Annotated in this window: 56 protein-coding genes (2 of these 56 only partly in view); 24 read left to right on the forward strand and 32 right to left on the reverse strand. The window is 58.9% G+C overall.

The features are described 5' to 3' along the window. The 4 genes from J7412_RS00720 to J7412_RS00735 form a co-directional block, all read left to right on the forward strand. A protein-coding gene (locus J7412_RS00720) for an ABC transporter permease (RefSeq protein WP_209057937.1) crosses the window boundary here: on the forward strand, positions 1-42 show its final stretch. The gene continues 780 nt to the left of window position 1, outside the view; only the last 42 of its 822 coding nucleotides appear in the window; its start codon lies off the left edge, out of view; the stop codon is at positions 40-42. Between the two features lie 23 nt (positions 43-65). After that, entirely contained in the window at positions 66-944 is an 879-nt protein-coding gene (locus J7412_RS00725; RefSeq protein WP_209076102.1) for a trypsin-like serine protease, read from the forward strand. 76 nt (positions 945-1,020) lie between these two features. After that, a complete protein-coding gene (locus J7412_RS00730) occupies positions 1,021-1,746 on the forward strand; it encodes an SDR family oxidoreductase (protein ID WP_209057939.1) in 726 nt (241 codons plus the stop codon). A 114-nt stretch (positions 1,747-1,860) separates the two neighbouring features. Beyond that, the gene (locus tag J7412_RS00735) at positions 1,861-2,268 is read left to right on the forward strand and encodes a hypothetical protein (protein ID WP_209076105.1); all 408 of its coding nucleotides are present in this window, start codon (positions 1,861-1,863) and stop codon (positions 2,266-2,268) included. Positions 2,269-2,365: 97 nt separating this feature from the next. On the opposite strand, the gene J7412_RS00740 is transcribed toward J7412_RS00735, so the two are convergent. Next, the gene (locus J7412_RS00740) at positions 2,366-2,935 is read right to left on the reverse strand and encodes a peroxidase-related enzyme (protein WP_209076107.1); all 570 of its coding nucleotides are present in this window, start codon (positions 2,933-2,935) and stop codon (positions 2,366-2,368) included. 84 nt (positions 2,936-3,019) lie between these two features. Further along, the gene (locus J7412_RS00745) at positions 3,020-3,616 is read right to left on the reverse strand and encodes an alpha-ketoglutarate-dependent dioxygenase AlkB (protein ID WP_209076109.1); all 597 of its coding nucleotides are present in this window, start codon (positions 3,614-3,616) and stop codon (positions 3,020-3,022) included. Positions 3,617-3,836: 220 nt separating this feature from the next. On the opposite strand from J7412_RS00745, the gene dnaK reads away from it, so the two are divergent. Together dnaK and dnaJ are read left to right on the forward strand one after the other, a co-directional pair. Beyond that, positions 3,837-5,759: a molecular chaperone DnaK gene (dnaK, locus tag J7412_RS00750; RefSeq protein ID WP_209076112.1), complete on the forward strand. Its 1,923-nt coding sequence runs from the start codon at positions 3,837-3,839 to the stop codon at positions 5,757-5,759. 80 nt (positions 5,760-5,839) lie between these two features. Next, positions 5,840-6,991: a molecular chaperone DnaJ gene (gene dnaJ, locus J7412_RS00755; RefSeq protein WP_209057950.1), complete on the forward strand. Its 1,152-nt coding sequence runs from the start codon at positions 5,840-5,842 to the stop codon at positions 6,989-6,991. A 343-nt stretch (positions 6,992-7,334) separates the two neighbouring features. Here the strand turns inward: dnaJ and J7412_RS00760 are convergent, their stop codons facing one another. From J7412_RS00760 to J7412_RS00770, 3 genes are all read right to left on the reverse strand, one after another. Beyond that, positions 7,335-7,853, reverse strand: coding sequence for a hypothetical protein (locus J7412_RS00760; protein WP_209076114.1), 519 nt, complete (start codon positions 7,851-7,853; stop codon positions 7,335-7,337). Positions 7,854-7,942: 89 nt separating this feature from the next. After that, on the reverse strand, positions 7,943-8,812 hold the full coding sequence (locus tag J7412_RS00765) for an alpha/beta hydrolase (protein WP_348540448.1): 870 nt from the start codon (positions 8,810-8,812) through the stop codon (positions 7,943-7,945). A gap of 23 nt (positions 8,813-8,835) precedes the next feature. After that, entirely contained in the window at positions 8,836-9,675 is an 840-nt protein-coding gene (locus J7412_RS00770; protein ID WP_209076116.1) for an amino acid ABC transporter substrate-binding protein, read from the reverse strand. Between the two features lie 207 nt (positions 9,676-9,882). On the opposite strand from J7412_RS00770, the gene radC reads away from it, so the two are divergent. Further along, the gene (radC, locus tag J7412_RS00775) at positions 9,883-10,644 is read left to right on the forward strand and encodes a DNA repair protein RadC (RefSeq protein WP_209076119.1); all 762 of its coding nucleotides are present in this window, start codon (positions 9,883-9,885) and stop codon (positions 10,642-10,644) included. A 1-nt stretch (position 10,645) separates the two neighbouring features. Here radC and J7412_RS00780 read toward each other — a convergent pair whose 3' ends face one another. The 3 genes from J7412_RS00780 to secA all read right to left on the reverse strand — a co-directional run bounded on the left by J7412_RS00780 (position 10,646) and on the right by secA (position 16,063). After that, positions 10,646-12,205, reverse strand: coding sequence for a phosphate ABC transporter substrate-binding/OmpA family protein (locus J7412_RS00780; protein ID WP_209076121.1), 1,560 nt, complete (start codon positions 12,203-12,205; stop codon positions 10,646-10,648). A gap of 21 nt (positions 12,206-12,226) precedes the next feature. Continuing rightward, complete coding sequence (locus tag J7412_RS00785; protein ID WP_209076123.1) at positions 12,227-13,231, reverse strand: hypothetical protein; 1,005 nt, start codon at positions 13,229-13,231, stop codon at positions 12,227-12,229. A gap of 105 nt (positions 13,232-13,336) precedes the next feature. Next, positions 13,337-16,063 carry a preprotein translocase subunit SecA gene (secA, locus tag J7412_RS00790; protein ID WP_209076126.1) on the reverse strand — a complete coding sequence of 909 codons (2,727 nt, stop codon included), beginning with the start codon at positions 16,061-16,063 and terminating at the stop codon, positions 13,337-13,339. 169 nt (positions 16,064-16,232) lie between these two features. Here secA and J7412_RS00795 point away from each other — a divergent pair, with 169 nt between their 5' ends. The 3 genes from J7412_RS00795 to mutT are packed head-to-tail and all read left to right on the forward strand — an operon-like array spanning position 16,233 to position 18,730. Further along, a complete protein-coding gene (locus J7412_RS00795; RefSeq protein WP_209076128.1) occupies positions 16,233-17,102 on the forward strand; it encodes a peptidylprolyl isomerase in 870 nt (289 codons plus the stop codon). Between the two features lie 3 nt (positions 17,103-17,105). Next, complete coding sequence (argJ, locus tag J7412_RS00800) at positions 17,106-18,335, forward strand: bifunctional glutamate N-acetyltransferase/amino-acid acetyltransferase ArgJ (protein WP_209076130.1); 1,230 nt, start codon at positions 17,106-17,108, stop codon at positions 18,333-18,335. Next, positions 18,332-18,730: an 8-oxo-dGTP diphosphatase MutT gene (gene mutT, locus J7412_RS00805; protein ID WP_209076132.1), complete on the forward strand. Its 399-nt coding sequence runs from the start codon at positions 18,332-18,334 to the stop codon at positions 18,728-18,730. Before argJ ends, mutT begins: the two co-directional genes overlap by 4 nt. Positions 18,731-19,126: 396 nt before the next feature. Here the strand turns inward: mutT and infB are convergent, their stop codons facing one another. The 6 genes from infB to pip all read right to left on the reverse strand — a co-directional run bounded on the left by infB (position 19,127) and on the right by pip (position 27,181). Beyond that, positions 19,127-21,622, reverse strand: a complete 2,496-nt coding sequence (infB, locus tag J7412_RS00810) for a translation initiation factor IF-2 (RefSeq protein ID WP_209076134.1) — start codon at positions 21,620-21,622, stop codon at positions 19,127-19,129. Further along, on the reverse strand, positions 21,619-22,251 hold the full coding sequence (locus J7412_RS00815; protein WP_209076136.1) for an RNA-binding protein: 633 nt from the start codon (positions 22,249-22,251) through the stop codon (positions 21,619-21,621). The genes infB and J7412_RS00815 overlap by 4 nt, the downstream gene beginning before the upstream one ends. 23 nt (positions 22,252-22,274) lie before the next feature. Beyond that, positions 22,275-23,894 (reverse strand): transcription termination factor NusA, encoded by a 1,620-nt coding sequence (nusA, locus tag J7412_RS00820; RefSeq protein ID WP_209076138.1) that lies wholly within the window; start codon positions 23,892-23,894, stop codon positions 22,275-22,277. A gap of 4 nt (positions 23,895-23,898) precedes the next feature. Further along, positions 23,899-24,477 carry a ribosome maturation factor RimP gene (gene rimP / locus J7412_RS00825; protein ID WP_209076140.1) on the reverse strand — a complete coding sequence of 193 codons (579 nt, stop codon included), beginning with the start codon at positions 24,475-24,477 and terminating at the stop codon, positions 23,899-23,901. Positions 24,478-24,632: 155 nt separating this feature from the next. After that, positions 24,633-26,141, reverse strand: coding sequence for an ABC transporter substrate-binding protein (locus tag J7412_RS00830; RefSeq protein ID WP_247743711.1), 1,509 nt, complete (start codon positions 26,139-26,141; stop codon positions 24,633-24,635). Positions 26,142-26,206: 65 nt separating this feature from the next. Further along, positions 26,207-27,181, reverse strand: coding sequence for a prolyl aminopeptidase (pip, locus tag J7412_RS00835; protein ID WP_209076144.1), 975 nt, complete (start codon positions 27,179-27,181; stop codon positions 26,207-26,209). 49 nt (positions 27,182-27,230) lie between these two features. On the opposite strand from pip, the gene ubiG reads away from it, so the two are divergent. Further along, the gene (gene ubiG, locus J7412_RS00840) at positions 27,231-27,974 is read left to right on the forward strand and encodes a bifunctional 2-polyprenyl-6-hydroxyphenol methylase/3-demethylubiquinol 3-O-methyltransferase UbiG (RefSeq protein WP_209076146.1); all 744 of its coding nucleotides are present in this window, start codon (positions 27,231-27,233) and stop codon (positions 27,972-27,974) included. 4 nt (positions 27,975-27,978) lie between these two features. Here the strand turns inward: ubiG and J7412_RS00845 are convergent, their stop codons facing one another. From J7412_RS00845 to J7412_RS00860, 4 genes are read right to left on the reverse strand one after another with little or no spacing between them, the layout of a single operon-like run. Then, positions 27,979-28,419: a MarR family transcriptional regulator gene (locus J7412_RS00845; RefSeq protein WP_209057997.1), complete on the reverse strand. Its 441-nt coding sequence runs from the start codon at positions 28,417-28,419 to the stop codon at positions 27,979-27,981. Beyond that, positions 28,420-29,250 carry a carbon-nitrogen hydrolase family protein gene (locus J7412_RS00850; RefSeq protein ID WP_209076148.1) on the reverse strand — a complete coding sequence of 277 codons (831 nt, stop codon included), beginning with the start codon at positions 29,248-29,250 and terminating at the stop codon, positions 28,420-28,422. Positions 29,251-29,256: 6 nt separating this feature from the next. Next, on the reverse strand, positions 29,257-29,514 hold the full coding sequence (grxC, locus tag J7412_RS00855) for a glutaredoxin 3 (protein WP_209058002.1): 258 nt from the start codon (positions 29,512-29,514) through the stop codon (positions 29,257-29,259). 38 nt (positions 29,515-29,552) lie between these two features. Then, complete coding sequence (locus J7412_RS00860) at positions 29,553-30,317, reverse strand: double zinc ribbon domain-containing protein (protein ID WP_348540449.1); 765 nt, start codon at positions 30,315-30,317, stop codon at positions 29,553-29,555. On the opposite strand from J7412_RS00860, the gene J7412_RS00865 reads away from it, so the two are divergent. Both J7412_RS00865 and hemH read left to right on the forward strand, forming a co-directional pair. Further along, positions 30,300-31,118 carry a methyltransferase domain-containing protein gene (locus tag J7412_RS00865; RefSeq protein ID WP_209076153.1) on the forward strand — a complete coding sequence of 273 codons (819 nt, stop codon included), beginning with the start codon at positions 30,300-30,302 and terminating at the stop codon, positions 31,116-31,118. The two genes, J7412_RS00860 and J7412_RS00865, sit on opposite strands and share 18 nt — an antisense overlap. A 37-nt stretch (positions 31,119-31,155) precedes the next feature. Continuing rightward, positions 31,156-32,208, forward strand: a complete 1,053-nt coding sequence (gene hemH, locus J7412_RS00870) for a ferrochelatase (RefSeq protein ID WP_209076155.1) — start codon at positions 31,156-31,158, stop codon at positions 32,206-32,208. 139 nt (positions 32,209-32,347) lie between these two features. Here hemH and J7412_RS00875 read toward each other — a convergent pair whose 3' ends face one another. Both J7412_RS00875 and J7412_RS00880 read right to left on the reverse strand, forming a co-directional pair. Continuing rightward, a complete protein-coding gene (locus J7412_RS00875; RefSeq protein ID WP_209058010.1) occupies positions 32,348-32,533 on the reverse strand; it encodes a hypothetical protein in 186 nt (61 codons plus the stop codon). A gap of 147 nt (positions 32,534-32,680) precedes the next feature. Beyond that, positions 32,681-33,277, reverse strand: coding sequence for a L,D-transpeptidase (locus J7412_RS00880; protein ID WP_209058012.1), 597 nt, complete (start codon positions 33,275-33,277; stop codon positions 32,681-32,683). 168 nt (positions 33,278-33,445) lie between these two features. On the opposite strand from J7412_RS00880, the gene J7412_RS00885 reads away from it, so the two are divergent. Beyond that, positions 33,446-34,015 carry a CAP domain-containing protein gene (locus J7412_RS00885; protein ID WP_209076157.1) on the forward strand — a complete coding sequence of 190 codons (570 nt, stop codon included), beginning with the start codon at positions 33,446-33,448 and terminating at the stop codon, positions 34,013-34,015. Here J7412_RS00885 and J7412_RS00890 read toward each other — a convergent pair. The 6 genes from J7412_RS00890 to J7412_RS00915 all read right to left on the reverse strand — a co-directional run bounded on the left by J7412_RS00890 (position 34,001) and on the right by J7412_RS00915 (position 40,731). Further along, complete coding sequence (locus tag J7412_RS00890) at positions 34,001-34,495, reverse strand: L,D-transpeptidase family protein (RefSeq protein WP_209058016.1); 495 nt, start codon at positions 34,493-34,495, stop codon at positions 34,001-34,003. The genes J7412_RS00885 and J7412_RS00890 overlap by 15 nt on opposite strands. Before the next feature lie 91 nt (positions 34,496-34,586). After that, complete coding sequence (locus J7412_RS00895) at positions 34,587-35,801, reverse strand: class I SAM-dependent RNA methyltransferase (RefSeq protein ID WP_209076160.1); 1,215 nt, start codon at positions 35,799-35,801, stop codon at positions 34,587-34,589. A gap of 38 nt (positions 35,802-35,839) precedes the next feature. Continuing rightward, positions 35,840-37,681: an ABC transporter ATP-binding protein gene (locus tag J7412_RS00900; protein WP_209076162.1), complete on the reverse strand. Its 1,842-nt coding sequence runs from the start codon at positions 37,679-37,681 to the stop codon at positions 35,840-35,842. 287 nt (positions 37,682-37,968) lie between these two features. Beyond that, complete coding sequence (locus J7412_RS00905) at positions 37,969-39,126, reverse strand: CCA tRNA nucleotidyltransferase (RefSeq protein ID WP_209076164.1); 1,158 nt, start codon at positions 39,124-39,126, stop codon at positions 37,969-37,971. Then, the gene (locus J7412_RS00910; RefSeq protein ID WP_209076166.1) at positions 39,123-39,731 is read right to left on the reverse strand and encodes a CoA pyrophosphatase; all 609 of its coding nucleotides are present in this window, start codon (positions 39,729-39,731) and stop codon (positions 39,123-39,125) included. The genes J7412_RS00905 and J7412_RS00910 overlap by 4 nt, the downstream gene beginning before the upstream one ends. Then, positions 39,715-40,731: an Hsp33 family molecular chaperone HslO gene (locus tag J7412_RS00915; RefSeq protein WP_209076168.1), complete on the reverse strand. Its 1,017-nt coding sequence runs from the start codon at positions 40,729-40,731 to the stop codon at positions 39,715-39,717. Before J7412_RS00915 ends, J7412_RS00910 begins: the two co-directional genes overlap by 17 nt. 78 nt (positions 40,732-40,809) lie before the next feature. Between J7412_RS00915 and J7412_RS00920 the strand changes: the two genes are divergently transcribed. Continuing rightward, positions 40,810-41,247: an NUDIX hydrolase gene (locus J7412_RS00920; RefSeq protein WP_209058028.1), complete on the forward strand. Its 438-nt coding sequence runs from the start codon at positions 40,810-40,812 to the stop codon at positions 41,245-41,247. A 63-nt stretch (positions 41,248-41,310) separates the two neighbouring features. On the opposite strand, the gene J7412_RS00925 is transcribed toward J7412_RS00920, so the two are convergent. Beyond that, entirely contained in the window at positions 41,311-42,579 is a 1,269-nt protein-coding gene (locus J7412_RS00925) for a SpoIIE family protein phosphatase (protein ID WP_247743713.1), read from the reverse strand. A gap of 167 nt (positions 42,580-42,746) precedes the next feature. On the opposite strand from J7412_RS00925, the gene J7412_RS00930 reads away from it, so the two are divergent. Further along, positions 42,747-43,070, forward strand: coding sequence for an Hpt domain-containing protein (locus J7412_RS00930; protein WP_209076170.1), 324 nt, complete (start codon positions 42,747-42,749; stop codon positions 43,068-43,070). Positions 43,071-43,233: 163 nt separating this feature from the next. On the opposite strand, the gene ilvA is transcribed toward J7412_RS00930, so the two are convergent. The 5 genes from ilvA to J7412_RS00955 form a co-directional block, all read right to left on the reverse strand. Further along, a complete protein-coding gene (ilvA, locus tag J7412_RS00935; RefSeq protein WP_209076172.1) occupies positions 43,234-44,472 on the reverse strand; it encodes a threonine ammonia-lyase IlvA in 1,239 nt (412 codons plus the stop codon). A gap of 38 nt (positions 44,473-44,510) precedes the next feature. After that, positions 44,511-45,260 (reverse strand): hypothetical protein, encoded by a 750-nt coding sequence (locus tag J7412_RS00940; RefSeq protein ID WP_209076175.1) that lies wholly within the window; start codon positions 45,258-45,260, stop codon positions 44,511-44,513. Positions 45,261-45,419: 159 nt separating this feature from the next. Next, entirely contained in the window at positions 45,420-46,046 is a 627-nt protein-coding gene (locus J7412_RS00945; protein WP_209076177.1) for a hypothetical protein, read from the reverse strand. Positions 46,047-46,164: 118 nt separating this feature from the next. Next, positions 46,165-47,994: a beta-N-acetylhexosaminidase gene (locus J7412_RS00950; protein WP_247743714.1), complete on the reverse strand. Its 1,830-nt coding sequence runs from the start codon at positions 47,992-47,994 to the stop codon at positions 46,165-46,167. Continuing rightward, the gene (locus tag J7412_RS00955; RefSeq protein ID WP_209058040.1) at positions 47,963-48,718 is read right to left on the reverse strand and encodes a GntR family transcriptional regulator; all 756 of its coding nucleotides are present in this window, start codon (positions 48,716-48,718) and stop codon (positions 47,963-47,965) included. Before J7412_RS00955 ends, J7412_RS00950 begins: the two co-directional genes overlap by 32 nt. Before the next feature lie 217 nt (positions 48,719-48,935). On the opposite strand from J7412_RS00955, the gene J7412_RS00960 reads away from it, so the two are divergent. From J7412_RS00960 to J7412_RS00995, 8 genes are all read left to right on the forward strand, one after another. Then, positions 48,936-49,868 carry a sugar ABC transporter permease gene (locus tag J7412_RS00960; RefSeq protein ID WP_209058048.1) on the forward strand — a complete coding sequence of 311 codons (933 nt, stop codon included), beginning with the start codon at positions 48,936-48,938 and terminating at the stop codon, positions 49,866-49,868. Between the two features lies 1 nt (position 49,869). Further along, positions 49,870-50,712: a carbohydrate ABC transporter permease gene (locus tag J7412_RS00965; RefSeq protein WP_209076180.1), complete on the forward strand. Its 843-nt coding sequence runs from the start codon at positions 49,870-49,872 to the stop codon at positions 50,710-50,712. A gap of 20 nt (positions 50,713-50,732) precedes the next feature. Then, on the forward strand, positions 50,733-51,938 hold the full coding sequence (locus J7412_RS00970) for a sugar ABC transporter substrate-binding protein (protein ID WP_209076182.1): 1,206 nt from the start codon (positions 50,733-50,735) through the stop codon (positions 51,936-51,938). Between the two features lie 93 nt (positions 51,939-52,031). Next, entirely contained in the window at positions 52,032-53,129 is a 1,098-nt protein-coding gene (gene ugpC, locus J7412_RS00975) for a sn-glycerol-3-phosphate ABC transporter ATP-binding protein UgpC (protein ID WP_209076185.1), read from the forward strand. Between the two features lie 9 nt (positions 53,130-53,138). Further along, positions 53,139-54,275 carry a Gfo/Idh/MocA family oxidoreductase gene (locus J7412_RS00980; protein ID WP_209076187.1) on the forward strand — a complete coding sequence of 379 codons (1,137 nt, stop codon included), beginning with the start codon at positions 53,139-53,141 and terminating at the stop codon, positions 54,273-54,275. Then, entirely contained in the window at positions 54,272-55,270 is a 999-nt protein-coding gene (locus J7412_RS00985; protein ID WP_247743715.1) for an SIS domain-containing protein, read from the forward strand. The genes J7412_RS00980 and J7412_RS00985 overlap by 4 nt, the downstream gene beginning before the upstream one ends. Beyond that, positions 55,267-56,328, forward strand: a complete 1,062-nt coding sequence (locus tag J7412_RS00990) for an SIS domain-containing protein (protein WP_209076190.1) — start codon at positions 55,267-55,269, stop codon at positions 56,326-56,328. The genes J7412_RS00985 and J7412_RS00990 overlap by 4 nt, the downstream gene beginning before the upstream one ends. Then, positions 56,325-56,562 carry the 5' end (the start) of an ROK family protein gene (locus J7412_RS00995; RefSeq protein ID WP_209076192.1) on the forward strand. 668 nt of this gene lie beyond the right edge of the window, so 238 of the gene's 906 nt are visible here — the first part of the coding sequence; the start codon lies at positions 56,325-56,327; the stop codon falls past the right edge of the window. The genes J7412_RS00990 and J7412_RS00995 overlap by 4 nt, the downstream gene beginning before the upstream one ends.

The following is a 56,562-nucleotide window of genomic DNA, read 5'->3' on the forward strand; positions in this document are numbered from 1 at the left end:
ACCCGCAAACATGCCTCCGTCAGCTGGAGCGCACGGCGCTGAGGTGAGGCAGAGGGGGCCTGCGGATGATGAAACCATTCTCCCGCAGCTGCGCCTTTCTGATTGCTCTGCTCTGCGCCCTCTCTTTTGCGCAGGCCCAAACCACCACCGCGCCGGATGCGGGCCAACCTGATGCCGGGCCGCTGGGGGATGACCTCTATGTTCTGCAGCTTGATGCCCTCTGCGGCGCGGGCAAGCAGCTGTCTCAGGGCTGTCAGGCCATTCGCGACCGTCAGATATTGGACGCCTCCGTCGCCCCGTGGCGCGCCATCGGTCGGGTCAATTTTGCCAGCACCTCTCAGCGCCAGCATTGCACCGGCGCGCTGGTGTCTGAACAGATCGTGCTGACCGCCTCCCATTGTCTTTACAACTTTGCCCGCAAAACCTGGATCCCTCCGCAAAGCATCCGCTTTGTCGCGGGCTATCAGCGCAGCACAGCCGTGGCGGTGTCTCAGGTCGCCCGCTACGTGCTGCATGAGGTGCAAGATCCGCACAGTCGCAACTTCAAGGGGGACTTTCCCCGCGACTGGGCCCTGCTGATTCTGAAAGACCCGATAGGACGTGAAACAGGTTTTCTGGAGACGGTCGATGTAGGCTCTGTTTCAGCCCAAAACGCAGATTTTGCCCTCGCCGGATATCCCGCCCTGCGGCCTCACGTACTGTCTCTGGCGCAGGACTGTGGCGCGCCGGGGTTCAGCACCGACCGGCGGCTGATGTTTCAACGCTGCGCCACCATGCACGGGGATTCCGGCGCCCCTGCGCTTGCCCTGATTGAAGGCGTCCCAAAGGTGGTTGGCATCGTGACCGGCGCGGTCTCAAAGCAATCGGAATTCCTGAGCGTCGCGATCCCTCTCAAGAGCTTTGCCGCCGCACTGGAACTAGAGCGCAACTGGGAAGGCCAATAAGCGCTCTCACCGGTTGTAATTCCCCCGCGACAGGATCAAGTTACCCCCAAGCAACCACCATCGCGGATGACCTTCCATGCAGAAAACGCTCCTTCTCACTGGCGCCAGCCGCGGCATCGGGCACGCCACTGTCAAGCGCTTCTCAGAGGAAGGCTGGCGTGTGCTGACCTGTTCCCGCCAGCCCTTTGATCCGCGCTGCCCCTGGCCTGATGGTGAGAAAAACCACATCCAGCTCAACCTCTCTGACCCTGCAGACACCATCAACGCGGTTGAGCTGATCCGCGAGCGGCTTGATGGGCCGCTGCACGGGCTGGCCAACAACGCAGGCATTTCCCCCAAAGGCCCCAACGGCGAGCGGCTGAACACCTTCACCACCGATCTGATGGACTGGGGCAAGGTCTTTCACGTGAATTTCTTTGCCTCCGTGATCCTTGCGCGCGGTTTACGCGAGGAGTTGGCCGAGGCAAAAGGCTCCATCGTGAATGTCTCCTCCATCGCGGGCTCACGGGTGCATCCCTTTGCGGGCGCGGCCTATGCCACCTCCAAAGCGGCCCTGGCGGCGCTGACCCGCGAAATGGCGCATGATTTCGGCCCGCTGGGCGTGCGCGTCAACGCCATCGCGCCGGGCGAAGTGGAAACCTCGATCCTGTCCCCAGGCACCGAAAAGATCGTCGAAGCCCTGCCCATGGAGCGCCTGGGCCAGCCCCGCGAGGTGGCCGATGTGATCTATTGGCTGTGCTCGGATCAATCGAGCTATGTGACGGGCACCGAGATCGAGATCAACGGCGGCCAGCACGTGTGAATGCCACCTAAATAGCCAAGCAGAACAGCCCGTTTCGGCGGATATAAGCAGAGCACGAAAGTCCGACCTTTTACCCGCTCGACTCATCCCTAGGGCTGTGCCTAAGCTGAAAGCATGGATGAGGCGTTCAAAGATTTTTTGAAAGACATTTCCGTATCATTCCTTCAGGGAAATCTGCCACTTTGGCGGTCCCGGCTGATCTTGCCCTTAACGATCACAACCAAAACAGAGCACACCATCCTGAGAACCGAAGAGGAAGTGGCTGAAAATTTCGGGATGTACCTGAAAGTAAGAGACGCCCTGTGTGTGGAAGTCGCCGACCGCATCCCGGTCATGCTGGAACATTCCCCGGACGGCACATGGGTTGGTACATTTCAAACGCGGTTGCTGCGCAATGAAGCGCTTATTGAAGAGCCTTATACGTCGACAGCGATCATGCAGATTGTCGAGGATCGCTTTCGCATGACCACTTACGTGAATGCACGCGGGCATTATCAATGGACAGAGCGCGCGGACGCCTGATCCCATTCATGGCTTGCGCAGGCAGCCATGACCGCACAGCGGTCACTACAACCGCCTTAGCTTTTTAGAAGGGCTCTCCAATCAGTCGGCTGGAAACTCATTCAGACAATCCGTTTGCCGCACCAAAATCCGAATAGCAGCTTCGGCTCCGCAGAGGTGCCAAAAGCGTCTCTCCGACGTGTTTTGGGTCAAGATAATAGCTTGTGATCCCCGTGCCCTCCAAAACCCTGTTCATCATGTTGAACAATCCGCACACCTGAATGGCGTCAAACAGCGCTGCCTCCGACCAGCCCGCCTCATAGACCGCCTTTGCGTCAGCCTCCGTGATCCGACTCGGGGCAAGTGTGAGCCCTTTGCAGAATGCCAGTATTGGCTTAAGCGCCTCATCAATTGGCGCCGTCTCCAAATCGTGCATCATGGCCTCAATCGCATCAACGCTCACGCCAAATGCCTTTGCATGGACCATATGCGCCCCATGGCAAAACGCGCAGGCATTCAAGCCAGACACATACGCGGCAATCGTTTCTCGTTCCGCAATAGAGAGACTGCTGTCTCCGCGCATCACCCGGTTTTGGTATTCGGCCAAAGGTGCCAGCTTGGAGGGAAAGGCCTGATACACAGTGCCAAGCGTGGCATCATCAGGCAAAGATGGAAAAAGCCGTTTCATCGCAAAACCTCCCAAAACACAACGTAACAAGGTCTTCAGTGTAGCATCGACAAACCCGCCGCCAAAGGAGATCACCCGTTCAGCTCACCCCTCAACAACCCGCAGGGTCACGTTGATCCGCCCTCCATCCGGCAAAAGCGATGAGCTGCCAAAGCGGATGCGGTCTACGCCGTGATAGGCCAGCCTGGCTGCGCCGCCCATCACCACCACATCCCCGGAGGTCAGCCAGACCGATTGTGTCTTGCCGCCCCGTTCCGTGCCGCCCATGCGGAAAAGCCCGTCGTCCCCCAGCGAGATCGACAGCACCGGATAAGAAAAATCTACCTCGTCCTTGTCTTGATGCAGCCCCATGCGTGCGCCTTCGCCGTAGTAGTTGATCAGGCAGCAATCCGGCTGGCGGGTCAGCCCCGTGATGTCTTTCCAGAGGGTCAGAATGCGGTCGGGAATCGGCGGCCAATCCATGCCGTCCGGGTGCTGCGGCTCATAGCGGTATCCGCGCCGGTCGCTGATCCAGCCCACCCGTCCCGCGCTGGTCATTCTCACGCTCATCGGCTTGCCCCAGCGAGTCACCGGAGATCGCATCGGAGCGGCCTGCGCGACGCTGCGTAAATCGTTAACCAAATCTAACTGATCCGCGCTGTTCAGATAGCTCTTCAACAGCTCAAAACCGCCAATTTTCATGGCTTGTTCCAATTTCTCCGCCCCCACGGCAAAAAACCTCTGCAAAATGTAGCCAAAGGATCACAATCGCCCAATGGAGACGCTTGCAGGCTTTTTTCTTGCTCCCTATATACGCTGCGAAGCGCATTTTGGCTCAGTTGCCAAATGCACAATGGATCGGGGCATGGATGCCACAAAGGGTCCGGCCTTGAAATATCGCCTGAAGTAGAAGGGATCAAAAATGAGCAAAGTGATTGGTATCGATCTCGGTACAACCAACTCCTGTGTCGCCATCATGGATGGCTCCCAGCCAAAAGTAATTGAGAACGCAGAAGGCGCGCGCACCACGCCGTCTATCGTTGCGCTCACCGATGACGAGCGCCTTGTGGGCCAGCCGGCAAAACGCCAGGCCGTCACCAACCCGGAAAACACCATCTTTGGTGTGAAGCGTCTGATCGGTCGTCGTAAGGATGACGCAGCGCTGTCCAAAGACCTCAAAAACATGCCATTCTCCGTGATCAACGGCGGCAATGGCGACGCTTGGGTCGAAGCCAAGGGTGACAAATACTCCCCATCCCAGATTTCCGCTTTCATCCTCGGCAAGATGAAAGAGACCGCCGAATCTTATCTCGGCGAAGACGTGACACAGGCTGTGATCACGGTTCCTGCCTACTTCAACGACGCTCAGCGTCAGGCCACCAAAGACGCCGGTAAGATCGCGGGCCTCGAAGTGCTGCGTATCATCAACGAACCAACCGCGGCCGCGCTGGCCTACGGTCTGGACAAAGAAGACACGCAAACCATCGCCGTTTATGACCTCGGCGGCGGTACCTTCGACGTGACCATCCTGGAAATCGACGACGGTCTGTTTGAAGTGAAATCCACCAACGGTGACACCTTCCTCGGTGGTGAAGACTTCGACATGCGCATCGTGAACTACCTCGCGGATGAGTTCAAAAAAGAGCACAACGTCGACCTGACCAAAGACAAGATGGCGCTGCAGCGTCTGAAAGAAGCCGCAGAGAAAGCCAAGATCGAGCTGTCCTCGGCCAACCAGACCGAAATCAACCAGCCGTTCATCTCCATGGACCCGACCAGCGGCACCCCGCTGCACATGGTCATCAAACTGACCCGTGCAAAGCTGGAAAGCCTGGTGAACGACCTGATCAAGGCCTCCATGAAGCCTTGTACCGCCGCTCTGAAAGACGCAGGCCTGTCCGCAAACGAGATCGACGAAGTGGTTCTCGTGGGTGGTATGACCCGTATGCCAAAAGTCATCGCAGAGGTGACCAAGTTCTTCGGCAAGGAGCCGCACAAAGGTGTGAACCCTGACGAAGTTGTGGCCATGGGTGCCGCCATTCAGGCCGGTGTTCTGCAGGGCGACGTGAAGGACGTTGTTCTTCTGGACGTGACCCCGCTGTCTCTGGGCATCGAGACCCTCGGTGGCGTGTTCACCCGTCTGATCGACCGCAACACCACCATCCCAACCAAGAAGTCTCAGATCTTCTCCACAGCCGAAGACAACCAGAACGCTGTGACGATCCGCGTCTTCCAGGGTGAGCGTGAGATGGCAGCGGACAACAAGATCCTCGGCCAGTTCAACCTCGAAGATATCCCACCGGCGCCACGCGGCATGCCACAGATCGAAGTGACCTTCGACATCGACGCCAACGGCATCGTGTCTGTGGGCGCGTCCGACAAAGGCACCGGCAAAGAGCAGAAGATCACCATCCAAGCTTCCGGTGGTCTGTCTGATGCGGACATCGAGAAGATGGTTCAGGACGCCGAAGAGAACGCTGAGGCCGACAAAGAGCGCCGCGAGCTGATCGAAGCGCGCAACCAGGCGGAAAGCCTCGTGCACGACACCGAGAAGCAGGTGGCAGAGCATGGCGACAAAGTGGACCCATCCACTGTGGAAGCCATCGAGCTGGCCGTGGCCGCGCTGAAAGACGATCTGGAGAAAGACGACATCACCGCTGAGAAGCTGAAGTCCGGCATCCAGAACGTGATGGAAGTGGCGATGCGTCTGGGCGAAGCGATCTACAAAGCCAGCCAGGACGATGCAGGCGCTGCTGACATGCCTGACATGGACGACGCTGGTCCGGCTGCTGACGATGACATCGTTGACGCCGACTTCGAAGATCTGGACGACAACAAGCGCTGATCCCAGCGCTCCCGGACATGAAAATCGGGCCGGTCCGATCTCCGGACTGGCCCTTTTCATTCCGACCAAAGGAGTAACCCATGGCAAAACGTGACTTCTACGAGGTGCTTGGCGTCAGCAAAGGGGCTTCGGCGGACGAAATCAAAAAAGCCTACCGTAGGAAAGCCAAAGAGCTGCACCCGGACCGCAACAAGGACAATCCTGAAGCGGAAGGACAGTTCAAAGAGGCCAACGAAGCCTACGAAATCCTCAAAGACGCAGAGAAGAAAGCCGCTTATGACCGCTTTGGTCACGCTGCCTTTGAAGGTGGCATGGGTGGTGGCGGAGGTCGTGGCGGCCATCCGGGCCAGGGTGATTTTGCCTCAGCCTTCTCTGATGTGTTTGACGACCTCTTTGGCGACTTCATGGGCGGCGGCGGCCGTGGTGGCGGCGGGCGTCAGCGCGCCTCCCGTGGTGCCGACCTGCGCTACAACCTGCGTGTGACCCTTGAGGAAGCCTACTCCGGCCTTCAGAAAACCATCAACGTCCCGGCCTCCGTGTCCTGTGAGAAATGCTCAGGCTCCGGTGCTGAGGGCGGTGCTGAGCCGACCACCTGCCCGACCTGCTCCGGCATGGGCAAAGTGCGCGCGCAGCAGGGCTTTTTCACTGTGGAACGCACCTGTCCGACCTGTTCGGGCCTCGGTCAGATCATCAAAAATCCCTGTAAGGGCTGCCACGGTCAGGGCCGCGTCGAGAAAGACCGCGCGCTGTCTGTGAACATCCCCGCAGGTGTGGAAACCGGCACCCGGATCCGCCTCGCTGGCGAAGGCGAAGCCGGCATGCGCGGAGGCCCTGCTGGCGACCTCTACATCTTCATCGAGGTGGCGCAGCACAAGATCTTTGAGCGTGACGGTGTGAACCTTTACTGCCGCGTCCCGGTCTCCATGTCCGCCGCCGCTCTTGGCGGAGACATCGAGGTGCCAACCATCGACGGCGGCCGCTCGCGTGTGAAGATCCCATCCGGCTCGCAATCGGGTCGCCAGATGCGCCTGCGCGCCAAAGGCATGCCCGCCCTGCGCGGCGGCGGCACCGGAGACATGATGATCGAACTGGCGGTGGAAACCCCGGTGAACCTCACCAGCCGCCAGAAAGAGCTTCTGCGCGAATTCGAAGAGCTGTCGGAGGAAAACAACCCCGAAAGCAGCAGTTTCTTCAGCTCCGTGAAGAGCTTCTGGGATTCGATGAAGGGGTGAGCGGCGAATGAGAATTGCTCCAATGGAGCAATTCCGCCGCGAACGGGCGGAGCCCAAGGGCTGCCAAATTATCAAACATAAGAAAGCTCCCGAGGGTCTCTTCGGGGGCTTTTTTGTTGCTGAAAGAGGCCAATGGCGGCTCACGCGACAGTGTATTGAGCACCCGACAAATTTACAGCGGCTGTATCCGGTCACCTAGACCAGCCCGCGACCCTGGGTGGGGGTGAAGCCCCCTCCCTTGGGGAGGGTCGGGGCTGGTCAGCTTCGCCTCCTGCGTGAAGGTGGACACCACACGAGCTAGACTTTGCGAGAGGTACTCTTGATGTGACGTGACCTGCCGATTCTATCGGTTCTCGAATTGGCGAAGCAAACTAGAAACAACCGCAAATTCAGAATCCTCAAAACCGGGTTGATCAACACAGTTTTCCAGCTCTTTTAGGATGAAATAGTCACTGGCCGTGGTGATCTTCCCTCTCTTGAGAACCTTTCTTATCGTCTTGCTGACCAGTCCCGCTTCAGATTGGAACTCAAAGCCAGCCTCATTTCGAAAATCCTCTAGGAACTGACGGATATCGGACGAAAGGTCCTCACCGCCCGCATACATCCTATAGCACAGGTCAAGATACGTGTGAGAATACCACTGCTGTACGACTTGAAGGATATGACTGTACTGCCCTGCTGCAGCGTCAAAATCCCTAATGAAAGAAGCACTGGGTAAAACGATTTCATTCAGATCTTCTTGCTGAACATGTCCGCGCGCACGTTTGATCCCCGAAATCCTCCAGGCGCGATAGAATTCCAACCCCTTTAGCAACCGAAGAAGTTCGCGTCTGGCTGCATCTCTCTTTGTGTCCTGAGGCACGCTTTCTCCCATGGCTCAGCCAATCTTCAACTACTCCGCAGCACTAAAACGATCCGGTTCGAGGCTGCTGTTCCAAAAAATTTCAGAACTCAAGCCCCCTCCAAATGCCCCAGCACCGCTGCCAGAACCTCCTCCGGCTGCTCCTCAATCAGGAAATGCCCCGCTTCAACGCCCTTTCCCACGGCATTGGGGAACCACGTCTGCCAGCACTCAAGCGGGTCCACATGATGGTCGATCACCCCCTTGGTGCCCCAGAGCACCAGACAGGGCATCTCAAACTGTCGCCCCTCATCCGCACGGTCATGATCCAGATCCTCACTGGCCCCGGCCGCATAATCCCCGCACCAGGCGTCCACCACGCTGGATTTGCGCGCCGCTACCTCATAGGCCGCCAAAGCCGCAGGGTGAAACATCTCCAGACTGCCTGACAGTCCGACCAGCGCGGAATGCAGATAGAGTACCGGATCGCTTTTGATCAGCGCCTGCGGCATGCCGCTGGGCTGCGCCAGAAAGGTCCAGTGATAGTAGCGCTTGGCCAGCCAGTCATCCATCGTGCGCCACACATCAAGCGTGGGCAGAATGTCCATCAAAGCGACGGACTGCACCGTCTCCGGATAATCCAGCACCATGCGATGCGCTGTGCGGGCGCCGCGGTCATGGGACACCACGTGAAACCGCTCATGCCCCAGCGCCCGCATCACCGCGACCTGATCCTGCGCCATCGCCCGAAACGTGAAATCCCCGTCATGGGCGACAGAGTCACCATAGCCGCGCAAATCCGGCACGATCACGCGATACCGCTCTGCCAGCTGTTCGGCGATGCCGTGCCACATCACATGGGTTTCCGGAAACCCGTGCAACAACAGAAGCGGCGCGCCTGCCCCGCCCACACGCAGATGAATGCGCGCATTGGACAGGTCAATCTCTTGTGTCTCAAAGCCGGAAAACACGCCGCTCACGCCTCTCTTCTAGTGCAATCGCCTCACTGCGGGATAGGCGCCATCGTAAACATTGCACGCAGGAATTCTCCCGGCTGAATGCCGGGCAGCGTGGTTTCAAAAATCTTCTGCATCACGCCGCGCGCATACATGGCAGAGAGCAGACGATCCACCATCAGGCGGAACTCCGTGTCGCCGCGCGCCATGGCCAGCCCGTGCTGCTCTACCGTCAGGATCGCATTGCTAAGTTTAAGATTGCCGCGGTCTTCGCTGCTCAGCCACAGTGCCGCCAGAATGGACTGGTCGGCGAAATAGGCATCCAGCGCGCCGTTCTCTAACGCCTCCATCGCTGCATCATGATCGGCAAAGCGCACCACCTCGGCAAACAGCCCTGCTCCCGTCAGCGTGTTGGTGAGCGCGGTTTCAGTGGTGGTGTCGCGCCGCACGCCCAGCTTCTTGCCCGCCAGATCCGCAAAATTGTCCGAGCCGTTCAGGGGCAGCAGAATTGACGTGCCATCGGCAAAAACCGGAATGGAAAAATCCACGATCTCGCGCCGTGACAAAGTGATGGTGGCCGCCCCGCACAGCAGGTCAATCTCACCCGCGGCCACTTTCTCAAACCGCTCCTGCGCGCCGACGGGTACAAATTCCACATCCAGATTGGGGATCTGAATGGTGTTCAAAATGCCTTGTGCCAATTCGGCACAGACCAGCGGCGTGTAGCCGCCCGGGTTGCCATCTTCTGCCTGAAAGGACAACGGCGCGGCATCCACGCGATAGCCCAATTTGAGCTGCCCGGTTTCCTTGATCCGTTCGATGGTCTGCGCACTGGCAGCCCCCGCCAAAAGAGCAGTGGCCATGACAAGGCTCAAAAAGGATTTCATGGGGTATCCTGTCTCAAAAATAATTTGTGTTGGCGTTACCTTTCCAGCTTCCGTGAAGGGCCACAAGCGCGATTTCCGCGCACAAAGGTTAACGAAATTGGCATCGTCGCGTTACAGCCGCGATACCGACGCGATACCGACGTGCGATTTTGCAGAAATCTGGCCTTTGTTAACCTTTGATTTACCATCTTTGGAGATTGTTAACCCATGTCCAGAGCGAACGACTTTGGGGAACGGCCGTTGCCGCTTTTTGAAGCGGACGAGGCCGTTGGGTCGCCGCTCAAGGCCGGTAAACTACCCTCCTATATTGCGGATCACCGCAAGCGCCTGCGCACCCGCTTCATTAACGGCGGCGCGCAGGCGCTCCCTGATTATGAACTGCTGGAGCTGGTGCTGTTTCGCGCAATTCCGCGACGGGATGTGAAACCTCTCGCGCATAAGCTTCTGGAAACATTCGGAGATTTCAACGCCGTCATCAGCGCGCCCCTGCCGCGCCTTGCGCAGATCAAAGGCGTGGGCGAGGCGGTGATTTGTGAACTGAAGGTGATTGAGGCCGCTGCCCACCGTCTGGCCCGCTCGCGTGTGATGCACCGCCCGATCCTGTCGAGCTGGGAGGCGCTGCTGGATTATTGTCACACCACCATGGCGCATCGCGACACCGAACAGTTTAGGGTTCTGTTTTTAGACACAAAAAACACGCTGATCGCCGACGAAGCACAGGCGCAGGGCACCGTCAACCATGTGCCTGTCTACCCCCGCGAGGTCGCCAAGCGCGCACTCGAACTCAACGCCAGCGCTCTCATTCTGGTGCACAACCACCCATCCGGCGACCCGACCCCGTCCGAGGCGGATATCGCCATGACTCATCAAATCGACATGGCCTGCCAGACACTCGCGCTGACCCTGCATGACCATATCATCATTGGGAAATCCCGCGAGTTGAGCTTCCGCTCCGAAGGGCTGATTTAGATCACTTGACCCAAATCTCCACCCGCCGGTTCACCTGCCGCCCCCAAGCACTGTCATCACAGGCCATGGGCATGGCTTCGCCAAAGGCATGCACCTGAATATCCATCCGCTCAGGCTTTGCCGTCTCCGCAGCCGTCAACACAGCCTTGCGCACCGAATCCGCCCGACGTTCCGCGATCTTCTGGTTGCCCGCCGCCGGGCCGTTACCATCTGAAAAGCCCACAAAATAGAGGCTTCTTGCGTCATAGACACCGGCCTCGAGCGCCCGTGCCAACTGCTGCACATTGGAGCGCGACTGCGCATCCAACCGTGAGGATCCCGCTTGGAACCGGAAAGAAATGGACAGGCGTTTCATGCCAGAAAGCGTGGATGTCAGGCGCTGTAGGTCCTCAAGCCCGACGTCTTCCCCAGCCACGGAAATCGCGTTGGCAAAGCGATCCCCCTGCAAGTTGATCGGCACCTCTTCGGCGGTCTGATCCACAAAGCCAGCCCGCCGGATCACGATCTGTGCGGAGGGGCTGCGGGTATAGCTCAGGAAATCCCGTGCGATTTTGGGCAAGCGACGGGCCGGAAAATAGAGGAACATCGGGGCGTTTAGGGGATAATCCTCGGTTTTGATGGTGCGCCGCGAGGCTGCCAGAGAAAACCCGCAAGACCCCTGCAAGGTCACAAGCTGCGTGTTGCCGCGATCCGCATAAGACGCGATTCCAATGGCAAAGGGATCCCGCTCCACCGCATGGACCAGCGCCTCATTGCGGCTGTGGCGCGCCGCCGCCTCATCTGTTCGCAGATTGGCGCGGAGCATCAACTGATCTTCGACCGCCTGTGCAAAACCGGACTCCGCTGTCATCATATGAACGGAAATCGGCGCGTCCGGGCCACCAAGCGCTGCCCAATTGTCTATCTTGCCGGCAAAAACCTCAGCGAGCTGCAGCAAGGACATGGACGTGACCGGATTGCCTGCGGCCACGATGGGCACCATCCCGTTTAGCGCCAGAACGCGGCTGCGGTTCGCGTCTGTCATGTCGCCCAATCCGGCCTCATAGCCCAGCTCTGCCTCCTTGGGGCGAATCTCACGCAGGGACATGACAATGTCGGCCTCGTCCGCCAGAAGGTCGGCAAACCCTTCTTCCGCGCTGCTCGCATGAAAGCGGAATCTGGCGAGCGTTTCGCCTCCGTCCGGCGCACTGAGGATATAGGTAAACCTTTGTTTGCTCTCAGATTCTCTAGCCGCCTCATAGCCCTCTGCCTGTGCAAAGGCCTCAAGCAACGCAGGCATCAAGATGTCAGCCATGGTCGCGGATCCTGAGATCGAGACATCGGCGACGAAGTTGATCAGATTGGGGCAACCAGGGCCTTCGCAAAACACACCGGAGCCATCCACGGTCAGCTCGCCGTAGATCGTCTGCACACGATAGAACTCTCCATCAAACCCCAAAAGGGTGCCGGAGATTTCAACTTCTCCGTCGTGAGATTTGAGGAAAACGTCCTGAGAAAGGGCAGATGTGACACCTGCCAAAAGAAGAAGTGCGGCGTAAACCGCCGCACGAAACTGCATCATTGTGATGTCCTGACCGCGAGCTTAGTTTTTCGCGATTGTCAGGTTTTGGACGAGGTTTTTCAACACCAGAAATTCACCAACGGCGGTACAATCGGGCATCTGCATTTGCAGCTCATGCTGGTCTTTGACCTGCCCCTCACGCAGCGCGAGGCTGGAAAGCTGCATGTCCTGATCACAGTTGGCGGCGGTCACCTCAGCTTCGATGCTAATCTGGATTTCGCCACGGTTCTTCGCAATGCCGGTAGGGAAGGTATAGACCTCCGCCTGCGCCGCTCTCGGATCGTCAGCCTCGCCAAGAACCATCAGGAAACCGCCCGCGCCACCTGCAAGCGCACTCACGCTGCGTGGTGCCTCGCGCCACACATGGCCCTTCTCGCCGTAGCTTGCGCCAAATTCACGGGCATGGAGCTCAGGGCCGCTGTCACCGCGCCACTGCATCACCACCCGGTCATAAAGCGGCAAAGAGTCGATACGTGCGGAAGCCACAGCCCCATCACCATTCTCAAAAGATGCCGCGAATACAGCCACTTCCGCCAGACCAGGCACCAGCAGATCCGCGCTGCCGTCAGCAGAAACCTGTGCGTGGAATTTCAGCTCTTCGTGTTCAATCAGAACGCGCTCGCCGGGATGGCACGGCGCGATCAGCTGCAAAGACACCAGCGCAGCCGCATTGGTTTTGGCATGTAATTCCGGGCCACAGCCCAACGCCGGAATGCTCTCTTCCTTGGGCAGAAGACCAACCGGCAGATCATCGGCAACCGCCACCAACACCTGCTGTGTCGGCAGGCTCACGCCTTGGCCCTGCTCGGCTGGCATGGCCGGTAAAGACACAGCCTGTCCCAAGCGCGGGGTCGCAAAATCCTGGGGCAATGACACGCGGTCACGCAAATCACCCTGCGCTGGCGCCTGCGCAACGGCGGGCACAGCGGCCTCACTTGTTTGCATCACAAACCCAATGCACACAGCCATCGACCCCGTTGCAAAAGCAAGGGCATAGCGGCGGTACATGTTTTTGAGATTCTGCATGATGTCTCCTTCTCAGGTGGCAAATCCCGTCCGGACACATTCACAATAGAAAAGGGCGCTCATAAGGCGCCCTTTTGATCTTTGTCTGTCGGTGTGACGCTGAAATCAGGCCAGCTTGCCGTGACAATGCTTGAACTTCTTGCCCGAACCACAGGGGCATTGCTCGTTGCGCCCCGGATTGCCCCAGGTTGAGGGATCTTCTTCGTCAAACCCTGCAAGCGCTTCGCCCGCTGGCGGTTGCGCCGCCGCTGCGGCGTCACTGGGCGCAGGTGCCGCGCCCGCCTGAGAGGCGTTCATCATGGCCTGCTGGCGCTGTGCCATCTCAAGGGCGAGCTGTTTCTGCTCTTCCTCAGAGATCGGACGCACGCGGGAGAGCATGGAAGTCACGTCAATGCGCAGGCTGTCCAGCATGCTTTCAAACAGTTGGAAGGCTTCGTTCTTATATTCGTTGAGCGGATCACGCTGCGCGTAGCCACGGAAGCCCACAACAGAGCGCAGATGTTCCAGCGTCAGAAGGTGCTCACGCCACTTGCTGTCGATTGTCTGCAAGAGAACCTGCTTTTCGATCATGCGCATCGCTTCGGGGCCAAAGCTGGTGGCTTTGGACGCCATCATCTCGTCAGCGGCCTTTTCCAGACGCTCACGCATGCTGTCGTCATCCACGCCTTCTTCGTCGGCCCATTCAATCACCGGAACGTCGACGCCCAGATGTTCAATGGCCGCAGCATAGAGACCCTGCGTGTCCCACTGATCCGCATAGGTTTTCGGCGGCAGATGCTTCTCCACCAGATCGTCGATGACCTCATGGCGCATATCCTGAACGATCTCAGAAAGATCAGCGTTTTCCATGATTTCGCGACGCTGGGAGAAGACCACTTTCCGCTGGTCATTCATCACGTCATCAAATTTCAGGAGCTGCTTACGGATGTCAAAGTTGCGGCCTTCGACCTTCGCCTGCGCACGCTCCAGGGATTTGTTGACCCATGGGTGAACAATCGCCTCACCCTCTTTCATGCCAAGAGTGGAGAGCACCTTGTCCAGACGGTCAGAGCCAAAGATGCGCATCAGGTCATCTTCAAGGCTCAGGAAGAAGGCAGAACGGCCCGGGTCGCCCTGACGGCCAGAACGGCCACGCAGCTGGTTGTCGATCCGGCGGCTTTCATGGCGCTCGGTGGCAAGAACAAACAGACCACCGGCCTTTTTCACGGCCTCTTCGTCGTCCACGTGCTTGGTTTCAATCTCTGCGCGCAATGCCGCGTGATCCCCTTCAGGGTTCGCAGCGATGGCCTCAAGCACTTTGAACTCGACGTTGCCACCCAGTTTGATATCGGTGCCGCGGCCCGCCATGTTGGTGGCGATGGTCACCGCACCCAGCTTACCCGCATCCGCAACAATCTGCGCTTCCTGCTCGTGCTGGCGCGCGTTCAGAACATTGTGCTTCACACCGGCCTTTTCGAGCAGGTTGGAGAGGAACTCGGACTTTTCAATCGAGGTTGTGCCCACAAGGATCGGCTGCCCTTTTTCGTGGGCTTCCTTGATGGTGGTGACGATGGCGTCAAACTTCTCACGGGCGGTGCGATAAACGGCATCATCTTCGTCGATCCGTGCCACGCCGCGGTTGGTGGGGACTTCGACCACGCCGAGGCCGTAGATTTCCTGAAATTCTTCTGCCTCGGTTGCCGCTGTACCGGTCATGCCGCCCAGCTTGTCATAGAGACGGAAGTAGTTCTGGAAGGTCACCTGCGCGAGTGTCACGTTTTCGGGCTGAATCTGGCAGCCTTCCTTGGCTTCAATCGCCTGATGCAGACCTTCAGACAGACGACGGCCTGCCATCATACGGCCGGTGAATTCGTCAATCAGAACCACCTGACTATCACGCACGATGTAGTCTTTGTCTTTGATGAACAGCTTATGCGCGCGCAGGCCCTGGTTCACGTGGTGCACAATGGTGGTGCTTTCCGGATCATACAGGCTCTGACCTTCGGGCAGCAGGCCACGTGCATGCAGGTGCTCTTCCAAAAACTCGTTGCCCTCATCGGTGAAGGTCACGTTTTTGGCTTTTTCATCCAGCGTGTAGTGCTCTTCCTGAACGTCGGGGATCAGCTTGTCGATCGCCATATACATGTCTGTGCGGTCCTGCGCAGGGCCGGAGATGATCAGAGGGGTCCGCGCCTCGTCGATCAGGATGCTGTCCACCTCGTCCACAATGGCGAAATGGTGGTCGCGCTGGGACATATCAGCCAATTCGCTTTTCATATTGTCGCGCAGATAATCAAAACCCAACTCATTGTTGGTCGCGTAGGTGATGTCACAGGCGTATGCGGCGCGCTTTTCGTCTTCGGGCTGCTGAGGGTACACCACGCCGGTGGTCATCCCCAAAGCGGCGAAGACATTGCTCATCCAGTCCGCGTCGCGGCGGGCCAGGTAATCGTTCACCGTCACCACATGCACGCCTTTGCCGGTCAAAGCATTGAGGTAGGCAGGGAAGGTTGCCACGAGGGTTTTACCTTCCCCGGTTTTCATCTCGGAAATATTGCCCTGATGCAGGAAGATGCCGCCCATCAGCTGTACGTCAAAGGCCCGCAGACCCAGCGCACGTTTGGCGGCTTCGCGGCAGTTGGCGAAGGCTTCGGGCAGAAGTGCGTCAAGCGACTCGCCACCTTTGGCGCGCTCAGACAGCTCTTGTGTTTTGGCTTTCAGCTCGTCGTCAGAGAGTTTCTCGAAGTCCGGCTCCAGCGCATTGATCTTTTCAACAAGCGGACGTGTTGCTTTGACTTTGCGGTCATTGGGCGTGCCAAACACTTTTTTGGCGATTTTTCCGAAACCGAGCATATAACTTGTCCTTCGTTGCGCATTCGTGCGTGGCTAATTCTTGCTGTCCCGGCCCTGTGCTCCTAGAAACGGGAAACAGCCTGTTTGCCTTGACCTCAAAGCGATGTAAGGGGCGTCAGGAACAGTGTCAACGCCGCCAGTCCGCGCGGCACCAGCCAAGGACGAAACGATGTCAAAACACCTCAATTTCTTGCGCGCGAGTGCAGTCGCTGTCTGCTTTGCTCTCCCTGCATTTGCACAGGAAGAACCGTCGCTGGACACCGTTGTTGCAACGGTCAATGGCGAGGCGATCACATTGGGTGACATGATCTCGATCCGCGCAGGGCTGCAGCCGCAATACCAACAGCTGCCACCGGAAACCCTGTTTGCCAGCATTCTTGAGCAATTGGTGCAGCAAACCGCCCTGTCGCAGGCGCTGGGAGACAATGTTCCACAATATATCGAGATTGCGCTGAACAACGAGCGCCGCACCCTGATGGCAGGCGAAGCGCTGGAAGCCTTTGTCGCCAGCAACGAAGTGAGCGACGAAGAGCTGCAGACCGCCTATCAGGACCGCTTCGCAAACTTTGAAGGCGAGGCAGAATACAACGCCAGTCACATTCTCGTGGGCACCGAAGAAGAAGCGGTTGAGATCCGTCAGCAGCTTCAGGACGGGGCCGATTTTGCGGAAACCGCCAAAGAAAAATCCACAGGTCCGTCCGGGGCTTCCGGCGGCAGCCTTGGCTGGTTTGGCAAAGGTCAGATGGTGAAACCTTTTGAGGACGCCGTGTCCGAACTCGCCGTGGGCGAAATCTCGCAGCCTGTGCAAACCCAATTCGGCTGGCACCTGATCATCCTGAATGACGCTCGCAAATCCGAAGCCCCTTCCTTTGAAGAGGCACGTCAGGAGCTGCTCAATGATGCGCAGCGCAAAGCGGTTCAGGGCTATATTGCCAAACAAGCGGCGGCGGCTGATGTCGACCAAACCGGTGCTGAAGGCATTGATCCCGCTGTGTTGCAGCGCATCGACCTGCTGAACCCTGTGCGCGTGCAGGAATAAACGATGGCTGAAATCACCACAGTGTCCCCTCTGGCTCCGGAACATTTTCCGGAGCTGCCAACCATCGAAGGGGTGAAATTCGCCACTGTTGAGGCGGGCGTGAAATACGCCAACCGCAAAGATGTGATGCTGGCAGAACTGGCACCGGGCACCGCAATGGCTGGTGTCTTCACACGCTCCGCGACGCGCTCCGCTGCGGTTCTGGATTGTCAGGAAAAGATCGCGCAGGACAGCGACGCGGGTGCCGCGATCCTCGTGAACGCGGGCAATGCCAACGCCTTCACCGGCAAAAACGGCGTCACCTCGGTGAAAGCTGTGACCGACGCGGTTGCCGCCTGTCTTGATCTGCCGGAAACACGGGTGTTCTCCTCCTCGACCGGCGTGATTGGTGAGCCTTTGCCGCATGACCGGATCACCGGCAAGCTTGAGGAACTGCGCGGCAAGCTTTCATCTGATGCGATTGTGGATGCCGCCGAGGCGATCCGCACCACCGACACCTTTGCCAAGGGCGCGAGCCGCTCGGCGGAGATCAATGGCCAGACCGTCAAGATCGCGGGTATCGCCAAAGGCTCCGGCATGATTGCACCCGATATGGCCACCATGCTGGTCTATATCTTCACGGACGCAAAGATCGCGCGCGCGGATCTTCAGGCCATGGTGTCGTCGCTCAACAACGTCACCTTCAATGCGATCACCGTGGACAGTGACACCTCCACTTCCGACACGCTGCTGGTTGCCGCAACGGGCGCCTCAGGGGTTCTGGTGAGCCAAGAAGATCAGGCGTTCCGCACCGCGCTGCATGAGGTGATGTTGGATCTGGCGCATCAGGTGGTGCGCGACGGTGAAGGCGCGACAAAATTTGTCGAAATCAACATCACCGGTGCAGCAAGCGCCGAGGATGCCCGCACACACGCCATGGCAATCGCCAATTCGCCTTTGGTGAAAACCGCTGTGGCCGGTGAGGATCCCAACTGGGGCCGCATTGTGATGGCCATCGGCAAGTCCGGTGCGCAGGCGGATCGGGATCTCCTGAGCATACGCTTCGGCGATATTCTTGTGGCGGAAAACGGCTGGGTGTCGCCTGACTACAAAGAAGAGGCCGGCGCCGGCTATATGCAGCAGCAAGACATCACCATCAATGTCGATCTGGGCCTGGGTGACGCACAGGACACCGTTTGGACCTGCGATCTCACCCATGGCTATATCACCATCAACGCGGATTACCGGTCGTGAAAACAGTTTTGGTCGCAGCCGTTGTGCTGATCGATGCGGACGGGCGCATTTTGTTGGCGCAACGTCCTGAAGGAAAATCTATGGCAGGCCTCTGGGAATTTCCTGGAGGCAAAGTTGAGCCGGGGGAAACGCCCGAAGCCGCGCTGATCCGCGAGCTTCAGGAAGAGCTGGGGATCGATACATGGGCAAGCTGCCTCGCGCCGCTGACCTTTGCATCCCACAGTTATGATGATTTTCACCTGCTGATGCCGCTCTTTGCCTGCCGCAAATGGGAGGGCATTCCGCAGGCCAAAGAGGGCCAAACCCTCAAGTGGGTCGCCAGCAAGAACCTGCGTGATTATGAGATGCCACCCGCCGATATCCCGCTGATTCCGATGATTAGAGACTGGGTATAGGCTAGAATCTGCTCAAATTGGGCCAATTCACGCTACTTTGGTAGGCGGTTTGTAAACTTATATTCAACAATAAGCATTGAACAAGGTAGTATGTTGGCAGTATGGGAACTGCGCACTAACCGAAAATTAACTAAGTTGATGCTAACAAGATGTCAATCAAGTGGGGATTTTTGACATGCTAAAAACTATCACCGTAGGCAGCTGCGTCTCTATCCAAGGTCCAGTTGTAAAAAGCCTTCCAGATGGGCGCGTATCCATCCGCGTGGGCAACAAGATCTACTCTGGCAAACCGATCTCCTGATCGTTCAGAGCAGAAACGGAAGAAAAAAGGCCGCTCCAGTTTGGAGCGGCCTTTTTCGTTGAATGGATCATGCCGCGGAGGCGGCATACGCTGGATCAATCCAGCGTACGCGTCACTTCTTCGCGCTCGAAGATCTCGATCACGTCGCCAGCGCGGATATCGTCGTAGTTCTCAAACGCCATACCGCATTCCTGACCGGACTGAACTTCCGCCACTTCGTCTTTGAAGCGCTTCAGGGTCTTCAGTGTGCCTTCGTGGATCACCACGTTGTCGCGCAGCAGACGCACGCCAGCGGAACGACGCGCCACACCTTCGGTCACGATACAGCCAGCCACTTTGCCCACACCGGTCACTTTGAAAACCTCTTTGATGTTCGCGTAGCCGATGAAGTTCTCGCGGATTTCTGCAGACAGCAGGCCGGAGGCCGCCGCTTTCACATCATCCACCAGATCATAGATCACCGAGTAGTAGCGGATCTCCACGCCTTTCTGGTTGGCGGTGTTACGGGCAGAGGCGTTGGCACGGACGTTAAAGCCCATGATCGGAGCGCCGGAGGCCTCAGCAAGACCCACATCGGTCTCGGTGATCGCGCCCACACCGGAGTGCAGCACGCGCACACGTACCTCATCGTTACCGATTTTTTCCATCGCCTGAACGATCGCCTCAGCGGAGCCCTGCACGTCAGCCTTAACGAGGATTGGCAGCTCTGCCATGTTCTCGTCTTCCTTGGCTTTCTGCATCAGCTGCTCAAGCGTGGTTGCAGCACCGGCTGCCGCACGTTTGTCCTTGGCAACCTGTGCACGGTATTCCGCGATCTCACGCGCCTGCGCTTCGGTTTCGGTCACGTTCAGAACGTCACCCGCTTCCGGTGTGCCGTTCAGACCAAGCACCTCAACCGGCACAGACGGGCCAGCTTCTTTGACGCGCTCGCCTTTGTCGTTGATCAGCGCACGGACCTTACCGTACTGCTCACCCACAACGAAGATATCGCCTTGGCGCAGCGTGCCTTTCTGAACAAGAACGGTCGCAACAGGGCCACGGCCCACGTCCAGCTGCGCTTCGATCACAGCACCCTGTGCCGCGCGGTCCGGGTTGGCTTTCAGTTCCAGAATCTCTGCCTGCAGCGCGATGGCTTCCAGCAGTGCATCAAGGCCCTGACCGGTGTGTGCGGAAACTTCCACGTCCTGCACTTCACCAGACATCGCTTCCACAATCACTTCGTGCTGCAGAAGCTCTGCGCGCACTTTGTTTGGATCTGCGGCTGGCTTGTCGATCTTGTTGATCGCCACGATCATCGGCACTTCGGCCGCTTTGGCGTGGTTGATCGCCTCAATCGTCTGCGGCATGACCGAATCGTCGGCTGCCACAACCAGAACAACAATGTCCGTCACCTGTGCACCGCGGGAACGCATCGACGTAAACGCCGCGTGGCCCGGAGTGTCGAGGAACGACAAGGTCACGCCATCATCGGTTTTCACCTGATAGGCGCCGATGTGCTGGGTGATGCCGCCGGCTTCGCCGGACACAACTTTCGCATCGCGAATCGCATCCAGAAGCGAGGTTTTGCCGTGGTCCACGTGGCCCATGATGGTGATCACTGGCGGACGCGCCTGCAGATCGCCTTCATCGTCTTCCACATCGGAGATCACGTCTTCCACGTCGGCGTCAGAAACACGCACAACCTTGTGGCCGAATTCTTCGATGATCAGTTCCGCTGTGTCCGCGTCGATGGTCTGGTTCTGCGTGACCATCATGCCCATTTTCATGAGCTCTTTCACAACATCTGCAACGCGCTCGGCCATACGGTTGGCCAGCTCAGAGACCATGATCGCCTCTGGCAGCTGCACGTCACGCACAACCTTTTCACGCTCAACAGAGCCACCCATCGCTTTCTGACGCGCACGCTCTTGCTTACGCTTCATGGACGCCATGGAACGGTGGCGGTTGTTCTCACCACCGGTGGCCTGACCAAGGGTCAGCTTGCCGGAACGGCGGCCATCGTCACGGCCTTTGCCGCGGCCACCGCGCTGTTCGCGCTCACGGTCTGCTTTGCGCTGGGTTGGCTGCGGTGCAGGCTTGTTGGTTGGTGCACCACGGCCCTGAGGCGCAGCAGAAGGTGCAGGCGCAGCGGCAGCACGCTTGGCTGCTTCTGCGGCTTCCGCCGCTTCTTTTTTCTTGCGCTCTTCTTCTTCAGCTTTCTTGCGGGCACGCTCTTCAGCTTCGCGCTGTTCACGCTCTTTGGCTTCCGCTTCCTGACGACGACGCTCACGCTCTTCGGCGCGGGCCTTTTCTTCGGCTTCGCGGCGGGCTGCGTCTTCGGCTTCACGTGCTTTTGCGGCCTGAAGCGCCTTCAGGCGGCGTTCCATTTCCGCATCAGAAATGCCAGCGGGGCGGCGATTGGGATCGCCACCGGATTTTGCGCCACCACCGGCACCGGTTTTGGCCGCACCAGGCTTGGGCACCACAACGCGTTTGCGCTTCGTTTCCACCACGACATTTTTCTTGCGTCCGTGGCTGAAGCTTTGCGTCACGTTGCCAGGGCGGTTCCCACCGCGCAGACCCAAGGTTTTTTTACCGTCGTTATCGCTCATCTGGCTGTCTTGTCCTTCCCGGAGGCCGCTGCCACCGTTTCTTCGCGTACGCCTTTTAATCTTAGGGCTTCCTCTACAACACGATTTGTGAGTCCGCCAGACGCAAGCGCTCCATGTATCACAGTTTGTCGCCCAAAAGCCAAACCCAATTCGTCAGCTGTGAGCCAGTCTATGTGGTGACCACCATATGGCGGCCTCAGTTTCGTTTTCCCGCGCTCCGATCCGTCGCTGGCCTGAAGCAGCACTTCTGCCTCATCCTTGACCAGCCAATCTTTGACCTTCTCAAAGCCAGCCACCGCTGATCCGGAGCGGCGCGCAAGGCTGATCAGCTCAATCACACGCTGCCCCAATTGGCGGGACACCTCTTGCACCAGATCCTCAGGCACCTTCACCTGCTGCTTTGCAGCGCGGGCAAAAACACCTTTCTTGACCGCCTTGCTGAGGGCGGCGGCATTTGCGGTCACCCACATGCCACGGCCCGGCAATTTGCCCATCACGTCGGGCACGACCTGCTGGTCCGGCCCGACAACAAATCGGATCAGCCCCTCTTTGGGAGCTGTCGCGCCTGTGGCGATGCACTTGCGCTCTGGTTCTTCAGCCCGTTTGCCCGGACGGCCACCGCGGCTCATCTGTTGCCCTCTGAGGCCTGAAATCAGGCCTCAGCCTCCTCAGATGTGTCTTCTTCGCCGTCTTCAGCCGCTTCGGCCTCCAGCTCAGCCGGATCAACCCAGCCCAGCACGACGCGTGCTGTCATCACCATGTCCTGTGCTTCTTCCAGCGACACATCGAAAGGTTCCAGAATGCCGTCGTCTTTGACGCGCTCGCCGTTCACCGTGGTCCAGCCGCCGGCCAGCTCCCAGTCTGCGCAGGTTGCAAAGTCTTCGAGGTTCAGCACGCCATCTTTGGCCAGTGCCTCGATCATTTGGGGTGTCAGACCCTCAAATGCAACCAGGCTGTCCTGAACACCCAGTTCACGGGCGTTATCCAGCGCAGCTTTGTTCTGTGCATCAATGTAGTCACGCGCACGGGCCTGCAGCTCGTTTGCGGTGCCTTCGTCAACGCCGTCGATGACCAGCAGTTCATCCACTTCAACATAGGCCACTTCTTCGAGGTTGGTGAAGCCCTCAGACACCAGCAGCTGTGCGAAGAACTCGTCCAGATCCAGTGTTTCCATGAAGAGTTTCGTGCGCTCTTCGAATTCTTTCTGACGGCGCTCGGACTCTTCCGCTTCGGTCATGATGTCGATGTCCAGCGCGGTCAGCTGGGACGCCAGACGCACGTTCTGACCACGACGGCCAATCGCCAGCGACAGCTGCTCGTCAGGCACTACCACTTCGATTTTACCGGCTTCGTCATCCAGAACCACTTTGGACACTTCTGCAGGCTGCAGCGCGTTCACAAGGAAGGTTGGCTGATCTTCGTTCCATGGGATGATGTCGATTTTCTCACCCTGAAGCTCGTTCACAACCGCCTGAACACGAGAGCCGCGCATACCCACACAGGCGCCAACCGGATCGATGGAGCCATCGTGAGAGATCACAGCGATCTTTGCACGGGAGCCCGGATCACGCGCCACGGCTTTGATGTCGATGATGCCATCATAGATTTCCGGCACTTCCATTTTGAAGAGCTCGGCCATGAATTCAGGCGCGGTGCGGCTCAGGAAGATCTGGTGGCCACGTGGCTCACGGCGCACTTCTTTGATGTAGGCGCGCAGACGGTCGCCGGAGCGATAGCTTTCGCGGCCAATCTTGTCGTTGCGGCGCAGCACGGCTTCGGCACCGCCGAGATCCACGATCACGTTGCCAAATTCTTCGCGCTTCACAGAGCCGTTGATGATGGTACCGGCGCGATCTTTGAACTCTTCGTACTGACGATCACGTTCCGCTTCGCGCACCTTCTGCAGGATCACCTGTTTCGCAGACTGCGCCGCGATCCGACCCATTTCTACCGGAGGCACTTCTTCCACAAACACATCACCGACTTCCGGGTTTTCCAGATACTGTTTGGCCTGCTCTACGGTGAACTCTGCCTGATAGTTTTCCAGCAGATCGTCTTCGACAACGGTGCGCACGCGGGTAAAGGTCGCTTTACCGGTCTTGCGGTCGATGGAAACACGAATGTCCATTTCCGCGCCGTAGCGGCTTTTGGCTGCGCGGGCGAGGGATTCTTCCATCGCTTCAACCACCAGCCCGGGGTCGATCATCTTTTCGCGCGCAACGGCTTCGGCGGTCTGAAGCAGCTCAAGTTGGTTTGCAGAAGTGATTGCCATTGTCTTACTCCTCGGACTCTTCGGTCTCGACGTCGTCAAAATCGTCTTCGTTCAAGATGCCCGCCTCTTTGCGAGCTTTCAGCATTTCTTTGATCAGATCATCGGTCAACACCAGCTTGGCATCCGCCAGCCAGTCAAAGTTCAGACCCACAGTCACGGTCTCACCCTGATTGTCGATGTTGATCAGAACATCTTCGCCTTCGATACCAGCCAGCACACCTCTGAAGCGCTTGCGCCCATCAATCAGTTCGCTGGTTTCGATCTTGGCTTCATAGCCTTCATAGGCCTCAAAATCCTTCAGGCGCGTCAGCGGGCGGTCCACACCGGGGCTGCCCACTTCCAATGTGTAGGAATCCGCCAGAGGGTCTTCCACGTCCAGCACCGCGCTGACCGCATTGGAGATCTGCGCGCATTCATCCACTTCGATGCCGCCACCGGGGCGTTCTGCCATAATCTGCAGGGTGTGGGTTTTCCCACCCATCAGGCGCAAGCGTACCAGCTCAAACCCCATGTCTTCGATCACGGGGCCAACAATATCTGCCAGCTTGCGGTCAATCGCCGCTTTGGCAATCAGGTCACTCATAGGCGAGCTCCAAACACAAAAAAACGGGCCCGCGGCCCGTCGATCTTTCTCGGTGGTGCGTTCGGTGTCAGCCGATCGCGCCGCTGTTGAGAAGGCATATACGTGTCAGAAGCTGAGTCTGCAAGCCAGAATGTTGGACCGCGCGTTGCGCGGCCTCAAGCGCGCCACCAGCGTTCGGCAAAGCGTGCATTGTCCATGGCGTAGTGCGCGCCGGTGGCGGGCGGGGTGGCAATCGCCTTGGAGGTGGCCTGAAGGTGATCGGCAAAGGCCGGAATAATCAGATTTCCCGACTGCGCGACAAGCTGCTGCAGCTCCCCATAAAGCGCCCGGCGCTTGGTGCTGTCCATCTCAGAGCGCGCCGCACCAAGAAGCGTATCAAACAGCGGGTTCTCCCAGCCGCCCCGGTTCCATGTGGCGCCCGGTGCGAGATATGTGGCCATCGCCCAGTCTTCCGTGGCACGGCCCGCAGATGTGGAAAGAGACAGCTGGCTTGGTTGCGCGGAGACAGCGATATCCACGCCCACCTGCTTCAATTGCTTGGCAAAAACTGCGGCCGCAGCTTGGCCCTGCCCGCCGGACCCGCCGATGAGTCGCAACGACAGCTGATCAACGCCCGCAGCGCGCAACAGGTGGCGCGCCTGCTCCGGATCATGCGCCAGCGCCCCAAGCTTGCCCGCATAGAATGGATTTGAAGGGCCAACCGGAGTATCGCTCCCCGCAGCGCCATATCCAAGCAGCAGTTCATCCACAAAGGCCTGACGATCCACCGCATGTTTGAGCGCCCGCTGCACCGCATCTGCCTCTGCCAGGCTGTGACGGCCATCCAATGCAAAGCTGAAGTGCTGATTGCCGCGCAACTGTTGCAGCGTGATGCCCTCAGCCTGCGCGATCTGAGTGGCATAGACCGGCGCGATTTGCGCAACCGCATCCGCCCGCCCTTCCAGCAGAAGGTTCAACCGCTCTGAAGGCGCATCCACGTTCACAAAATCAAGCGCCTCAAAGAAACCGGCGCGTCCATCCTTGTAGTGTGACGACACGCGCGTCGCCTGCAGGCGCTGCCCCGGCTCAAAAGATTCCACGCGATAAAGCCCGGTGCCGATCCCGTTGAGCATCGCCAATTCGACATAGCCCGCCGGATAGATCACCAGATGGTAATCCGCGAGCAGGTAGGGGAAATCCGCGTTGGAGGCCGCTAAGGTGAACTGCACCTGATGATCGCCCAGCGCATGGATGCCGGTGACATCCCGCAGCAAGGGCTGCGCAGGTGATGGGTGCGCTGGATCAAAATGCAGCGCAAAGCTTTCCAGAACATCCTCGGCCACAAAGGGTTTGCCATTGTGGAAGGTCACATCTTTGCGCAGATCAAAGGTCCAGAGACGTGCGTCCTCGCTTGCGCTCCAGCTTTCCGCCAGCTCGCCCTTCAGCGCGCCATCCGCTGCGATTTCCGTGAGGCAATCAAACACCGCACCGTGCGCCGCCGCCATCATGAACAGGCTGTCATGATCCCGTGCGTCCCATGTGTCTTGCGCCGTTCCTCCCGTCAGAACACCGCGCAACGTCCCGCCGGTCTTGGGGGTGCCCGCCATCAACGCAAGACCGGAGGCCGCCAGCGCACCTGCGGCGGCACCAGAGGTCAAAAGGCTGCGTCGACTGATACGGGGCAAAGAAAATCTCCGGTTCTGCGGGCTTTGATCAGACGCGCTCGCCCGCATATTGTCCAGCAGTTTTCCTAGATGCGCGCCAATTGATCCATGATGCGCACCAGTTCCGCGCTGATGCCCGGCTCAGAGAGGGCATGACCGGCGTTCCGCACCATGCGCAGATCCGCCATATCCCCCCAGGCCTGGGCCAGATTATAGGCCGCCCGCGGAGGGCAGATCATGTCATAGCGCCCCTGCACGATATATCCGGGAATGTCTTCCAGAACGGCCATGTTCTTCAGGATATGGCCATCGGTGTCGAGGAATCCAAGGTTCCGGAAGTAGTGATTCTCCAGCCGCGAGAAGGCACGCGCATATTCTGCGGGGGCATCCCCGCCCGCACCGTTGGAGTAAACCGACGCCAGCGCATTTTCCCAGCCTGCCCAGGCACGGGCGTATTTAATCTCCGTTGCGCGATCACCGCAGAACAGGCGGTGATGGTAGGCCTCAATCAGATCGTCTTGCTCATCTTCAGGAATCAGCGAGGTGAACCGCGACCAAGGTTCAGGCCAGAATTGCCCGGCACCACCGCCATAGAACCAATCAAGCTCGGAGCGGGTCATCAGGAAAACACCGCGCAGCACAAGGCAAACCGTGTTTTCGGGATGCGCCTGCGCATACAGCAGCGACAGGGTTGCGCCCCAGCTGCCCCCAAAAACAATCCATTCGGCAATGCCCAGCGTAGAACGGATATGTTCCATATCAGCGATCAAATGCCACGTCGTGTTGTGCGCCACCTCAGCATGCGGGCGCGAGTGGCCACAGCCACGCTGATCAAACAAGATCACCCGATAAACCTTGGGGTCAAAGTAGCGCCGCATCGCCGGGCTGCTGCCGCCGCCGGGACCGCCATGCACAACAATCACCGGCAGCCCTTGCGGATTGCCCGATTGTTCCACATAGATCGCGTGACCGTCGCCCACGTCCAGCATCCTCTGGTCGAAGGGTTCGACCGGAGGGTAGAGGTAGTGCACTGCGCGCTTTTGGCCCGAGTTTTTGTCCATGTCCTACCTATAATGGTTGCGACGCCCAAATGAGCATGGAGAGTTCAAAATGCAAGCCACGAATACCACGGTAGATCCAGCCGAAGTGGCCAAATTCGAGGCCATGGCGGCGGAATGGTGGGATCCGAACGGTAAGTTCAAACCGTTGCACATGCTCAACCCCTGTCGGCTTGACTACATTACGTCGCAGATTGCGGCAGAGTTCAATCGCGACTTGTCTCAAGCTTTGCCTTTTGCGGGTTTGCGTCTGCTTGATATCGGCTGTGGCGGCGGTTTGCTGTCTGAACCGATGGCGCGTTTGGGGGCGGAGGTTGTGGGCGCAGATGCCGCAGAAGGCAACCTGCCGGTGGCGCGTGTCCATGCAGAGCAATCCGGCCTGACCATCGACTACCGCCACACCACAGCCGAAGCCCTTGCAGAGGCCGGGGAGCAGTTTGACGTGGTGCTGAACATGGAAGTTGTGGAGCATGTGGCCGATCCGCTGAGCTATCTCACAGCCTGCCAGCAATTGCTGAAACCGGGCGGCCTGCACATCTGCTCCACCATCAATCGCAATCCCAAAAGCTTTGCCATGGCCATCATCGGTGCGGAATATGTCATGCGCTGGCTGCCAAAGGGCACCCATGAATGGCACAAATTCATCACGCCTGATGAGCTGTTTGGGCTGATCGAGCAGTCCGGCCTCACACCGGTGGACCGCAAGGGCTTTGTGTTCAATCCAATCAGCTGGCAGTGGTCGCTTTCAGATCGCGATCTGAGCGTAAACTACGTGACCGCCAGCATCATAGACTGACGGGTCAACCGCCGTCTTCCAGTTTGAGGCGCAATTCGCGCAGGATCGGGAGCGCCGCGCGCACCCGGTCATCCCCAAGCTTGCTCACCATTTCATTGATGATGGGCGCCATGCTGGCCAGCGCCGCGTCGCGCGCCTGCCGCCCGGCCGGGCTGATCGCCACCATCTTGCGCCGCGCGTCGTCCCAATCGGGACGAATGTGCACATAGCCTGCCAGCTCAAGCTTGTTGAGCGTGTTGGTCATGGCCCCGCGCGTGAGGTGAAATGTCTTGGCCAATTGTGCCGGGCTGCGCTCTGCGTTGGAGCGGTCCAGATGATTGAGCACAGAAAAATGTGAAAGCTCCATGCCTTTGGGCAGGACTTTGGACAGGCGGGATCGGGCCAGCTGGTCCACCATGAGAATTTCACCAAACAAGGTGATGGCCAATCCGCTTTTGTCGTTCATTTAAGGCCCGTCAAACTCTCGATCGTGCTGAAGTGCTGGCACCTGCCTGCGGGCTTTTTGAACCAAAGAGAGATCAACATCAACAATCGTGACACCGGCCTCGGTGCCTGCGTCCGCAAGAACCTCCCCCCAAGGGGCCACCACCATGGAATGCCCATGGGTGCGCCGCGCCTGTCCGCGTGTGGTCGCATGGGTGCCGGTCTGCGCCGGGGCAATCACAAAACAGCCGGTTTCAATGGCCCGCGCACGTAAGAGCGGTTCCCAATGCGCTGCCCCCGTCACATGTGAAAAGGCAGCGGGCACCGTCAGGATCTGCGCGCCGGCCTTGGCGAGCCTGCGATGCAGCGCGCCAAAGCGCACATCATAGCAAATCGTCATCCCGATCGCGCCAAACGGGGTTTCGGCCACCACAGCCTTGTCGCCCGGGCGATAGCCATCTGATTCGCGGTAAGTTTCTTCCGGCGTCACATCCACATCAAACATGTGGATTTTGTCATAGCGCGCGACGATCTCGCCCTTGTCGGAGATCACAAACGACCGGTTGGCAAAGCGCCCATCCGGATCATGTGTCTTTAAGCCAAGGCTGCCGATCAGCGCCCACATGCCTAGCTCAGCACATAGAGTAGAGAGCGCGGAGAGCGTGGTGTCTTCTTCCTCCAACCGCAGCACCTCGTTCTGACGACTGCGGCTGGTGGAAAGACAATTCATCACCTCCGGCATAAAGGCGAAGTCCGCCCCTTCAGATTTTGCCTCGCGCATCATCGCCGACGCGGTGGCCAGGTTTTCCTCTGGCACGTCGGAGGAGGTCATCTGAAGCAGAGCGGCGCGCATGGCAGATCAGGCCGCCAGCAGAGGGTCGAGCTTACCCGCGCGCTCAAGCGCCATCAGATCGTCGCAACCACCCACATGGGTCTCGCCAATGAAAATCTGCGGCACGGTGCGGCCACCGTTGGCGCGGGTGATCATTTCTTGTTTGCGTCCCGGGCTGGTCAGCACATCAATCTCTTTGAAGTTGACGTTTTTCTGTTTCAGCAGGCGTTTTGCGGCGTGGCAGTACCCACAGAGCGGGCTGGTGTAGATTTCGACAGGCTGCATGGTCTTTCCTTTATGCACTCAAATTGTTTGTCGGCCATTTAAGAACCCTTTGCAACGCGTGCCAGTGTCAGAACACACACATCTGTGGCATTTGCCTGAAAACAGGCGTCGGTTGCCGCCTTTAACGTCGCCCCGCTGGTCAAAACGTCATCCACCAGAAGCACATATGCGCCCTTCAAAACTCCGTGATGTTTGGGGTTTGCCACAATCGCTCCGGCAAGTTTTTTGTGGCGCGCCTCCGCATTCAGCCCTTCCAGACTGCCCAGCCCACGCCGTCGGATCAGCAAATCCGGGCAATAGCTGGCTGAGACCTCACCGGCCAATGCCTCCGCAAGAAGTGCCGCTTGATTGTAGCGCCGCCGCAGCAGTCGCAGACGATGCAACGGCACAGGAGCGATCACAGTCTCAGCCCTCAACAGCGGGGCAGCGGCGCGGGCGAGCCATTTTGATGCAGGCCGCACAACCTCGGTGCGGTCCCCGTGTTTGAGTGCCAGCACAAGCCTGCGCCCTGTGCCCGCATAAAGCAAAGCGGCGCGCGCCTTGCGCCAAGGGGGCCGGTCTTTCAGGCAGGCATCACAGACCACACTGCCCTCCCCATGCAGACGCGTCACCGGGGTGGCGCAGGTGTCGCAGACGTCTTCGCCAAGGAAATTTGTATCCGCCCAGCATTCGGCGCATAAGCCGAAGTCACTTTCGACCATTTCACCGCAGCCGACGCACCGCGGCGGAAACAAAAGATGCAGCGCTGTTTGAAACTTACGGGCGAACAACCTATTTTCCGCGCTATGCAAAACCAACCTCACCTCACTGACAGAGCGGCCCTTGATCGCAACCGCGCACGCGCTGATCTGCAGGACGCGATGTTCCTGCATGCGCTGGCGCAGGACGAGATTCAGGATCGTCTCAGCATGGTTAACAAAGGGTTTACACGACCTGCCGTGGTGACCGGCTTTCCAAGCGTGTGGGAGCGGTGCGTGCCCAATGCGAAAATTGTCGCGGACACAGAGGTGCTGGCTCTGGAAACCGGTGCCCATGATCTGGTGATCCATGCCATGGGGTTGCATTGGGCCGACGATCCAGTGGGTCAAATCATCCAATGCCGCCGCGCTTTGGAGAACGACGGTTTCTTTCTCGCGGTGTGTTTTGGAGGGCAAACCCTGCATCAACTGCGCGCCTCTCTGGCGCAGGCCGAGGTCGAGCTCACCGGCGGCCTCTCCCCCCGCGTTGCCCCCATGGCGGAAATCCGTGATCTCGGCGGCCTGTTGCAACGGGCGGGGCTGTCATTGCCCGTGGCCGACACCGCCCCTCTGACCGTGACCTACGAAAGCCCCTGGGCCTTGATGAAAGAGCTGCGCGCCATGGGCGAAGGAAACGCCCTGCAAAATCGATTGCGCACCGCGACGTCGCGTTCCTTAATGATCCGCGCCTGCGAAATCTACGTAGAAAGCTTCATGAAAAATGGTCGCATACCCGCCACGTTCGAATTAATTTATCTGACCGGCTGGGCACCTGACGACAGTCAACCCCAACCCCTGCGGCCCGGATCGGCCACCAACCGACTTGCCGACGCGCTCGGCGCCTCTGAAATCAAACTGCCCAAGTGATCTTACAAGTGATCCTACACGGAACGGACCTTCCCTTATGACCCAAGCCACCTGCCCCGCCCACGCCCCTGCGGACCACCCTAAGGTAGCGCGCGGCAAAACCGGCATATTGCTTGCCAACCTTGGCACGCCTGACAACTACACCTATTGGCCCATGCGCCGCTACCTGAGCGAATTTCTGTCCGATAAGCGGGTGATCGACTATCCAGCATGGAAGTGGCAGCCGTTGCTACAACTGATCATCCTGTCCAAACGTCCGTTTTCCAGCGGCAAAGCCTACGAATCGATCTGGGACAAGGAGCGCGGTGAAAGCCCGCTGATGGTCATCACCAAGGAACAGACCGCCAAAATCGCAGAAACCCTGACCGCTCGCCACGGTGAGGATGTCATGGTTGATTTCTGCATGCGTTACGGCAACCCCTCCACACCTTCCAAGGTGCGCGAGATGGTGGCCGCGGGCTGTGAACGCATCCTGTTCTTCCCGCTCTATCCGCAATACGCAGGTGCCACGACCGCGACCGCCAATGATCAGTTTTTCCGCGCTCTGATGGAAGAAAAATGGCAACCGGCAGCCCGAACCGTGGAAGCCTATTTTGAGCACCCCGCCTATATCGAGGCGCTGGCGCAGTCGGTGGAAAAAGCCTACGCCGCACAGGAGAAGCGTCCGGACCTGCTGGTGGTTTCTTACCACGGCATGCCCAAACGGTACCTGCAGGAAGGCGATCCCTATCACTGCCAATGCCAGAAAACCACGCGCCTACTCAAAGAGCGTCTGGGCTGGGAAGACACCGATCTGCGCACCACGTTCCAGTCGCAATTCGGCCCCGAAGACTGGCTGCGCCCCTACACCGTGGACGAAGTGGCCCGTGTTGCAAAAGAGGAAGGCAAGAAAAGCATCGCAGTGATCGCGCCTGCCTTCTCTGCGGATTGCATCGAAACGCTGGAAGAGATCAACGAAGAGATCAAAGAGAGCTTTGAGCACGCGGGAGGAGAGGATTTCCTGTACATCCCCTGTCTGAATTCTGATGAGGCCCATGTTGCCGCGCTTTGTGAGATCATCGACCAGAATCTCGGCGGCTGGATCACCTGATCAGCACGCCTTCCGTGAACGGCTTATGCCTCGGGTTTAAACTACCCGGGGCATTTTTTTTCAGCCACAGGAAAACGTAAAAAAGGCGGAGCCAAAGCCCCGCCTTTTTTGAATTCGTAGTTCAGTAAGCTTAAAAAGCTTAGCTGCCTGCAGCAACAGCGGCAGCCACAACTGCCAGCAGTACCAGCGGAACCCAAACGCCAGCGCCGGAGCCGTTTGCGGCTTCTTCGATGACAACAGGCTCAACAACTGGATCAGCCAAGCCGCCAGCCATTGCAGTGGTTGCAGCAGCAGTCAGAGCAGCAGCGATAACGAGTTTTTTCATTTTACACCTCCAGAATTCGCTTGCCACCAATAGGAATGGGCGATGACAAGCACCCAAGACTTACCTCGTAAGTCACGTCTAAACAGTAATTTTTCGGAATTGCAAACCGAAGTTTACCTTAAACGCGACTCCCGAAACAAAATGTCGTCAAATTAGCAACACTTGCGTGCCCACTTTTGTCAACGAAAACAGCTCTGCGATGTGTTCGTTGTAAAGACCAATGCAACCGTTGGAAGAACGACGCCCAATTTTGCGTGTGTCGTGGGTGCCGTGGATTCGGTAATAGGTCCAACTCAGATAAAGTGCGTGTGTGCCCAATGGGTTATCCGGACCGGGGCCGACAAAATCAGGCCATTCCGGATTGCGCTCTTTCATCGACGGCGTTGGACGCCAGCTTGGCCCTTCAACCTTGCGCACAACTTTGGTGCGGCCCAGACGTGTGAGATCTTCGCTCAAAGGCACAGAAGTCGGGTAGAGTTTATACACCGACTCATCTTCTGACCAATAATGCAGCGCGCGGGACGTGACATCCACGAGAACAGCGCCGTTCTTCAGGTTGTCAAAATACGGCGCCCAGTCCAGCGAACGGAAGCTCGATATATTGCGAACGACACGCTCGTCCAGGTCGCGTTCCACCTCAGTGGTTTCAGCTTCGGTTTGTGCCAAAGCCGGCGTGCTCAAAAAGGCGGCGCTACCTGCCAGAAACGTACGCCGTCCAAACTTATCCGACCGATCTACAGTCATTATTTTTCTCCAGAAACCAACCTCACGGATCGGTGAGATCATATGGCTCTAATGCCGCAGTCGCAAATCAATCAATTGTCAGGGTAGCAATGTCACGCCTATGTGGGTTTTCATGGCCACGATGTGCGGGTAGGAGTGCCCCAATCAATTAGGTGGGACAGAGACACGATGCGCGTTATTGCACTTTTGCTAGCTGCAGCTGTTGGATTGGCCGCTTGCGGAACCGGAGGCGGTGGCAGCGCCAAGCAATATAAGATTTCCTCGGGCAATACCGCCCGCGTTCAGTTTCGCGTACTGGACTCAGTGAATGCGCTTCGTCAGGCCTCTGGCGCACCAGCCGTGGAACTCAACGCCCAACTGAATGCCGCCGCTGCGACCCATGCGCGGGATATGGCCCTGCAGAACCGCCCTTGGCATTTTGGCTCTGACGGCTCCTCGCCGCTCGATCGTGTGGCGCGCGTGGGCTACACCGGTGTTCTGACCGGCGAAACCATCAGCGAGACCTACGAAACCGAGGTTGAGACCCTCGCCGCCTGGATGGAACAGGATGACACACGTTCTGTGATCCTCGACCGCAACGCGCGCGATATGGGCTTTGCCTGGTTCCAGGAAGACAATGGCAAGATCTGGTGGACCCTGGTGATGGGTCAACCAAACTCAGCATCCTTTATCGAGGTTGCAGAGACCACCAGCACACCGGAAGTCAGCGACACAAACCCGTTTTCAACGATAAATTGAGATCGGGGTTCCGTTTCTGACCATCGCGTAAATGTCGCGCATCTCTTCGTCTGAGACCGCGATACAGCCCGCAGTCCAGTCCTCAACGCCGTTCTGAAACAGCTGCGGCCGCCCGTGGATAAAAATGTCTCCACCGGGGGATTCGCCGATCGAGGCCGCATAGGCGCGGTCCGCAGCGTTGGGGTAAGAGATGCCAAGCGACAGATAGAAGCGGCTGTTGGGATTGCGGCGGTCGATGTAGTAATCGCCCTCCGGCGTGCGGCCATCGCCTTCAACCTGCTTGTGACCGGCAGGAGAAAACCCAAGGCCCACGTCATAGGCCTGCAGCACCTGATCATGGTGCATCAGATACATCCGGCGGCTTTCTTTATAAACCAGCACACGGGTGACCTCGGGGCCATTGTATGTGGTGAATTTTTCGGCGCAGCCTGCCAATCCGAATGCCAGAACGGCAATCATCAATGCGGAGATCCAACGCATCAACAAGTTCCTCTTTATATGTCTTCACTGCCTCTGAGCGTTTCTTAGCAGACCCGCTGGCCATGTGCCGCTCACGCCTGCGTGATACGCTCTATTTCCGAACAAATCTTGAAGCCAATTCCACGTGCGAAGACCAGCGGAATTGATCGACTGTCTGCACCCACTCAAGCGCATAGCCCGCTTGCACCAGAACCGCCGCATCACGTGCAAAGGTCACGGGATTGCAGGAAACATACGCGATTTCAGATATCTGCGACTTGGCGAGCTCTGCCACCTGCGCCTCGGCACCTGCGCGCGGAGGGTCAATGACCGCAAAGTCATAGCGCAGGTCCTCGGCAATCAGTGGATTGCGGAACAGATCGCGGGTCTCTGCTGTCACTTTTTTCAGCCCTGTGGCCATGCGCCATCCGGCATCCATGGCTTTGACCATGGATTTCTCACCTTCGATGCCGTGCATCATGTAGCTCTCAGCCAACGGCAGGGTGAAGGTGCCGCTTCCGGCAAAGAGATCAACACCTGAGTCGCCCTGCGTGATCGCTGCGCGCACAGACGCCAGCAAAGCCTCCTCGCCCTCTTTGGTCGCCTGCAAAAATGCGCCGGGTGGCGGAACAACCTTCGCTTTTCCAAAGGTTTGGTAGGGCGCAATCCGTGTGGCGACAACCTCGCCATCCCATGTGAGCCGTGCCAGCTTGTGGCGCTCCACCTCCTGCGCCATGCGTGCCAAGAGCGCGCCATCCAGCGGCTTGCCGCCTTTCACAGACAGATCAAGCCCGGCATCTGACAGGGTGACCGTGGCACTGAGCTCGCCTTTGCGCGACCCGGCGATTTGGGACAAAGCACCCACGATGTCCAAAGCGGGCATCAGATCCGGATGCAGAAGCTGGCAATCGCTGATGTCGGCAATCACATCCGAGGCGCGGGCATGAAAGCCGACAAGCGCGCCTTTTTTGGTGCGGCGGGCTGAGATCACCGCACGGCGGCGGGATTGAATGGGCGACGTCGCGATGGGGCGCAAATCGGTTTCCAAGCCCTGCGCGGCAAGCGCCTGACGCACCACATCAACCTTCCAATCCGCCACAAAGCCATCCGCTGCGTGCTGCAACTGGCAGCCGCCGCAGCTTTTGAAATGCCGGCAAGGTGCCTTCACCCGCTGATCAGAAGGGGTCAAAACCCGTATGTTTTTCAGACGGTTGCCCTCAAGCTCCCCTTCGACGGTTTCGCCGGGAAGGGTGAGCGGGGCAAAGATCGGGCCGTCGGCGATGCCATCACCGTGCAGGCCCAGTCGCTGGATGTCGATCTGGCTCATGCCTGTCCCCTAACGAGGGACAGGCACAAGGTCAAACGCTACTCTGCTGCCTCATCGGCATTGAGGAAGCCACCCGATTGCCGCGCCCAGAAACCGGCGTAAAGACCATTCTGCGCAAGCAGCTCTGCGTGGCTGCCCTGCTCCACGATACGGCCTTGATCCATAACCAAAATTCGGTCCATCTCGGCAATTGTGGACAGGCGGTGCGCGATGGCGATCACGGTTTTGCCCGCCATCATGCCATAGAGCGTGCGTTGAATGGCCGCCTCAACCTCGCTGTCCAAAGCGCTGGTCGCTTCGTCCAAGAGCAGAATCGGCGCGTCCTTCAGGATCACCCGGGCCAGTGTGATACGCTGACGCTGACCGCCGGAGAGCTTCACACCCCGTTCGCCAACATGGGCGTCATAGCCCTTACGGCCCTCCGGATCCTCCAAATCCAGAATAAAATCATGAGCTTCGGCCTTTTTAGCGGCGACAATCATATCCGCCTCGGTGGCATCAGGCCGACCGTAGAGCAGGTTGTCGCGCACAGAGCGGTGCAGCAGCGAGCTGTCTTGTTGCACCATACCAATGGCATCGCGCAGGCTGTCTTGCGTGACGGAGGAAATGTCCTGCCCGTCGATCAAAATGCGCCCGGTTTCAACATCATAGAAGCGCAGCAGCAGCTTCACCAAAGTCGATTTGCCTGCTCCGGAACGGCCGATCAGACCCACTTTTTCACCAGGTGCGATGGTCAGGGAGATCTGATCCAACCCGCCGGAGCCGCGGCCGTAGTGGTGCGACAGGCTCTGCAGCTCAATTTTCCCCTGATCAAAATCAAGCTGTGGTGCTGATTTTTGATCGACCAGATCAATAGGTTGGGCAATGGTTTCCATACCCTCGGCCACAACTCCGAGCTGGCGGAAGAAGGAGGTCAGCGCCCACATGATCCAGCCGGTCATCGCATTCAGGCGCAGGCTGAGCGCGGTGGCGGCCGCAACCGCCCCAACAGAAGCCTGCCCCATGGACCAGAGCCAGATGGCCCACCCCACAACACTGACGATCAGCACCCCGTTGAGCAGAACCAGCGCCACATCCATGATGGTGAAAATCCGCATCTCGTTCTGGAAAGTTTCCCGTGAATATTCAATGGCTTCCTTGGCATATTCCAGCTCGCGCTGATTGTGGGCAAAGAGCTTTACCGAATGAATATTGGTGTAGGCATCCACCACGCGACCGGTGACTTTGGAGCGCGCGTCAGAGGCGGCCTGAGAGGCCGGGCCGACGCGTTTGACGGTCCACTTGACCAAGAAGCCATAGAGCACCAGCCAGCCCAGCATGGGCAGCACCAGACGCGGGTCGGCATCGGCCAAAAGTATTGCGGCGCCAATGACATAGGCGATGGAGAAGGTGATCGCGTCAAAGACCTGAAACACGGCTTCGCCCGCTGCCGGAGGGGTCTGCATAATCCGGTTGGCAATGCGGCCTGCAAAGTCGTTTTCAAACCAGCCAACTGATTGACGCAAAACATGTTTATGGGCCCGCCACCGGATCAAAGCCCCGAAGTTTGGCAGCACGGTATTGTTCAGCAGGAGCACATCGAGCGCCTGCAGCGCGGGGCGCAGGAAGAGCACAAACAGCACCACCAAGATGAACTCGGTGCCGTGGTCCGCCCAAACCGTCGACGGATCACCTGTCAGAAGGTCCACCACGCGGCCCATATAGGCGATCAGGCCGACCTCCACCGCCGCCACGATGATGGACATTATCGTAGCAAAAACAAATACTTTGCGGAATGGCAGCGCATAATCGCGCATGAAGGGCCACAGCTTGGTGGGCGGCGTATCTACTTCGTCGTAGTCGCAATAGGGGTCAACAAGGGTCTCGAAAAACTTGAACATGAGAAAGCCTGAAAGAACAGAAAGTTAAGTGCATAAATGAAGTGACACGCCACAATCGGCCGCCACTGCGGTCCGATGTGGTTATGAAAACCAAATCCCGCGATACATTGTGCACTCCTTCTCATGGTTGAGTGAGGTGATGCTGCGCTACCGTTGCGTCAAAGTCAACCGGGCATTAACCAGCTTTTTGGCACGTCGGTATCGCGTCGGTAAGGCGATTGTATCGCGGAGGTGCGAAATTTGTGGTCGGGCAAAGTGTAAGCACAAGGCGCGTTGGCCGTTTCCGATCACTCCGGCGCAGCAAGCAACGCCGCTGCGGTGAGCGTGAACTGTGACTCGATCCAGCGGGCCTCAAGCTGTTTCAGCCGTTGGCCAAGCGCGGCGCCCTGAAAGCGATCCATCAGATCAGCGGGGCGGATCGGGAAGGTTGCGGCCGCGCCGCGCACCACCTCAGAGAGCGCATCCGGCATCAAGGGCATCTCCAGCAGGGCCGCGCGCAACAGCACGATGGACTGTGCAAAATCCGCGCCGTGGTGATAGCCAAGCGCGCCGGGGCTGTCGGTGCTTTCCACGCCGTTGCGCAGGATTTCCAGCTGACGGGCGCGTTTCTTGGAGAGACGCAACGCATCGGCCACCTGTCGCCCGCCCAAGGCCGCAAGACGGCGCATGGATTCAGGCGCAAGACCGGCAAGCCCTTCTAAATGCACCAGCGGCGCAAGCGCGCGATCATCGGCCCCTTCGAGCACGGCGGTGAGCGCGCCGGTGCTGCGCATGGCAGCCGCAGCCGGAGCAGGATCAGGCGCACCCATGAGTTTGACCATCTCCGCACCTATGCGCTCTTTGGACAGACTTGCAATGCCCTCGATATTGGCGGCGATGGCGGCCAAGGCCTCCGGGTCCATGCCCTCAGCGGGATCGCCGTAATAGGCGTGAAAGCGGAAGTAACGCAGGATGCGCAGGTAATCTTCGCGAATGCGGTCTTCGGCCACATCGATAAAGCGCAGGCGGCGGGCCTCAAGATCCGCAAGCCCACCCAGCGGGTCGACCACGGTGCCGTCAGAGCGCGCGTAAAGCGCGTTCATGGTGAAGTCGCGGCGGTGCGCGTCATCCTCAACATGGTCGGAAAAAGCCACCACGGCGCGGCGGCCGTCGGTTTCCACATCGCGCCGGAAGGTGGTGATCTCATGGGGGATGCCGCCGGAGACCACGGTGATGGTACCGTGCTCAATCCCGGTGGGGATCGCGTTCAGCCCCGCCGCCTTGGCCAGCTCCATGACCTGTTCAGGGCGGGCATCGGTGGAGATATCGATGTCATTGACAGGCGCGCCCAGAAGCGCGTTGCGCACGCAGCCGCCCACAAAGAGTGCCTGATGATTATCAGTCTCTAACATGGCGCAAACCGCCTGTGTGGCGGGCGCGGTCAACCAGTCTCCGGTGACTTTCATAGGCGCTCTACCCGTTCGGCCAGGCCCCGCAGAATGCGCGCGGTGGCGCCCCAGATGTAATAGGGGCCAAAGGGCACGGTGAAGTAGTGGCGGCGCTTGCCCTGCCAGCGGCGGTATTGCACGGAAAACCGCGCCGGATCGGTGACATGGGAGAGCGGCACGGAGAAGACCTCATCCACTTCGCCAGGCTCGGGGATCACGTCAAAAGCGTCTCTAATATGGCCCAAAACCGGGGTGACCGTGAAGCTTGTCACTGTCTCATGGGTGGGTAGTGTGCCGAGGACCTCGACGTTTTCAGAAGGCAGACCGATCTCTTCACGCGCTTCGCGCAGCGCAGCAGCGATCACATCCGCATCGGCCTCGTCCTGTTTGCCACCGGGAAAGGCGATCTGCCCCGGATGGTGCTTCAGATGGCTGGCACGTTTGGTGAGGATGACATGGGGAATGCCGGATTTGATCTCGATCGGGACCAGCACGCCGGCGGGGCGCAGCTTGCGGCCCGGGGGCAGGATCACATCGGGGTTGAGATCAAAATCAGAAGAGGCCGCACTGTCCAGCGACAGCGCGGCCTTGATGTGGTGGAGCGGATCAGACGCCTGCGGCATCGGCACCGCTGTCTTTGCTGCGGTCCTTGGGCAGCATGCCCACGGAGGCCGGATCCATGTCGTAATGCGCGCCGCAGAACTGGCAATCCGCGGTGACGCGGCCTTCCGGTGTGGTCATCTTTTCGATGTCACGGGCGGAGTAGATCGACAGGGACTGGCGCACGCGCTCCTCAGAGCATGTGCAGCCGAATTTCACCGACTGCGCAGCATAGACGCGCGGCTCTTCCTCATGGAACAGGCGCACCAGCAGATCGGTCGGCGGCACGGAGGGGCCGATCATTTCCAGATCTTCGACCGAATCCAGCAGGATATTGGCGCGGTTCCAGTTCTCAGCATCGTCTTCGTTGACCACATCTTTGGCCAGCAAATAGCCGCTCTCGCCGCTGCCACCTTCGCCGGAGACTTCGGGGCTGGCTTTTGGCATGTGCTGCAACATGATGCCGCCCGCGCGCCAGTGTTCGCCCACGCCCGGCTCGATGGATTTGCCGAATTTCAGCGAAAAGCGTGTGGCGAGCTGTTCAGACTGCGCAAAATACGCCTCGGCAGAGGCCTGCAGAGAGCCGCCAACCAGACCGGAGATGCCCTGATAGGGCTTCATACCTTCACCCTGATCGATCAGAACTGCGAAATAGCCGTTGCCGAGCTGCTCAAACGGGGTGCCTTCGGTCAGGCGCTCTTCATCAAAGCTGGCGTAAGCGCGGATGCGGGCGACCTCGCCCTCGTTTTGCGGCGCGTAGTAATCGGTGGCGATCATGCGCACGGGGCCGTTGGTCTGCACCTGCAGCGACAGCTTCCAGCGCAGGCTGATGGTCTGGCCGATCAGCGCGGTCAGCAGGGCCATTTCGGCCACCAGCGCCTCGACCGTTTCCGGATAGGCATGTTGTTTCAGCACGCCCGAGAGCACGCCATCCAGACGCGCCACACGTCCGCGAATATCAGATTTGTCCAGCTGGAACGGCAACACTGTGTCGTCCCAGGCAATTTTACTTGCAGCTTTCATGGGGTTTCCTTATCGGCCTTCCCTTGCCATACCGCGACTATATAGGGCCAGCAAGGGCCGGAAAAAGGGGTTTCACGGATGATTCCACGATTTGGCACACCGCCGCGCGCGGACAAACGGTATCGGATGCGTCCCGGGGCCTATGCGGTTCTACTCAAGGGAGAGCAGATGCTGGTGACCTATCAGAGCGCACCACATGATGAATTTCAGCTGCCCGGCGGCGGGATTGATCCCGGTGAAAGCCCCACTGTCGCGCTCTATCGTGAGGTTTTTGAGGAGACCGGCTACCGGATTGCCAAGCCGCGTCGGCTGGGCGCGTTTCGCCGTTTCACCTTTATGCCGGAATATGACCTCTGGGCGGAAAAGCTCTGCACAATCTATGTGGCCACGCCAACGCTGCGGATCGGCCCGCCAAGCGAGCCGGGACATACGGCGGTGTGGATGGATATTGAGGATGCGGTGGCACAGCTGGCCAATGACGGCGACCGCCATTTCACGGCGCAATTTCTGCGTTAAGCCATCCGGCGGCGAGCCAATGTGCGCTCTATCGCTGGGCGCACATCAGGCGTGCTGATGCGGTCAGTCGCCTTGATATTCCAGAAGAATACCGGACACATCGTCCGGGAAGCCTTTGCCACCGGAGAACTCATCGAGCTTCCAGACCAGCGCCTGAAGGGTGTTCTCCAGATCGTGATCTTTGAGATCCGCCATCATCGTCTCAAGCCCTTCTTCGCCCAACATGCCAGTGCCGGTGTCCGGACATTCGGTCACCCCATCTGACAGGAGGAACAGGCGGTCGCCGGGGGCAAGCTGGATGTCAAACTGCGAGAACTCGGCACCGGGGATGAGGCCAACCGGAAGGCCGCCGGGGCCATCCTGCTCAATCGTGCCATCGGCACGCTGCACGAGCGGATGCGGATGCCCCGCCTGCGCCATGATCACCTTGCCGGTTTTGAGGTCCACATCGGCCAGCAGCATGGTGAAGTAATGCTCGGTCTCCATCTCATCGAGAATGATCTCGTTAAGACGCGCCACCACCTCTGCGGGCGGCAGCGGTTGATGGGTGCCGTCGGGCAACACCTGCATCGCCACATTATGCTCCGGCGAGGTCGCGGAAAGATGCCCTGCGAGACGGGCGGTGATCAGAGCAGAGCTGATTCCATGGCCTGAGACGTCAATCGCATATAGGCCAATACGCGTGTCGCTGATCTTGTAATGGCCGACAAGATCACCCCCCACGTGCCCGGAGGATTGCAGCAACAGCGACACCGCCGCGCCGTCAAAGGTGCGATAGCGTTCTGGCACCAGAGACTGCTGGAGTTTCTTGGCGGCCAGAAGGTCATTATCAAGGCTGTCATAAAGGCGCTGAAGCTCGTCCAGCGTGTCGGTGATGACCTTGTTCTTGTCTTTCAGCTCGCGCTGCATGCGCAGGATACGCTCCGCCGCAGAGATCCGGGCGCGCAGCTCATAGCCGTTCACCGGTTTGGTCAGGAAATCATCAGCACCGGCGTCAAAGCCCTGTGCAACCTCGGTTTTCTCGCTCTTGGAGGTCAAGAGGATGAAGTAGCCGTAGGTTTCTGTCTGCAATTGGCGGAAGGCGACGCAGAAATCGATGCCGGTCATGCCCGGCATCATCCAGTCCGACAAGATCAGATCCGGCGGATCCTCTCGGCAAATCTCCAGCGCTTCCATGCCAGAGGCCGCCTCGATCACATCATAGCCGTCCCGCTTGAGAGACAGGCTGAGAATGCGCCTTTGCACACGGCTGTCATCCACCAGCAACACACGCTTGATCACGCCGGTTTCAGGCGCATCATCTTCAGCAGATTGAACAGAGGTGCTCGACAAAACTCTGGGGCCTTTGCACAAATTTCGAATTTGGTTACACAGACATCTAGGAACGTGCGCCTTAACATGCCGTCAAAAGTAAAAATGAGATAGTTCAAATTTTACGGGTTAGGAATTGTTAATACTTTTTTGTCATTGTTAGGTGAGGAACTGATGAGGAAATGCCCATGATTGACTGGGAACGCGTTGACGAACTGCGTGAAGAGATCGGCGCAGAGGACTTTGATGAAGTTGTGGACCTCTTTCTCGACGAAGTTGAGGAAGTCATCGGTCGTCTTCAGGACGGTCCGGATCTGGCCAACCTTGAGGCCGACCTGCACTTCCTGAAAGGTGGCGCGCTGAACCTTGGTTTTCGGGCGTTTTCGCAACTTTGCCAAGCTGGCGAGGCCGCTGCAGCGGCTGGGAAAGCCGAATCCGTCGATCTTGAGGCGATTCTCACAGCCTTTTCCGAGAGCAAAAACGTCTTTGCTCAAACTCTGGCTGCGGCCTGATCGCATCCTGAACCTGCGCCTCTGGCGCAAAAACTCAGACGTCCCTCCTCCAAAAAGCGCTGCGCCCACTGATGTGGTGCAGCGCTTTTGCCTTTGTCCCGCTCACAGGGTTGTGACGCCTCTATCGGCATAGACCTGCCGACAGGTCCGCCAAAGCCGAGGGTCAGAGCACGTATTGGGCCAGGGTTTCATCGTTGGTTATGTCGGTGAAGGTCATCCCAGCGGCCTTGATTCGCTCAAACAGCGCGTCGAAATTCTCAGACCTCGTGGTTTCAATGCCAATCAGAACCGAGCCGAAATTGCGCGCGGATTTCTTCAGATATTCAAAGCGCGCGATGTCATCTTCCGGCCCGAGGGTCTCCAGAAAGTCGCGCAACGCGCCGGGGCGCTGCGGCATGCGCAGAATGAAATACTTCTTCACACCGGAGAACCGCTGCGCCCGCTCTTTCACTTCGGGCAGACGCTCAAAATCAAAATTGCCGCCCGATGTCACACAGACCACGGTTTTGCCGCGGATTTGGTCGGCCACATCGGTTAGCGCATCCACCGCCAGTGCGCCTGCGGGTTCCAGCACAATGCCTTCCACATTGAGCATCTCGATCATCGTAGCGCAGATCCGGTCTTCGGGCGCGGCCAGCACATCCTCATGGGACAGGCTCGCGAGACGGGCAAAGGTCTTGTCGCCAATCCGGGCCACCGCCGCCCCGTCGACAAAGCCGTCAAGATTTGCCAGCGTCACGGGATGCCCGGCATCCAGAGCCGCGGCCAAGCTCATGCCGCCTTCAGGCTCCACCAGCGTGTAGCGGGTCTGATCGCCAAAATAGCTGTAAACGCCCGACGACAGGCCGCCCCCGCCCACCGGCAGAATGATGTGATCCGGCACGCGGCCCAATTGGGATTCAATTTCGGCGGCGACCGTGGCCTGCCCCTCAATCACGTCTTCATCATCAAAGGGCGACAGAAAGGCAGCCCTTGCCTCAGAGCAATAGGCCTGAGCTGCAGCGAGCGTGTCGTCAAAATAGTCCCCGACAAGACGGATCTCGACATTGTCGCCGCCAAACACCTGCGTCTTGAAGATCTTTTGCTGCGGCGTGGTCACCGGCATGAAGATCACGCCCTGCACGCCAAAATGCTTGCACATGAAGGCCAGGCCTTGGGCGTGGTTGCCCGCGCTGGCGCAGACAAAAATCCGCTGATCTGGCGTGTTCACACGCCGCTTGCGCATGGCGTTGAACGCGCCGCGCAGCTTGTAGGAGCGCACGGGCGTGAGGTCTTCGCGCTTGAGCCAGATATCGGCGTCAAAGCGGGCAGAGAGGTGGGCATTCAGCTGCAGAGGCGTGGCGGGGAAAACGCTGCGCATGGCGGCTTCGGCAGTGCGGGCACAGGTACGAAAATCGCTCATGCGCCTTCAGTGACTTAAGCCGCCCCGTTTGGCAAGGGTCAGTCGATGCTGCGGCCTTCGATGTAGTGCCCATAAAGCGTTGTCAGGATGCTGACATTGAGTAGGGACAGGAAGACGGTTGTGGCTATGGAAAACGGGACACCCAATGTTGGCGTGATCGCACTCAGAGTAAACACGGCCGACTGGGCCGCCACCTGACAGCCGACCAAGACCAGAAGCAGCAGGAAGAGCGATCCCCAGGAGCCAGCGGTGGCGGCAAACGCTTCGCCAAATGTGGCTGGTTTGCCAATGGCGGCTGCGGGGAGTGTTGTGGACAGACGCATGAAGGCCAGCACGGCAAAAATATACGCAGCAATGCCAAGCACAATCCCAAGGATGGGCGCCGTGCGCAGCAGCATCGTCACGATAAATACCGCCGGAGCGCCAACCACCACACCCACCAGAGACAGCTTCAGGATTTGCCCCCAGTAGGCCAGGATCTGACCGCCGTTAAAGGTGGGTAGCCAACCCTGTGGCATCTCCTCAAGGATCACAAAGCGGTGCCACGCCACAACGCACCAGGTTGCCAGCGTCGCAGAAACCACAAACATGCCCAGAAAACCCAGGATCGCAGCGGCTTCAGGGAAGTCTTCAGAGGTGGATTGCGGCAGAATGGCAAACATCAGCCCGACAATCAGGCCAAGGGCAACAATCCCAAGCAGCGCCGGCACCAGAAAGATGCGCAGCGCCTCGCGCCAGTTGCGAATGACCATGCCAAAAGCATGTTTGAACAGTTTCCAACCCTGCATCTCATCACCTCTAAGTAGCTGCGCAGACGCTATGATCGCGTTAGAGGTATCTCAAGTCAGAAGCGGGGCCGTCGGCGCAAAGCCGCCCGCGTGATGTATAACATCCACACGCGCGGCTTTGGGTGCATCGCGCAACTTTCAGTTTGCGACACGTCAGGCTCAGGCCAGAAGCGCGTCGACCTGTGCGCTGCTGGGGATCCCCATGGCGATCAAGGTCGGCTCATTGAGGCGCGCAGGGTTCACGCCGGTGAGCGTGATGCCTTCTCCACCAGGGAAAATCAGCACCGCATTGCCGTAACGGTCTGCCCGCACGGCCACATCCCGAACGCTGACCGGCTTGCCGCGGGCATCGGTCAGCAAAGAGACATCCAGCTGGTCGCGATCAGCCCCTTCGATGCGGAAATCCGGCACCACGTCAAAGTCATACTCTCCGGCAAAGGCGAAGGTTTCGGAATCACACATCCATTGCACCAGCGTTTCGGTCAGCTCGGCCTGCGGCGGGTGAAGATGGCCAGCGGCGGCCTCCTGCTCCCACGGTTCTTCAAAGCTGAGAACCCGGCCACGGGCCAAGGTCGGAAAGCCGGTGTGATCGTCGGGCACAAAATAGGTTGCGCCGTGATGTTCAAAAAACGCGCCGTTCACCACGCCCAGCGCCGAGCGGTATTCCACACTGCCCCGGCCAAGCGGCGGATTTTCCTCTGGAAAAATCTGCACTTCCAAAGCCGCGTTTGCAGGTTTGCCAGCTGTCATTGTGTCAAACAGCCAATAGCCTTTTACATATGCCATCGGTCTTCCCCAAAATAATCCCAGGGACCAGTACGACGCATCAAGGTTAAGAAAGGTTAAATCGAGACCTGATAAATCCTTAAATTTTTACAATCACTTGCGCAGATTTATCCGCAGATCACGGCTGATCTGCCTGCTGTGACCAGACCTGCGGACCAAGGCCGGATTGATACAAATGGGCCAACTGCGTGAGCGCTTCAGTGGTAATATCCGCAGTTTGCCAGGCCTTGGCGCTGACGCCGAGCATGCGCGGCATCAGCATCGGCCAGATTTGCGCGTCTTCGGTGGTGAACTCTGACCAGAAGGTGCCCTGCACCCCTTTGATACGCTCCGCAAGTTCAGACTCCGGCACAGGCTCCCAGGCGATGGTGTCCGCGAGAGAAACATAGGCGGCCCAGTTGGCGCCCCAGTCGTCCGGATCATCGGTGTGCGCCATATCAAGATAAACATGCTGTGCCGGGCTCATCACCACGTCATAGCCTGCCCGGGCCGCAGCGAGGCCGGGCCCCTGCCCTGTCCAGCTGAACAGAAGCGCGCCGTTGCCGATGCCGCCATTGTTGCCCTTTGCAGCCTCCTCCCACGCGCAGGGGCGGAATCCGTGCGCGGTGGTTTTGGCGGCGAGCCGCGCGATGGTCCAACCTAGCAGATCATCGGCGGTCTCCAACCCTTCACGCGCCATCAAATCTCGGGCCAGCGGGCTGCCCATCCAAGTGCCATCCGGCAGTTCGTCACAGCCAAGATGCACATGACCAAAGGGGAAAAGTGCGCCCACTTCGGCCATGATCGTCTCCAGCACCTCCCATGTGCGCTCAAGCGCCGGGTTCACCACATTGCCTCTATAGCCCTGCACACTGGTCTCCGTGCCGGTGTCATCTGGATCGCGCAAATCTGGGAACACATGGGTAAGCGCGATGGCGTGGGCAGGCACCTCGATTTCCGGCATCACCTCTATATTGAGCGCCTTCGCATGGGCAATGATGGCTCGGGCGGTGTCCTTGGAGTAGCTGCCGCCGGATGTCAGCGCGCCGGAAAACAGCCCGGGCAGCAGATGGCCTTCACCACAAAAGGCGGTCTTCTGCCAGAGCTCGGGGAGGCTGTCGATTTCCAGACGGAAAGCCTCATCATCAGCAAAATGCCAGTGAAAGCGGTTCATCTTGAGCAAAGCCATCAGATCGAGCAGCTCAAAGATGGTTTCCGGCGCATAGTAATGCCGCGCCGTGTCCAGATGTTGCCCGCGCCAGCCAAAACGCGGGGCGTCCTTGAGGGTGCCACAGGGCAGCGGCCCTTGCTGCAGGAGCGTCAGAAGCGTGATGCCCGCATAAAACACCCCGCCGTAATCGCCGGCCCGGATGGTGATGCCCCGCTGTGTGATCTCGATTTCATAGGCATCTTCAGCAAAATCTGCGAGCGCAAGATCAGTCTCTATATCACCTTGAAAGCGCCAGTTTTTGCGCTTTGCCAGCGCGGCAACCGCCTCCAGCGCGGGATGGGTGCATTGGATGCCGTCCAGTGACAGCGTGCCGCCGGACGGCACCCAGCTTTGCGGCTGCGGCACCAGCGGCAGGCCGGGAAACGGGCCGAGATCCGGAAGAGGTTGCGGGCGGCACCCCGAAGGCGGTTTGGGCAGAGGGATCGCCTCGCCAGCCACCCGCAGAAAGGGGCCCAAAGGCAGCCAAGCACGGTTGGCGGGGTGAAAACCTTTGGCGTAGCGGATGGTCAGCTCGTAAGGCGCATTGGCCGCCAGATCGGGCAGCTGGATTTCCGTATAGCTGCCAAGCTCTTTGATCACTGTGCCACCGGACACCACCTCAAACGGGGCCATGCCTGAAAAACAAAACACCGGAGCACCCAAGGCGCGATCCGGTGTGAAGGTGCAGAGGATTTCCTTGCCAATGAGGCGGCTTTCGTACTGCATATCAATCCAATCTGAGCTCTGAAACGAAGTCATAAATGTCTGAACGGTACAGTCCGCGCGTCAGCTCGATGGGGCGGCCTGAGGCGAGGTAGCCGGTGCGCACGATCTGCAAGACCGCGCAGCCCTCAGGCAGCTTCATCAGATCCGCATCAGACGGCGACAGATTGAGCGCCGTCACCCGCTGAATGGCGCGGGTTGGGGCGCTGCCGTCCTTGCGCAGGAGCGTATACAGAGAGGTGTCGATCTGCTCGGGGTCGCGCAGAATGTCACGCGGCAGAGAGGAATATTCGAGCGCGATGGGCGTGCCGCCAGCACTGCGCAAACGGTTGATGCGCGCGACCTTTTCATGCGCCGCCAGCCCCAGCGTGACCATTTCATCGGGGTTGGGCGAAAACAGCCCGCGCGAGAGCACTTCGCTTGTGGCCTGCATCCCGCGGGCACGCATGGTTTCGGTGAAAGACACCAGTGAGGACAGGGACTGCTCCAGACGGGGCGACGGGATCGCCACAAAGGAGCCTGCGCCGCGCCGCTGTTCAATCAGCCCCTCTTCAACCAGCAATGACACCGCCTTGCGCACGGTCACGCGGCTGATGTCTGCGGTGTCCGCCAGATCGCGCTCCGGCGGGAGCTGATCACCGGGTTGCAGGCCACCACTGCGGATCTCTGCGGCGATGTGACGATAGAGCTGCTGATACCGTGGCCCACGTCCGGCGCGGTGCCAGACACTGGGATCATAAAGAGATGTCTCGGTTTCCATCACGGGCCCTCATGTGGTTTCAAAAACAATACCAATTTGCAAAATATACGCAATGAGGCAGGCTGAACTCCTTACGAAATGACTGTTTTTCATACGTTATTCAAGGTAATTCTTTTTTGGTATTGTATTGGTAGCATTTTGGTTTGATTGGGTTAACATATTTGTCATGAATTGATTCGACTCCACTAAGAGCCGATGAAAACCATGGGGGATATGGATGGCCGAACTCTCCGCTCAGGCGCCACAAGACAGCGCCAGCCTGCGCAGCCGCACTTTGCCAGAGGGGCTCTTTGGCTGGCTGCTGGTTGGGCCCGCGATGCTTTTCATCGCCGTGATCGTGGCCTGGCCTTTGGCGGAAACCATCCGTCTTTCTTTCATGGAGGCCGGACTTGGCGGCGAAAGCTATGTCGGCCTTGAGAACTATCAGGATCTCGCCGACAGCCGCCGCTTTCACCAAACGATTGTGCGGACGTTCTACTGGATGTTCCTGAGTGTCGGGCTGAAGCTGGTGTTGGGCTTGATCGGGGCGGTGCTGCTCAATGCGGCCATTCCGGGCCGTGCGCTCTTCCGGGTGCTGGTGATGCCGCCCTGGGTGATCCCGATCGCGATTGGCTGTATCGGCTGGATGTGGCTCTATAACGGCTATTTCGGCGTATTGTCGGGCACTTTGATGAAGCTCGGCATCACCGATGGGCCGTTTGAATTCCTCGCCTATAAAACCTCCGCTTTCTACTCGGCCATTGTGACCGACGTCTGGGTGGGCACGCCGATGGTGACGCTGTTCTTCCTTGCTGCAATGCAGGGCGTGAGCCGCGATCTTTATGAGGCCGCCTGGGTGGATGGCGCCGGGCGCTGGTACCGCTTCCGCCGCATCACCATCCCGCAAATCCTGCCGGTGATTGTCTCCATGGCGCTGCTGTCCGCGATTTTCACCTTCAACAGCTTTGAGATCATCTGGATTTTGACCGAAGGCGGCCCACGCGGCGCAACCACCACGATGATCGTGGACACCTACAAGGTGGCGATTGGCAACTACAAGTTTGGCGAAGGCGCAGCGCGTGCTGTCATCATCGTCCTCCTGCTCGGTATTTTCTCTCTCATCTACTTGTTCTTCCTGAACAAAGTGAACAAACGCTACGGGGTGAAGTGACATGATGGATCGCTACACAAAGCTGCAACTGGTCGGGATCTACGCCGCGCTTGCTGTCTTCCTCACCTTTATGCTGCTGCCGTTTTTTGAGATGTTCATGGCCAGCCTGCGGCCGCTGGAGCACCTGTTCCGTAGCCCCTATCAGTTCTGGTCTGATGATTTCAGCCTGCAGGCCTATAGCGACATGTGGGTCACGGTGCCCCTGCTCGGCCGCTATATCTTCAACTCGATTTTCATCGCCAGCGCCGTGACGGCGATCACCATGGTCTTTGTGGTGCCTGCGGCCTATGCCTATGCGCGGCTGGAGTTTCCTTTCAAAAACATCAGCCTTGGCATCTTTCTCGGCGTGAACATGTTCACCGGGGCGGTGCTGCTCATTCCGCTTTACCGCGTGCTGCGCACCATGGGGCTGCTCAACACCTATTGGGCGATGATCATTCCCGGCGTCGCCTTCCTTATTCCGACCGGCATCTGGCTGCTGCGCTCCTATCTGGAGAAAATCCCGCGCGAGCTGGAGGAAGCCGCTTTTGTGGATGGTGCCAGCCGTCTTTACACCCTGCGCCGGGTGGTGCTGCCGCTGGCGGTGCCCGGGCTGATCGTGGTGGGCGTGGCCGTCTTTATCGGCGCTTACGCACAGCAATTTTTGTTCGCAATCACATTCAACCAGACCCGCGAGCTGCAGCCGCTGCCTGCCGGTCTTTATGAATTCATCGGATACCAAACGGTGACCTGGAATGAGATGATGGCCGCTGCCTTGGTGGGTGTTCTGCCTGTTATGGTCATCTTCCTGTTCCTGCAAAAGTATCTCGTCGCCGGCCTCACCGCTGGCGCCGTGAAAGAATAATCAAACAAGGGAGACTATTTATGAAAAGCGTAAAACTGACATTGGGCGCGGCCCTTTTGTCCGGCGTGGCAAGCACGGCCATGGCGGCGGACAAAGAAGTTCATTTCATCATGTGCGGCGGCGAAGTCCGGGCCGCAGACCAAGCGGTGGTCGATCAGTTTGAGGCCGACTACGAAGGCGTAAAGGTGAACCTGGAAGCGGTACCATGGGGCACATGCCAGGACAAATCCCTGACCCTCGCCGCAGCCGGTGATCCGCCCTCCATTGCTTATATGGGCAGCCGTACCCTGCGCCAGCTGGCCAAGAATGATCTGATCGTTCCGGCAGAAATCGACCCAAGCACACCTTATCAGCCCGGTGTTCTGAACACTGTGACCGTGGAAGGCACCGCCTGGGGTTACCCGCATGCCTTCTCCACCAAGGCGCTCTATCTGAACTGTGACATCATCGAAGCCTCCGGTCAGGCCTGTGAAGCGCCCGCCACCTGGGACGCGATGTATGATCTGGCCAAAGGCGTGGTGGACAACACCGATGCGGCGGGCGTAGGCCTTGCGGGCAAAGACTTTGACAACACCATGCACCAGTTCCTGAACTACCTTTATTCCAACGGTGGTGCGGTGATCGACAGCGCGTCGGGCAAAAACATGCTCGACAGCAAAGAGACCCGCGAGACGCTGGAATTCTACGGTAAGCTCGTGGATGTGGCGCAGGACGGCCCAACCGCATGGGAACGTGACCAGCTGCGTGACCTGTTCAACGACGGTCAGATCGCGATGTATGTCTCCGGCCCATGGGGTCACAACCAGCACAACGAAGACATCAACCAGAAGGTTGTGCCTGTGCCTGCTGGCCCTTCCGGCACCTCCGGTTCGATCCTGATCACCGACTCCATCGTGGTGTTCAAAGGTTCAGGTCACGAAGATCTGGCGCAGGAGCTGGCCAAGCGCATCACCTCCGGTGACAGCCAGTATGATCTGGACAGCAGCTGGGGTCTGACCCCGATCCTGGATTATTCCAAGCTCGGCAAAGAAGATCTCTACTACGCGGATGGCATCTGGCCGACCTTCACAGCCTCCATCGCGACCGGTGGTCCGGAGCCGCTTGTGGAAGATTTCAAATCGCTGCAGTCGGTGTTCACCAACATGGTGCAGGGCATCATCCTGAAGGATGACACCGTGGACAACCTTGTCACCATCGCCGCTGAAGAGCTCGACGACGCGCTCTAAGCGGTCTCCCTGCTCCGGGCGTGCCTTCTGCGGTGCGCCCGGGGTGAAATTCCTCCTCTCTATCAATCCCTTCTCAGACAGACGGACAGTGCCATGGCGACGCTCAACCTCAATGCAATCAACAAGTCTTTTGGCACCGCCAAAGTGTTGCATGACATCAGCCTCGCAATTGAGGACAAGGAGTTTGTGGTCTTTGTCGGCCCATCCGGCTGCGGCAAATCCACCTTGCTGCGCATCATTGCCGGGCTGGAAGAAGCCACGTCAGGCTCCATCGTGATTGGCGGCAACGACGTCAGCCACGCCGCACCAGTGGACCGCGGCATCTCGATGGTGTTTCAGTCCTACGCGCTTTATCCGCATCTGAGTGTTTATGAGAATATCGCCTTCCCGCTGCGTGTGCAGAAGATGGCGAAAGCTGAATTGGACGCACGTGTGCAGCGTGCCGCCAAAGTTTTGCAACTCACGGAAAAACTGCAGCTCAAGCCAGGACAGCTTTCGGGTGGTCAGCGCCAGCGCGTGGCCATTGGCCGCTCGATTGTGCGCGAACCCAAAGTGTTCCTGTTTGATGAGCCGCTCTCCAACCTTGACGCCGCACTTCGTGGGGATATGCGCGTCGAGCTGAGCCAGCTGCACCGCGAATTGGACGCCACCATGGTCTATGTGACCCATGATCAGGTCGAAGCGATGACCATGGCGGACCGGATCGTGGTGCTGAACGGCGGGCAGGTGGAGCAATTCGGCTCACCGATGGAACTCTATCACCACCCCGCCACAAAATTTGTGGCAAGCTTCATTGGCCAGCCAAACATGAACTTTGTACCGGCCAAGGTGCTCGACACCGCAGGCGCGCTGACTGTGGAGCTTGAAGGCGGCCACAAGATGTCGCTGCCGGTGGAGACCGAGGGCGTCAGCGTTGGTGACACCGTGGAGGTCGGCATTCGCCCCGAACATGTGGCTTTGGGCCAGAATGGTCTCGATATTACGGTGAATGTGCTGGAACGTCTGGGCGGTGTGGCGATCACTTATGGCACTATTGGCAATGGCACACGCTTCTGCGCCTCCCTGCCCGGAGACGCGCCGGTGCGTGAAGGTGAAATCCTGAACCTCACGGTCGCGCCGGAGGACTGCCATGTGTTCCAAAGCAACGGTCAGGTGCTGCGCCGCAAATCTGCGCCTGCGCTGGTGGCCTGAGGATAAGCCATGCGTGTTGTGACAGCAGGGATCGGGCTTCGGGCGGGGCATGTGCTCTCCATCCTGAAAGAAGCCATGCCCGAGGTCAAATTTGTCGGCTTTTATGATCCCCAGCCCACCCATCTGGAGATGATCGGCACCGATGTGCCGCGGTTTGACGACGTGGAGACCATGCTCACTGAGGCGTCGCCAGACCTCTTCTTTGTCGGCTCGCCCAACAGCTTCCATCTGGAGCATATCAAGGCGGGGCTGGCTGCCGGGGTGCGGATTTTCACCGAAAAGCCCGTGGTCACCACCAAAGAGGAGACCATGGAGCTGGCTGCGCTTTTGGCAGAACATGGCACAGACAGTGTGATGGTTGGGCTGGTGCTGCGCTATTCGCAACATATGGTGGATCTGCGCCGTGTGCTGGATCAGATCGGGCCAATCACCTCGATCGAAGCGAGCGAACATATCGCGCCGTATCACGGGGCGTTTTTCATGCGGGACTGGCGGCGGATGGTGCGCTGGTCTGGCGGCTTCATGCTGGAAAAATGCTGCCACGATCTGGACATTTACAACATGGTGACGGCCTCTCGCCCGAACCGGGTGGCGAGCTTCGGGGGCCGGCGCTCCTTTGTGCCGGATTTCGCCCCCACGTCTAACGCTGAAAACGAGATCATGCACCGCAAGAAAAGCGTGTGGCAAAGCGTGGAGGATCCGTTTCACAGCGATGGGGATATCATCGACCATCAGACCGCGATCCTGCACTACGAAAGCGGCGCGTCGATGAGTTTTCACACCAATATCAACGTGCCCGATGAGCACCGCCGCTTCTGTGTGATGGGCGCGCTTGGCATGATTGAGGGCGATTTTATGCGCGGCTTTGTCAGGGCCACGGCGCGGGATGGCACTGTGATTGCCGATCACGATTACACCCAGATGGAAGCCGCGCGCGCCTCTGCGCATTACGGTGCGGATCACATGATGGTGGATGACATCGTGGCCTTTTTGAAAGGCGAGAGCGACAGCTTGCCGGTGGGTGTGGTGGACGCGCTTGAGGCCGGGCTGGTGGCCATGGCGCTGGATGAGGCGCGCATCAACGGCAGCATGATTGATATGGCCCCGACCTGGGCCGAGTTTGACACATTTGGATTGCGGACATGACCATGAAAGCGGATGTTCCCGGCGCCTGGATGGCGCAGGAAAGCGCCCAAGCCCTCAGCGTATTTGCGCGCGCGGCCACCCAGGAGGTGACCCTGCCCGAAATGGGCGATGTGCGGGCGTTTTACACGATTGCGCGCGGCTCCTCGGATGCAGCGGCCAATATTCTCTCCTATGAGTTCATGCGGGTGCTGGGCGTGCCGGTGACCTCGCTGCCGCCCTCGGTCTTCTCGATTGGCGCGGGCGTACAGCTGGAGGACACCGCCGCATTGGTGGTGAGCCAATCCGGCGCGAGCGAAGACCTTGTGCGCAGCGCCAAAGGTGCGCGGGCGCGGGGGGCCAAGGTGCTGGCGCTGACCAATCAGCCTGACAGCCCGGTGGAGCAGGTTTCCGAGGTCACCGTGCCGATTGGTGCAGGTCCGGAAAACGCGGTACCGGCAACCAAAACCGTGGTGGGATCGATCGCCGCGGGGATGTCGCTTTTGGCTGGAATAGAACCTATATATGACGCATCAAGCGCCGCAACAGCGCTGAAAAATGCGCCCACGGCATTGCCAAACGCAAACAGCATCCGTGCGGCTTTTTTGCGCGCGCGCAACGTCTATGTGATTGGCCGCGACACCGGCTTTGGGGCTGCCCATGAGGTGGCGCTGAAGCTCAAGGAATGCTGCGCACTGCATGCTGAGGCCTATTCCGCCTCCGAGGTGCTGCATGGCCCGCTGCAACTGGCGACCAACCCGTTGATGGTACTGATCCTTGATACCGGACAGGCCGACATTCAGGACAGTCTGGATCAGGCAGAGGCGCGCTTTGGCGCGGTCGGCTGTGATGTGCATCGGCTGAGGGTTTCCGAGCTGATCGACGCGCCCCTGATACCTGCCGCCGCAGCCGCCTATCTGCTGGCGCTGATCTATCCCGTGATCCTTGAAACCGCGCTGGCTTTGGGGTTGAACCCCGATGCGCCGGAAACGCTTTCGAAAGTGACCCAAACCACATGACCGACTCTCTGAACACCTGGGCCACCTGGCGCGAAATTCACCAACAACCCGCCGTCTGGCGCGCCTGGGGGGCCGCGCTGGATGTCGCTGGTCTGCGCGCATGGATTGCGGAGCAGGCGGCGGAGGAAATCTGGTTCTGCGGCGCAGGCACCAGCGCCTATATCGGCGACATCATCGCCGCCGCCGTGCCGGGCACGCGCTCTGTGCCCTCCACCGATCTGGTGGCCAACCCGCGCGCCTTTCTGAATGGCAACCGCCCGCTGGTGGTGAGCTTTGGCCGCTCCGGCAATTCCACCGAAAGCCTCGGCACGCTGGATGCGCTCGATGCTTTGGCGCCGGATGCGCCGCGTTTACACATCACCTGCAACCCCGACGGCGCGCTGGCGACCCGCGCAGCGCCCGGACCATTGAAGGTGATCAACCTGCCCGAAGTGACCCATGACGCCGGCTTTGCCATGACCAGCAGCTTTTCCACCATGCTGCTGACCGCGCTTGCCCTGTTTGATGCGCCCTGTGATGTGCCTGCGCGCTTTGATGCGCTCGCGGATCAGCTCGACGCGCTGTTGCCAAAGTTTGGCACGCCGCGTCCCGAGCGCGCGGTTTATGTGGGCTCCGGCCCGCTGACCTATGCGGCACGTGAAGCGGCCCTCAAGGTAATGGAGCTGACCGCCGGGCAGACGCCCGCACTGTGGGACAGCAGCCTTGGCTTCCGCCACGGGCCAAAATCCTTTGTGCGCGGGGAGACCGCGATCACCGTCTTTTCCAGCCCGCAATCACCAACCCGCGCCTATGATACCGATCTTGTGGCCGAGCTGCGCGCGCAGTTCCCTGACGCACGGGTGACAGAGATTGGGCCGGGGGGCGATATCGACATCCCCATGCCCTTTGGCACCGCCTGGGCCGCACCGCTGTGCATCGCCGCCTCCCAGATTGACGGGGTCAAATGGGCGGCAGACCTGAGCCTCAATGTGGATGATCCCTTCACAGGCCAAGGCACGCTCAGCCGCGTGGTGGCCGGGGTGACCCTGCACGGGGTTGGCGAGGGAGCAGACGCATGACCGTCGCCGGCATCGATCTGGGCGGCACCAAATGTGAGGTGCGCCTGTTTGATGAAGACTGGAGCGAGGTCGCGCGCCATCGTGCCCCCACGCCCAAGTCTTACAAAGATCTGGTGGCCACCGTGGTGGATCAGGCCCGCTGGGCCGAAGCTGAGGCAGGCATGGCCGTGCCTGTCGGCGTTGGCGCGGCGGGGTTGATCAACCCCAAGACCGGCCTGGCGCTGACCGCCAATC

It is taken from the genome of Shimia sp. R9_3, from assembly GCF_017743755.1.
Taxonomy (GTDB): Bacteria; Pseudomonadota; Alphaproteobacteria; order Rhodobacterales; family Rhodobacteraceae; genus Shimia.

Bases quoted from the DNA above. Each gene is read 5' to 3' on its own strand.
- J7412_RS00725 (WP_209076102.1), top strand. From the start codon at position 66: ATGATGAAACCATTCTCCCGCAGCTGCGCCTTTCTGATTGCTCTGCTC.
- J7412_RS00730 (WP_209057939.1), top strand. From the start codon at position 1,021: ATGCAGAAAACGCTCCTTCTCACTGGCGCCAGCCGCGGCATCGGGCAC.
- J7412_RS00735 (WP_209076105.1), top strand. From the start codon at position 1,861: ATGGATGAGGCGTTCAAAGATTTTTTGAAAGACATTTCCGTATCATTC.
- J7412_RS00740 (WP_209076107.1), bottom strand. From the start codon at position 2,935: ATGAAACGGCTTTTTCCATCTTTGCCTGATGATGCCACGCTTGGCACT.
- J7412_RS00745 (WP_209076109.1), bottom strand. From the start codon at position 3,616: ATGAAAATTGGCGGTTTTGAGCTGTTGAAGAGCTATCTGAACAGCGCG.
- dnaK (WP_209076112.1), top strand. From the start codon at position 3,837: ATGAGCAAAGTGATTGGTATCGATCTCGGTACAACCAACTCCTGTGTC.
- dnaJ (WP_209057950.1), top strand. From the start codon at position 5,840: ATGGCAAAACGTGACTTCTACGAGGTGCTTGGCGTCAGCAAAGGGGCT.
- J7412_RS00770 (WP_209076116.1), bottom strand. From the start codon at position 9,675: ATGAAATCCTTTTTGAGCCTTGTCATGGCCACTGCTCTTTTGGCGGGG.
- radC (WP_209076119.1), top strand. From the start codon at position 9,883: ATGTCCAGAGCGAACGACTTTGGGGAACGGCCGTTGCCGCTTTTTGAA.
- J7412_RS00780 (WP_209076121.1), bottom strand. From the start codon at position 12,205: ATGATGCAGTTTCGTGCGGCGGTTTACGCCGCACTTCTTCTTTTGGCA.
- J7412_RS00785 (WP_209076123.1), bottom strand. From the start codon at position 13,231: ATGCAGAATCTCAAAAACATGTACCGCCGCTATGCCCTTGCTTTTGCA.
- secA (WP_209076126.1), bottom strand. From the start codon at position 16,063: ATGCTCGGTTTCGGAAAAATCGCCAAAAAAGTGTTTGGCACGCCCAAT.
- J7412_RS00795 (WP_209076128.1), top strand. From the start codon at position 16,233: ATGTCAAAACACCTCAATTTCTTGCGCGCGAGTGCAGTCGCTGTCTGC.
- argJ (WP_209076130.1), top strand. From the start codon at position 17,106: ATGGCTGAAATCACCACAGTGTCCCCTCTGGCTCCGGAACATTTTCCG.
- infB (WP_209076134.1), bottom strand. From the start codon at position 21,622: ATGAGCGATAACGACGGTAAAAAAACCTTGGGTCTGCGCGGTGGGAAC.
- J7412_RS00815 (WP_209076136.1), bottom strand. From the start codon at position 22,251: ATGAGCCGCGGTGGCCGTCCGGGCAAACGGGCTGAAGAACCAGAGCGC.
- nusA (WP_209076138.1), bottom strand. From the start codon at position 23,894: ATGGCAATCACTTCTGCAAACCAACTTGAGCTGCTTCAGACCGCCGAA.
- rimP (WP_209076140.1), bottom strand. From the start codon at position 24,477: ATGAGTGACCTGATTGCCAAAGCGGCGATTGACCGCAAGCTGGCAGAT.
- pip (WP_209076144.1), bottom strand. From the start codon at position 27,181: ATGGACAAAAACTCGGGCCAAAAGCGCGCAGTGCACTACCTCTACCCT.
- ubiG (WP_209076146.1), top strand. From the start codon at position 27,231: ATGCAAGCCACGAATACCACGGTAGATCCAGCCGAAGTGGCCAAATTC.
- J7412_RS00845 (WP_209057997.1), bottom strand. From the start codon at position 28,419: ATGAACGACAAAAGCGGATTGGCCATCACCTTGTTTGGTGAAATTCTC.
- J7412_RS00850 (WP_209076148.1), bottom strand. From the start codon at position 29,250: ATGCGCGCCGCTCTGCTTCAGATGACCTCCTCCGACGTGCCAGAGGAA.
- grxC (WP_209058002.1), bottom strand. From the start codon at position 29,514: ATGCAGCCTGTCGAAATCTACACCAGCCCGCTCTGTGGGTACTGCCAC.
- J7412_RS00865 (WP_209076153.1), top strand. From the start codon at position 30,300: ATGCAAAACCAACCTCACCTCACTGACAGAGCGGCCCTTGATCGCAAC.
- hemH (WP_209076155.1), top strand. From the start codon at position 31,156: ATGACCCAAGCCACCTGCCCCGCCCACGCCCCTGCGGACCACCCTAAG.
- J7412_RS00875 (WP_209058010.1), bottom strand. From the start codon at position 32,533: ATGAAAAAACTCGTTATCGCTGCTGCTCTGACTGCTGCTGCAACCACT.
- J7412_RS00880 (WP_209058012.1), bottom strand. From the start codon at position 33,277: ATGACTGTAGATCGGTCGGATAAGTTTGGACGGCGTACGTTTCTGGCA.
- J7412_RS00885 (WP_209076157.1), top strand. From the start codon at position 33,446: ATGCGCGTTATTGCACTTTTGCTAGCTGCAGCTGTTGGATTGGCCGCT.
- J7412_RS00890 (WP_209058016.1), bottom strand. From the start codon at position 34,495: ATGCGTTGGATCTCCGCATTGATGATTGCCGTTCTGGCATTCGGATTG.
- J7412_RS00895 (WP_209076160.1), bottom strand. From the start codon at position 35,801: ATGAGCCAGATCGACATCCAGCGACTGGGCCTGCACGGTGATGGCATC.
- J7412_RS00900 (WP_209076162.1), bottom strand. From the start codon at position 37,681: ATGTTCAAGTTTTTCGAGACCCTTGTTGACCCCTATTGCGACTACGAC.
- J7412_RS00905 (WP_209076164.1), bottom strand. From the start codon at position 39,126: ATGAAAGTCACCGGAGACTGGTTGACCGCGCCCGCCACACAGGCGGTT.
- J7412_RS00910 (WP_209076166.1), bottom strand. From the start codon at position 39,731: ATGCCGCAGGCGTCTGATCCGCTCCACCACATCAAGGCCGCGCTGTCG.
- J7412_RS00915 (WP_209076168.1), bottom strand. From the start codon at position 40,731: ATGAAAGCTGCAAGTAAAATTGCCTGGGACGACACAGTGTTGCCGTTC.
- J7412_RS00920 (WP_209058028.1), top strand. From the start codon at position 40,810: ATGATTCCACGATTTGGCACACCGCCGCGCGCGGACAAACGGTATCGG.
- J7412_RS00930 (WP_209076170.1), top strand. From the start codon at position 42,747: ATGATTGACTGGGAACGCGTTGACGAACTGCGTGAAGAGATCGGCGCA.
- ilvA (WP_209076172.1), bottom strand. From the start codon at position 44,472: ATGAGCGATTTTCGTACCTGTGCCCGCACTGCCGAAGCCGCCATGCGC.
- J7412_RS00940 (WP_209076175.1), bottom strand. From the start codon at position 45,260: ATGCAGGGTTGGAAACTGTTCAAACATGCTTTTGGCATGGTCATTCGC.
- J7412_RS00945 (WP_209076177.1), bottom strand. From the start codon at position 46,046: ATGGCATATGTAAAAGGCTATTGGCTGTTTGACACAATGACAGCTGGC.
- J7412_RS00950 (WP_247743714.1), bottom strand. From the start codon at position 47,994: ATGACTTCGTTTCAGAGCTCAGATTGGATTGATATGCAGTACGAAAGC.
- J7412_RS00955 (WP_209058040.1), bottom strand. From the start codon at position 48,718: ATGGAAACCGAGACATCTCTTTATGATCCCAGTGTCTGGCACCGCGCC.
- J7412_RS00960 (WP_209058048.1), top strand. From the start codon at position 48,936: ATGGCCGAACTCTCCGCTCAGGCGCCACAAGACAGCGCCAGCCTGCGC.
- J7412_RS00965 (WP_209076180.1), top strand. From the start codon at position 49,870: ATGATGGATCGCTACACAAAGCTGCAACTGGTCGGGATCTACGCCGCG.
- J7412_RS00970 (WP_209076182.1), top strand. From the start codon at position 50,733: ATGAAAAGCGTAAAACTGACATTGGGCGCGGCCCTTTTGTCCGGCGTG.
- ugpC (WP_209076185.1), top strand. From the start codon at position 52,032: ATGGCGACGCTCAACCTCAATGCAATCAACAAGTCTTTTGGCACCGCC.
- J7412_RS00980 (WP_209076187.1), top strand. From the start codon at position 53,139: ATGCGTGTTGTGACAGCAGGGATCGGGCTTCGGGCGGGGCATGTGCTC.
- J7412_RS00985 (WP_247743715.1), top strand. From the start codon at position 54,272: ATGACCATGAAAGCGGATGTTCCCGGCGCCTGGATGGCGCAGGAAAGC.
- J7412_RS00990 (WP_209076190.1), top strand. From the start codon at position 55,267: ATGACCGACTCTCTGAACACCTGGGCCACCTGGCGCGAAATTCACCAA.